Source organism: Microbispora triticiradicis (assembly GCF_005864065.1).
GTDB lineage: Bacteria > Actinomycetota > Actinomycetes > Streptosporangiales > Streptosporangiaceae > Microbispora > Microbispora triticiradicis.
The window spans coordinates 1-56,287 of sequence record NZ_VANP01000020.1 but is presented as its reverse complement, the minus strand read 5'-3'; the positions used below and the strand labels follow the sequence as shown (position 1 = coordinate 56,287).

At 71.7% G+C, this 56,287-nt stretch carries 53 protein-coding genes and 2 riboswitches; of the genes, 34 read left to right on the top strand and 19 right to left on the bottom strand.

The window, feature by feature from the left end:
- Positions 1 to 131: 131 nt before the first annotated feature.
- Positions 132 to 1,184 carry a serine hydrolase domain-containing protein gene (locus FED44_RS32710; RefSeq protein ID WP_208759298.1) on the top strand — a complete coding sequence of 351 codons (1,053 nt, stop codon included), beginning with the start codon at positions 132 to 134 and terminating at the stop codon, positions 1,182 to 1,184.
- Between the two features lie 15 nt (positions 1,185 to 1,199).
- Here the strand turns inward: FED44_RS32710 and FED44_RS32705 are convergent, their stop codons facing one another.
- Together FED44_RS32705 and FED44_RS32700 are read right to left on the bottom strand one after the other, a co-directional pair.
- Positions 1,200 to 1,658 (bottom strand): iron chaperone, encoded by a 459-nt coding sequence (locus FED44_RS32705; RefSeq protein WP_111697821.1) that lies wholly within the window; start codon positions 1,656 to 1,658, stop codon positions 1,200 to 1,202.
- A 56-nt stretch (positions 1,659 to 1,714) separates the two neighbouring features.
- On the bottom strand, positions 1,715 to 2,170 hold the full coding sequence (locus FED44_RS32700) for a carboxymuconolactone decarboxylase family protein (RefSeq protein WP_111697820.1): 456 nt from the start codon (positions 2,168 to 2,170) through the stop codon (positions 1,715 to 1,717).
- Between the two features lie 164 nt (positions 2,171 to 2,334).
- Here FED44_RS32700 and FED44_RS32695 point away from each other — a divergent pair, with 164 nt between their 5' ends.
- The 3 genes from FED44_RS32695 to FED44_RS32685 all read left to right on the top strand — a co-directional run bounded on the left by FED44_RS32695 (position 2,335) and on the right by FED44_RS32685 (position 6,834).
- Positions 2,335 to 4,581 carry an ATP-binding protein gene (locus FED44_RS32695; RefSeq protein ID WP_208759297.1) on the top strand — a complete coding sequence of 749 codons (2,247 nt, stop codon included), beginning with the start codon at positions 2,335 to 2,337 and terminating at the stop codon, positions 4,579 to 4,581.
- A gap of 247 nt (positions 4,582 to 4,828) precedes the next feature.
- A complete protein-coding gene (locus FED44_RS32690; RefSeq protein ID WP_208759296.1) occupies positions 4,829 to 6,379 on the top strand; it encodes a DUF7507 domain-containing protein in 1,551 nt (516 codons plus the stop codon).
- A gap of 71 nt (positions 6,380 to 6,450) precedes the next feature.
- A complete protein-coding gene (locus FED44_RS32685; protein ID WP_111697819.1) occupies positions 6,451 to 6,834 on the top strand; it encodes a nuclear transport factor 2 family protein in 384 nt (127 codons plus the stop codon).
- A gap of 99 nt (positions 6,835 to 6,933) precedes the next feature.
- On the opposite strand, the gene FED44_RS32680 is transcribed toward FED44_RS32685, so the two are convergent.
- Both FED44_RS32680 and FED44_RS32675 read right to left on the bottom strand, forming a co-directional pair.
- Positions 6,934 to 8,052: a hypothetical protein gene (locus FED44_RS32680; RefSeq protein ID WP_111697818.1), complete on the bottom strand. Its 1,119-nt coding sequence runs from the start codon at positions 8,050 to 8,052 to the stop codon at positions 6,934 to 6,936.
- Between the two features lie 248 nt (positions 8,053 to 8,300).
- Complete coding sequence (locus tag FED44_RS32675) at positions 8,301 to 8,954, bottom strand: class I SAM-dependent methyltransferase (protein WP_111697817.1); 654 nt, start codon at positions 8,952 to 8,954, stop codon at positions 8,301 to 8,303.
- Positions 8,955 to 9,454: 500 nt separating this feature from the next.
- On the opposite strand from FED44_RS32675, the gene FED44_RS32670 reads away from it, so the two are divergent.
- Positions 9,455 to 10,189, top strand: coding sequence for a GNAT family N-acetyltransferase (locus FED44_RS32670; protein ID WP_111697816.1), 735 nt, complete (start codon positions 9,455 to 9,457; stop codon positions 10,187 to 10,189).
- Here FED44_RS32670 and FED44_RS32665 read toward each other — a convergent pair.
- From FED44_RS32665 to FED44_RS32640, 6 genes are all read right to left on the bottom strand, one after another.
- Positions 10,176 to 11,291, bottom strand: coding sequence for an alpha/beta hydrolase family protein (locus tag FED44_RS32665; protein ID WP_138463084.1), 1,116 nt, complete (start codon positions 11,289 to 11,291; stop codon positions 10,176 to 10,178). The two genes, FED44_RS32670 and FED44_RS32665, sit on opposite strands and share 14 nt — an antisense overlap.
- A gap of 31 nt (positions 11,292 to 11,322) precedes the next feature.
- Complete coding sequence (locus tag FED44_RS32660) at positions 11,323 to 12,693, bottom strand: aldehyde dehydrogenase family protein (protein ID WP_138463083.1); 1,371 nt, start codon at positions 12,691 to 12,693, stop codon at positions 11,323 to 11,325.
- Positions 12,693 to 13,793 (bottom strand): phenylacetate--CoA ligase family protein, encoded by a 1,101-nt coding sequence (locus tag FED44_RS32655; RefSeq protein WP_138463082.1) that lies wholly within the window; start codon positions 13,791 to 13,793, stop codon positions 12,693 to 12,695. Before FED44_RS32655 ends, FED44_RS32660 begins: the two co-directional genes overlap by 1 nt.
- Positions 13,794 to 13,931: 138 nt before the next feature.
- Positions 13,932 to 14,222, bottom strand: coding sequence for a hypothetical protein (locus tag FED44_RS32650; protein WP_138463081.1), 291 nt, complete (start codon positions 14,220 to 14,222; stop codon positions 13,932 to 13,934).
- A 93-nt stretch (positions 14,223 to 14,315) separates the two neighbouring features.
- Positions 14,316 to 14,780 carry a hypothetical protein gene (locus FED44_RS32645; RefSeq protein ID WP_208759295.1) on the bottom strand — a complete coding sequence of 155 codons (465 nt, stop codon included), beginning with the start codon at positions 14,778 to 14,780 and terminating at the stop codon, positions 14,316 to 14,318.
- On the bottom strand, positions 14,777 to 15,367 hold the full coding sequence (locus tag FED44_RS32640; protein WP_138463080.1) for a MarR family transcriptional regulator: 591 nt from the start codon (positions 15,365 to 15,367) through the stop codon (positions 14,777 to 14,779). The genes FED44_RS32645 and FED44_RS32640 overlap by 4 nt, the downstream gene beginning before the upstream one ends.
- Positions 15,368 to 15,494: 127 nt before the next feature.
- Here FED44_RS32640 and FED44_RS32635 point away from each other — a divergent pair, with 127 nt between their 5' ends.
- From FED44_RS32635 to FED44_RS32625, 3 genes are all read left to right on the top strand, one after another.
- A complete protein-coding gene (locus FED44_RS32635; protein WP_111697810.1) occupies positions 15,495 to 17,105 on the top strand; it encodes an ABC-F family ATP-binding cassette domain-containing protein in 1,611 nt (536 codons plus the stop codon).
- 74 nt (positions 17,106 to 17,179) lie between these two features.
- Positions 17,180 to 17,971 (top strand): hypothetical protein, encoded by a 792-nt coding sequence (locus FED44_RS32630; protein ID WP_138463079.1) that lies wholly within the window; start codon positions 17,180 to 17,182, stop codon positions 17,969 to 17,971.
- Positions 17,972 to 18,018: 47 nt separating this feature from the next.
- Entirely contained in the window at positions 18,019 to 19,128 is a 1,110-nt protein-coding gene (locus tag FED44_RS32625; protein ID WP_111697808.1) for a saccharopine dehydrogenase family protein, read from the top strand.
- On the opposite strand, the gene FED44_RS32620 is transcribed toward FED44_RS32625, so the two are convergent.
- A complete protein-coding gene (locus FED44_RS32620; RefSeq protein WP_138463078.1) occupies positions 19,079 to 20,725 on the bottom strand; it encodes an NACHT domain-containing protein in 1,647 nt (548 codons plus the stop codon). The two genes, FED44_RS32625 and FED44_RS32620, sit on opposite strands and share 50 nt — an antisense overlap.
- Positions 20,726 to 20,875: 150 nt before the next feature.
- Between FED44_RS32620 and FED44_RS32615 the strand changes: the two genes are divergently transcribed.
- Together FED44_RS32615 and FED44_RS32610 are read left to right on the top strand one after the other, a co-directional pair.
- Entirely contained in the window at positions 20,876 to 22,546 is a 1,671-nt protein-coding gene (locus FED44_RS32615; protein ID WP_138463077.1) for an RNA polymerase sigma factor, read from the top strand.
- Positions 22,547 to 22,627: 81 nt separating this feature from the next.
- Positions 22,628 to 23,794, top strand: a complete 1,167-nt coding sequence (locus tag FED44_RS32610; protein WP_138463076.1) for a C40 family peptidase — start codon at positions 22,628 to 22,630, stop codon at positions 23,792 to 23,794.
- Positions 23,795 to 23,813: 19 nt separating this feature from the next.
- Here the strand turns inward: FED44_RS32610 and FED44_RS32605 are convergent, their stop codons facing one another.
- Positions 23,814 to 24,317, bottom strand: coding sequence for an inorganic diphosphatase (locus FED44_RS32605; RefSeq protein WP_111697804.1), 504 nt, complete (start codon positions 24,315 to 24,317; stop codon positions 23,814 to 23,816).
- An 86-nt stretch (positions 24,318 to 24,403) separates the two neighbouring features.
- Between FED44_RS32605 and dacB the strand changes: the two genes are divergently transcribed.
- From dacB to FED44_RS32550, 11 genes are all read left to right on the top strand, one after another.
- Complete coding sequence (dacB, locus tag FED44_RS32600; RefSeq protein ID WP_244302459.1) at positions 24,404 to 25,789, top strand: D-alanyl-D-alanine carboxypeptidase/D-alanyl-D-alanine endopeptidase; 1,386 nt, start codon at positions 24,404 to 24,406, stop codon at positions 25,787 to 25,789.
- A 61-nt stretch (positions 25,790 to 25,850) separates the two neighbouring features.
- Positions 25,851 to 26,903, top strand: coding sequence for a zinc-dependent metalloprotease (locus FED44_RS32595; RefSeq protein WP_208759294.1), 1,053 nt, complete (start codon positions 25,851 to 25,853; stop codon positions 26,901 to 26,903).
- A 93-nt stretch (positions 26,904 to 26,996) separates the two neighbouring features.
- Entirely contained in the window at positions 26,997 to 28,007 is a 1,011-nt protein-coding gene (gene tilS, locus FED44_RS32590) for a tRNA lysidine(34) synthetase TilS (RefSeq protein WP_138463075.1), read from the top strand.
- Between the two features lie 12 nt (positions 28,008 to 28,019).
- Complete coding sequence (gene hpt / locus FED44_RS32585) at positions 28,020 to 28,577, top strand: hypoxanthine phosphoribosyltransferase (RefSeq protein WP_244302458.1); 558 nt, start codon at positions 28,020 to 28,022, stop codon at positions 28,575 to 28,577.
- Between the two features lie 266 nt (positions 28,578 to 28,843).
- Positions 28,844 to 30,850, top strand: a complete 2,007-nt coding sequence (gene ftsH / locus FED44_RS32580; protein ID WP_111701856.1) for an ATP-dependent zinc metalloprotease FtsH — start codon at positions 28,844 to 28,846, stop codon at positions 30,848 to 30,850.
- A gap of 2 nt (positions 30,851 to 30,852) precedes the next feature.
- A complete protein-coding gene (gene folE, locus FED44_RS32575; RefSeq protein ID WP_244302456.1) occupies positions 30,853 to 31,452 on the top strand; it encodes a GTP cyclohydrolase I FolE in 600 nt (199 codons plus the stop codon).
- A 59-nt stretch (positions 31,453 to 31,511) separates the two neighbouring features.
- Positions 31,512 to 32,435: a dihydropteroate synthase gene (folP, locus tag FED44_RS32570; RefSeq protein WP_111701855.1), complete on the top strand. Its 924-nt coding sequence runs from the start codon at positions 31,512 to 31,514 to the stop codon at positions 32,433 to 32,435.
- 22 nt (positions 32,436 to 32,457) lie between these two features.
- Positions 32,458 to 32,889, top strand: a complete 432-nt coding sequence (locus FED44_RS32565; protein ID WP_111701853.1) for a nuclear transport factor 2 family protein — start codon at positions 32,458 to 32,460, stop codon at positions 32,887 to 32,889.
- The gene (gene folB / locus FED44_RS32560; RefSeq protein ID WP_111701851.1) at positions 32,886 to 33,251 is read left to right on the top strand and encodes a dihydroneopterin aldolase; all 366 of its coding nucleotides are present in this window, start codon (positions 32,886 to 32,888) and stop codon (positions 33,249 to 33,251) included. Before FED44_RS32565 ends, folB begins: the two co-directional genes overlap by 4 nt.
- Positions 33,248 to 33,748, top strand: coding sequence for a 2-amino-4-hydroxy-6-hydroxymethyldihydropteridine diphosphokinase (folK, locus tag FED44_RS32555; protein ID WP_111701849.1), 501 nt, complete (start codon positions 33,248 to 33,250; stop codon positions 33,746 to 33,748). The genes folB and folK overlap by 4 nt, the downstream gene beginning before the upstream one ends.
- 16 nt (positions 33,749 to 33,764) lie before the next feature.
- Complete coding sequence (locus FED44_RS32550) at positions 33,765 to 34,214, top strand: DUF3180 domain-containing protein (protein ID WP_111701847.1); 450 nt, start codon at positions 33,765 to 33,767, stop codon at positions 34,212 to 34,214.
- A gap of 15 nt (positions 34,215 to 34,229) precedes the next feature.
- Here the strand turns inward: FED44_RS32550 and FED44_RS32545 are convergent, their stop codons facing one another.
- Positions 34,230 to 35,411: an NADH-quinone oxidoreductase subunit D gene (locus tag FED44_RS32545; RefSeq protein WP_138463074.1), complete on the bottom strand. Its 1,182-nt coding sequence runs from the start codon at positions 35,409 to 35,411 to the stop codon at positions 34,230 to 34,232.
- A 54-nt stretch (positions 35,412 to 35,465) separates the two neighbouring features.
- Positions 35,466 to 36,740 carry an aminotransferase class V-fold PLP-dependent enzyme gene (locus FED44_RS32540; protein WP_244302455.1) on the bottom strand — a complete coding sequence of 425 codons (1,275 nt, stop codon included), beginning with the start codon at positions 36,738 to 36,740 and terminating at the stop codon, positions 35,466 to 35,468.
- A 49-nt stretch (positions 36,741 to 36,789) separates the two neighbouring features.
- Positions 36,790 to 36,905, bottom strand: a riboswitch (SAM riboswitch).
- Positions 36,906 to 36,983: 78 nt separating this feature from the next.
- Between FED44_RS32540 and FED44_RS32535 the strand changes: the two genes are divergently transcribed.
- Positions 36,984 to 38,183: a cytochrome P450 gene (locus FED44_RS32535; protein WP_222867928.1), complete on the top strand. Its 1,200-nt coding sequence runs from the start codon at positions 36,984 to 36,986 to the stop codon at positions 38,181 to 38,183.
- On the opposite strand, the gene FED44_RS32530 is transcribed toward FED44_RS32535, so the two are convergent.
- Together FED44_RS32530 and FED44_RS32525 are read right to left on the bottom strand one after the other, a co-directional pair.
- Entirely contained in the window at positions 38,163 to 38,480 is a 318-nt protein-coding gene (locus FED44_RS32530) for an antibiotic biosynthesis monooxygenase family protein (protein ID WP_138463071.1), read from the bottom strand. The genes FED44_RS32535 and FED44_RS32530 overlap by 21 nt on opposite strands.
- A 9-nt stretch (positions 38,481 to 38,489) precedes the next feature.
- Positions 38,490 to 39,458 (bottom strand): SAM-dependent methyltransferase, encoded by a 969-nt coding sequence (locus FED44_RS32525; RefSeq protein WP_138463070.1) that lies wholly within the window; start codon positions 39,456 to 39,458, stop codon positions 38,490 to 38,492.
- A gap of 206 nt (positions 39,459 to 39,664) precedes the next feature.
- On the opposite strand from FED44_RS32525, the gene FED44_RS32520 reads away from it, so the two are divergent.
- Together FED44_RS32520 and panC are read left to right on the top strand one after the other, a co-directional pair.
- Complete coding sequence (locus tag FED44_RS32520) at positions 39,665 to 40,555, top strand: Rossmann-like and DUF2520 domain-containing protein (RefSeq protein ID WP_111701837.1); 891 nt, start codon at positions 39,665 to 39,667, stop codon at positions 40,553 to 40,555.
- A complete protein-coding gene (gene panC / locus FED44_RS32515; RefSeq protein WP_111701835.1) occupies positions 40,546 to 41,397 on the top strand; it encodes a pantoate--beta-alanine ligase in 852 nt (283 codons plus the stop codon). Before FED44_RS32520 ends, panC begins: the two co-directional genes overlap by 10 nt.
- Here panC and FED44_RS32510 read toward each other — a convergent pair.
- Positions 41,387 to 42,040: a class I SAM-dependent methyltransferase gene (locus tag FED44_RS32510; protein WP_138463069.1), complete on the bottom strand. Its 654-nt coding sequence runs from the start codon at positions 42,038 to 42,040 to the stop codon at positions 41,387 to 41,389. The genes panC and FED44_RS32510 overlap by 11 nt on opposite strands.
- A gap of 64 nt (positions 42,041 to 42,104) precedes the next feature.
- On the opposite strand from FED44_RS32510, the gene FED44_RS32505 reads away from it, so the two are divergent.
- From FED44_RS32505 to lysS, 4 genes are all read left to right on the top strand, one after another.
- Positions 42,105 to 42,755 (top strand): TetR/AcrR family transcriptional regulator, encoded by a 651-nt coding sequence (locus FED44_RS32505; RefSeq protein WP_138463068.1) that lies wholly within the window; start codon positions 42,105 to 42,107, stop codon positions 42,753 to 42,755.
- Positions 42,756 to 42,821: 66 nt separating this feature from the next.
- The gene (locus FED44_RS32500) at positions 42,822 to 45,326 is read left to right on the top strand and encodes an L-aspartate oxidase (RefSeq protein ID WP_138463067.1); all 2,505 of its coding nucleotides are present in this window, start codon (positions 42,822 to 42,824) and stop codon (positions 45,324 to 45,326) included.
- A 7-nt stretch (positions 45,327 to 45,333) separates the two neighbouring features.
- Positions 45,334 to 46,116 carry a type III pantothenate kinase gene (locus FED44_RS32495; RefSeq protein ID WP_111701827.1) on the top strand — a complete coding sequence of 261 codons (783 nt, stop codon included), beginning with the start codon at positions 45,334 to 45,336 and terminating at the stop codon, positions 46,114 to 46,116.
- 59 nt (positions 46,117 to 46,175) lie between these two features.
- Positions 46,176 to 47,870, top strand: a complete 1,695-nt coding sequence (gene lysS, locus FED44_RS32490; protein ID WP_138463066.1) for a lysine--tRNA ligase — start codon at positions 46,176 to 46,178, stop codon at positions 47,868 to 47,870.
- A 203-nt stretch (positions 47,871 to 48,073) separates the two neighbouring features.
- Here the strand turns inward: lysS and FED44_RS32485 are convergent, their stop codons facing one another.
- Positions 48,074 to 48,997, bottom strand: coding sequence for an NADP-dependent oxidoreductase (locus FED44_RS32485; protein ID WP_138463065.1), 924 nt, complete (start codon positions 48,995 to 48,997; stop codon positions 48,074 to 48,076).
- 95 nt (positions 48,998 to 49,092) lie between these two features.
- On the opposite strand from FED44_RS32485, the gene FED44_RS32480 reads away from it, so the two are divergent.
- Both FED44_RS32480 and FED44_RS32475 read left to right on the top strand, forming a co-directional pair.
- Positions 49,093 to 49,503, top strand: coding sequence for a winged helix-turn-helix transcriptional regulator (locus FED44_RS32480; RefSeq protein ID WP_111701821.1), 411 nt, complete (start codon positions 49,093 to 49,095; stop codon positions 49,501 to 49,503).
- A 72-nt stretch (positions 49,504 to 49,575) separates the two neighbouring features.
- Entirely contained in the window at positions 49,576 to 49,824 is a 249-nt protein-coding gene (locus tag FED44_RS32475; protein WP_111701819.1) for a helix-turn-helix domain-containing protein, read from the top strand.
- 78 nt (positions 49,825 to 49,902) lie between these two features.
- On the opposite strand, the gene FED44_RS32470 is transcribed toward FED44_RS32475, so the two are convergent.
- Positions 49,903 to 50,943 (bottom strand): C40 family peptidase, encoded by a 1,041-nt coding sequence (locus FED44_RS32470; RefSeq protein WP_138463064.1) that lies wholly within the window; start codon positions 50,941 to 50,943, stop codon positions 49,903 to 49,905.
- Between the two features lie 67 nt (positions 50,944 to 51,010).
- Positions 51,011 to 51,164, bottom strand: a riboswitch (cyclic di-AMP (ydaO/yuaA leader).
- A 425-nt stretch (positions 51,165 to 51,589) separates the two neighbouring features.
- On the opposite strand from FED44_RS32470, the gene FED44_RS32465 reads away from it, so the two are divergent.
- From FED44_RS32465 to FED44_RS32450, 4 genes are all read left to right on the top strand, one after another.
- Entirely contained in the window at positions 51,590 to 52,141 is a 552-nt protein-coding gene (locus tag FED44_RS32465; RefSeq protein WP_111701815.1) for an amino-acid N-acetyltransferase, read from the top strand.
- A gap of 146 nt (positions 52,142 to 52,287) precedes the next feature.
- A complete protein-coding gene (locus FED44_RS32460; RefSeq protein ID WP_138463063.1) occupies positions 52,288 to 53,766 on the top strand; it encodes an RDD family protein in 1,479 nt (492 codons plus the stop codon).
- A 1,363-nt stretch (positions 53,767 to 55,129) separates the two neighbouring features.
- Positions 55,130 to 55,474: a histone-like nucleoid-structuring protein Lsr2 gene (locus tag FED44_RS32455; protein ID WP_111701811.1), complete on the top strand. Its 345-nt coding sequence runs from the start codon at positions 55,130 to 55,132 to the stop codon at positions 55,472 to 55,474.
- A gap of 488 nt (positions 55,475 to 55,962) precedes the next feature.
- Positions 55,963 to 56,287: Clp protease N-terminal domain-containing protein (locus FED44_RS32450; protein ID WP_279633920.1), on the top strand; the 325-nt coding region annotated here is incomplete at its 3' end.

Below are 56,287 nucleotides of genomic sequence, written 5' to 3'. Positions count from 1 at the left end.
CAGAGGCCCTCCCGGATGACCGGCGAGGGCCTTTGCGCGTCCATCTGCGTGTGTGCCGCTCCCCGCAGGCGGTTTGTGGTGACCGAATCCCGATTGCCTCCGGCCGACCTCCGTTCCTAGGGTGAGTGGCCGTGGTCAACGGAACGGTGGAACCGGGTTTCGAACAGGTACGGGACGTTTTCGCCGATGTGCTGAAGCGGCAGGCTGGAGGAGCGGGGGCAGCGGTCGCCGCCCAGCTGGACGGCCGATGGATCGTCGACCTGTGGGGAGGACCCGGCTGGTCACGCGACAGCATCGTCATGCCGTACTCCGTGACCAAACCGTTCGCGGCGGTCTGTGCGTTGCTCCTCGTCGATCGGGGCGTGCTGGAGTTGGACGCCCCGATGCAGCGCTACTGGCCCGAGTTCACCGCGCCGGCGACCGTACGGCATGTCCTGTCGCACCAGGCCGGCGTGGTGGCACTGGACCAACCGGTGCCCACCGAGACCTTGTACGACTGGGACCGGCTGTGCGCGCTTCTCGCCGCGCAGGAGCCGTCGTGGGAGCCGGGCACCGCGCACGGCGAGTCGGCATTGTTCTACGGGCACCTGGTCGGTGAACTGGTCCGGCGCACCGACGGGCGGACGCTCGGCCGTTTTCTCGCCGAGGAGGTCTGCGGTCCACACGAGCTGGACTTTCACATCGGCCTCGGCCCCGCCGAACAGGCACGGGCGATCGAGCTGACCGGCTTGACCCCGGCCTTCCGCGCCGCCGCGCTGGACGGCAAACCCGGCCTCTACCACCGGGCGATCGGCAATCCGCTCGGTGCCCAGGACCCGGCTGTGGTCAACTCCGCCACTTGGCGGGCCGCCGAGATTCCCGCTGTCAACGGCCACGGCACCGCCCGCGCGGCCGCCGGGTTCTACTCCGCGTTGCCGCGGCTGCTGTCAGCCGACCTGCTTGCCGAGGCCACCACCGCCCAGCGCTCGGGGATGGACGCGGTTTTCGGGGCACAGGCGAGCTGGGGGCTGGGTTTCGGCGTCGAGGGTGACGACTACGGGATGGGCGGCCTGGGCGGCAACTACGCCGGAGCCTCCGGCTACACCTTCGCCTTCCTCACCGGCCATGCCGGCGGTTTCGATCGCGCCACCGACCTGGAGAACGCTCTGCGCGCCGTTCTCGGGCTGGGCCCAATTCCCGACTAGACCGGCGCCTGGGCCTCAGCTCACCGCCTGCCTCAGGAGCGCCCCGATCCTCGCCTCGACGTCGGCGGTGATCTCGGTGAGGGCGTACGAGGCCGGCCACATGGTGCCTTCGTCGAGGTTCGCCTCGTCGCTGAAGCCGAGTGTGGCGTAACGGGCCTTGAACTTCGCCGCGGGCTGGAAGAAGCAGATCATTTTGCCGTCGCGGGCGTACGCGGGCATCCCGTACCAGAGCTTCGCCGTGAGGTCGGGCACGTGGGCTTTGATCAGGGCGTGCAACCGCTCGGCGATCGCCCGGTCGGGCTCCGCCATCTCGGCGATCTTCGCGAGCACCTCGCTCTCCGTGTCGGCCTTGGCGCCCCGCCGAGCGATCGTCTTCAGCTCCTTGGCGCGCTGCTTCATCGCGTCGCGCTCTTCTTCGGTGAAACCGTCGTGCTTCTGGCCCTCGGCGGCGGTGGTCTTCGTGGTGTTCGACATGACGACTTCCTCTTTCTGCGACGTACGGCTTGGGGCGGTGCTGATCGGGAACGGTGTCACCACGTGCCCGCCTGCCGGCGGGTCGGCACGTTGAGCCGGTTGAAGGCGTTGGTGATCGCGATGTTGAGCAGCAGTGCGGCCAGCTCCTTCTGGTCGAAGTGCTTGGCGGCCATGTCCCACACCTGGTCCGGCACCGGGTCCGCCTGGTCGGCGAGCCGGGTCACGGCCTCGGTCAGGGCCAGCGCGGCGCGCTCCTCGTCGCTGAACCACGGCGTCTCCCGCCACGCGGCGACGGCGTGCACCTGGTCTGCGGTCACCCCGTGCCGCTGGGCCTGGTGGACGCCCCCGGCCACACACGGAGCGCAGCCGTTGATCTGGCTGGCCCGCAGGTGGCTCAGCGCGAGCAGCTTGCCGTCCGCTCCGGCACCCGCGATGGCCTTGTTGAGCGCCATCAGGGCCTCCATCGCTTCGGGGATCAAAGCCGCCGGGTTCGGCATGCGCTCGGTCGACATCGCTTCTCCTTCGTCGTGGGTGTTTCCGACAGGTGCTATCCGACCATCGGCGTGCCGGGGCCCGCCTGGTCCGTGGGACACCGTGGGACAGGCAGAACCCGGTTGAGCTGCGCGAACGCATCACCGATCCGTCCGCGTGGGCCGGGACGGGTACGGTGTTGCACGTGGTCAGCCCCCAGGAGCGACTGGTGGCTCAGCTCTCCAGGATCAAGGAGCTGAGTGGGCTCAGCCTGCGCGCCCTCGCCCGCCAGACGGGTCTGAGCAGCTCGTCGTTGTCGCGGTACCTGACCGGCCGGCTCGTGCCGCCGTGGGAGGCCGTCGTGGCGCTGTGCCGCGCCGTGGGACGCGATCCCCGGCCGCTGCGCGCGCTGTGGGCCGAGGCGGCCGAAGCAGGCGCGGCGCCCGCCCGGCGCCGCAACGACCTGCCGGCCGACCTGTTCGACTTCACCGGCAGAGAAGCGGAGTCCGCGCTGGCCGAAGAGCTGCTGCGCACCACTGGCGCGGCCGCGATCGACGGCATGGCGGGCGTGGGCAAAACCAGCCTGGCCGTACATGTGGCCCACCGGCTCGTCCCCGCGTATCCGGACGGCGGGCTCTATCTCGACCTGCAGGGCTTCACCCCGGGTCAGGAACCGCTGGAGCCGCATGCCGCGCTGGGCCGGCTGCTGGGCGCGTTGGACGTCACGCATCCCCCGGCCGGCACCGCCGATCGCGCGGCGCTCTGGCGGTCGGAGCTGTCCCGCAGGCGGATGCTCGTCGTGCTCGACAACGCGGTCGACGCGGAGCAGGTGCGTCCGCTGCTCCCCGGCGCGGGGAGGTCCGCGGTCCTGGTCACCAGCCGACACCGGCTGGTCAGCCTGGACGGAGTGCCGCCGGTTTCCCTGGAGCCGCTGACCGACGACGACGCGGTGCACCTGTTCGGCCGGGCGGCCGGGCTCTCGCTCACCGAAGAGGAAGCGGTCGACCAGGTGCTGCGGCAGTGCGGCGGGCTCCCGCTGGCGCTACGGATGGCGGGCGCGCGGCTTCGCCACCGCCCGGGCTGGACGGTGGCCGTGCTGGCCGAGCGGCTGCGCGCCACTCCCGGCCGCTTCGACTCCGCGTTCGGAATGTCGCTGCAGCAGCTCGATGCGGTCCAGCGCCGCATGTTCCGGCTGCTGGGCGTGCTGCCGGGCGCCGACTTCGACGCGGCGGTGGCGGGCGCGCTCACCGACATGCCGCCCGACCGGGCCGGCGCCGCGCTGGAGGAGCTGGTCGACGCCCACCTGGTCCAGGAGCCCTCGCCCGGGCGCTACCGGATGCACGATCTGATCCGGCAGTACGCGGCGGACATCGCCGCCGACGAGGAGCCACGGGCCGAAGCCGCCCTGCGCCGGGTCCTGGCGCACTATCTGGGGCAGGCCGTCGCCCACGATCAGACCCTGCCATCGCCGCACCGCAAGGAACCCTCGCCGGGAGATCCCGCGAGGGCCATGGCCTGGTTCGACCTCGAGTACGTCAACCTGGTGGCCTGCTTCGACGCCGCCGTGCGGCTCGGCATGGACGAGGTGGTGGCCGAGCTGCCGCAGGCCATGCGGGTCTGGTTCTTCCGGCACCGCGGAACCGATGACCAGGCACGCCTGCTCGAAGCCGCCGCGGACGCCGCGGGGCGTCTCGGCCGCGACCAGGAGCGGGCTTCGCTGCTCGCGGACCTCGGCTACGCCCGTGCCGCCGCCGGACGCCTCTCCGAGGCGCTCTCCGCCTACGAACTGGCCGAGCGGTCGGGGCCAGACGACGACATCGCGGCCGCCCTGGCGCTGCGTATCGGCATGGTGCGCCGGGATCTCGGCGACCTCGACGCGGCACAGGCGCACTTCCGGCGGGCACGCGAGCTGTTCGAGAAGCTGGGGCTCCAGATGGGACAGTCCCAGGCACTGGCCTTCGACGGATGGGTGACACTTCACCTTGGGCGGCGCGGCGAAGCCGTCGAACTCGCCCGGGCGTCCGTCGCCCTGGCGGACGGGCCCGCACGGATCACCGGGCTGGTCACCCTCGGTCTCGCACTGGCGCCGGACGAGCCGGCGGAGTCACTGCGAACGCTGCATGACGCGTTGCAGCTGTCCGAGCAGCACGATCTCCAGCACAACCGGGCGTGGTGCCACAACTGTCTCGGTGTCGCGCTGCGGATCACGGGTTCACCCGAGAAGGCGCTCGAACACCACCGGCGGGCCTTCGAGCTGCTGGAACCGCTGGCCGAGGTACAGCTGGAGATCGATGTCCTGCACGCCTACGCCGAGACGTGCCGCGCGGCGGGCCGCTGTGACGAGGCGCTGGCGCTGCTCGACCGGACGATCGAGCTCGCGCGTGAGCTGGGCCGGCCGTACGACGAGAAGCTCGCCCGCGCGGCGCGGGAGACCGTGCGCGCCGCCCGCTGAGCCACCTCCGCCGTCTGAACGCTTCGCCTGATCATTACTCGAAGACCGGAGAGATCCGCGCGACGGAGCTGTACACGGGCGTTCAGATCTCCCCTGCGCGGGGTCGGGAGAGAACAGGATCCGGCCAACTGTTGACACGGCCGCACGTGTCGTGCCGCATCTCCCGTCCCCGTCGGCGAATCTTCCCTGCGGTGCCAGCGCCGCCCGTACGGCCTGGTGAGTTACCGCCGACGAGAGGATCCCCATGATGAGGCACATCCACAGGATGTGTTACCCCGTCGCCGCCCTGGTGGCGGCGGTGGCCCCCCTGACGGTGTCCGGAGCGGTCCCGGCCGGGGCAGCGTCCGCCCGTGCCGAGGCCTCGGCCACGGCGGCGCAGCGGGCCGCGGCGCCGAACCCCGCGTCCTGTCCTGAGCAGGTGGCGCTGGTCAACGGCGGGTTCGAGAAGCCCGTCGTCCCCGGGACGTGGGCTCCGTTCCCCGACGCCTCGCAGAACAGCCCGAACGCGGTGCCGGGCTGGCGGACGACCGCCACCGATCACATGATCGAGGTCTGGAGCCCCCGGATGAACGTTCCGGCGGTCGAGGGCGCGCAGTTCGCGGAGCTGAACGCCAACCAGGTCTCGACCCTCTACCAGGACCGTCCGACCACTCCGGGCCAGAAGCTCTACTGGCGGCTGTCCCACCGCGGGCGTCTCGGCACCGACCAGATGGCGCTGGACATCGGCGCCCCCTCGGGCCCCGCCCAGCAGGGGACCATGTCCGACGGCACCGCGAAGTGGGGCACCTACCACGGCAGCTACACCGTGCCCCCCGGGCAGACGACCACCAGGTTCGCCTTCCGTTCCATTTCCGCTGCCGGAGGCAACGCGTCGGTCGGCAACTTCCTCGACGACGTCTTCTTCGGCACCCCGCCGTGCGTCGTCGTCACCAAGTCCGCGAGCCCGCAGGGGCCGGTGAACGTCGGCGCCGAGGTCACCTACCGGCTGACCGCCGTCAACAAGGGCGGCGACGTCGCGCAGAACGTCCGGCTCACCGACAAGGTCCCGGCCGGGACCACCTACGTGCCCGGCTCGCTCCGCGTCGTGAGCGGCCCGGGCAGCGGCGCCCTGACCGACCAGGCCGGCGACGACCAGGCCGAGTTCGACGCCGCCACCGGTGCTGTCTCGTTCAGGCTGGGAGACGGCGCCACGGGCACGACGGGGGGCCGGCTGGCCAACGACACCACCCTGCCGGACGGCACCACCGTGGAGTTCCGGGTCAAGGTCGGCAGGTCGGTCGCGGGCAGGCAGGTCGTCAACAGCGGCGCGGTCGCCTACGAGAACCGGCTCGGCCCCGAGCCCGAGACGCTGACCTCCACCAGCGGTGACGCCGTCACCGAGGTCAACCCGGCCGTCGACCTGAGCGTGGTCAAGTCCGCGGACAAGACCGAGGTCACCGTGGGGGAGACCGTCACCTACCGCGTCACGGTCGCCAACGCCGGGCCCAACGACGCCACCGGCGTCGCCGTCAAGGACGTCCTGCCGGCCAACCTCGCCTTCCTGTCGTCCACGCGGTCGACCGGCACGTACGCCGGTGGAACGTGGACCGTGGGAACGCTGGCCAGCGGCGCGACGGCCACGCTGGTCGTCCGCGCGAAGGCCACCGCGGTCGGGGAGACGATCAACACCGCCACTGTCGGCGGCAAGGAGCTCGACCTCGACCCGGCCAACGACAGCGACGCGGTAAAGGTCTGCGTGCAGCGCGAGCCGTTCTGCCCCTACTGCACGCCCGGGAGCAAGCCGGACACCGGGAAGTGATCCGCTGAAACCGGAAGCCTCCGGGACTACCGTTGTGCCGTCGAAGACGCGCCACGACGGAGAGGACCGACATGGCAGGCACTCTTCTGGACGAGCTGTACGAGGCCGAGCGGCGGTTACAGAACGCCCAGCTCAACGGTGACGTTGAGGAACTCGACCGGCTGCTCGACGAGCGGCTCGTCTTCACCGGGCCTCCCGACGGGCGGCTGTACCCGGAGGCCAAGGAGCTCGACCTGCACAACCACCGCTCGCGCACCCAGGTCATGAAGAAGGTCGTCCAGGAGGATCTCACCGTCCTCGTCTCGGGGACGACCGGGGTGACCTGCTTCCTCGGCACGCTGGAGGGCGAGTTCGCGGGCGTGCCGTTCGGCGGCCGGCTGCGCTACACGCGCACGTGGGTGCACACCGACGAGTACGGCTGGCGCATCCTGGCGGCCCACGCCAGCGAGGCCTGAGCCCGTACGGACGTGTGGAAGGGCACGGGCGGCATGGCCCGTGCCCTTCGTTGACCCGGCCGGTGACGCGCCGGGTTCAAACTCTCACCTCACTACTCGCTACTCGCACTCCTCGCTGGACGAGCTGGACGAGCTGGAGCCGAGCGACGGCTGGTAGGCGATCTGCCGGCTCTCGGTGACGTAGTGCGTCTCCGCGATCGGGCGCTGGAAGGTCTCCATGCGCGTGTAGCTGACCGGACGGCTCTCGCTGACCATGTGCGTGCTGGTCACCGGGTGCGTCTCCGGCACCATCCGGGTGTAGCTGACCGGACGGCTCTCGGTGACGAACCGTGTCTCGGTGATCGGCCGCTGGAAGCTGACCTGCCTGGTCACCGGGCGGCTCTCGGTGACGTACCGCGTCTCCTTGATCGGCCGTTGGTAGGTCTGCTGCTCGGTCACCGCCTTCTGCTCGGTGACGTAGTGGACCACCGGCCGCTGGTAGCTGACGTACCGGGTGACCGGGCGGCTCTCGGTGACGTACCGCGTCTGCTGGATCGGCCGCTGGTAGGACACGTACTGCGTGACCGGGCGGCTCTCCGTGACGTACCGCGTCTGCTGGATCGGCCGCTGGAAGCTGACCTGGCGCGTTTCGGTGACCGGGCGCATCCGGGTGACCATGTGCGTTTCGGACACCGGCCGCTGGAAGGTGACCTGACGCGTGTAGGTGACCGGGCGGCTCTCGGTCACCATGCGCATCTGGGTGACCGGCCGCTGATAGGTGATCGTCCGGCTGTAGCTGAGCGGACGGCTGTAGGAGACCTCGCGCAGCGAGGAACTCCTGAGCGACGGACTCCTGAGGGACGACTCACTCAGTGAGGACTCCCCCAGCGAGGACCGGGAGCGGAGGGCGAGGTTGCTCGCCGACTCCTCGGACTCCTCGGACTGCCCGGACTCCTCGGCCTCTTCCGACTCCTCGCTCGAACCGCTCGAACCGCTTTCCAGGGCGCTTTCGCTCTCCCGCCCGTACCCGCTCTCTTCGTACGCGCGTACGCTCTGCTGCGCCGCCTCCTCTGATTCCTCGCCGAGGTAGCTCGGCTCCTCGGCCCGCGGCGCGCTCAGCGCGGCGGCCGCCAGGGCGCCGGACGGGTGGACGGTGGAGGCCGAGGCGATGGCCGGCCAGAGCGATACAGCGGTAAGGACTGCCGGACCCAGCAGTAATGAGAATCGAGTGCCGTGCATAGAGATACTCCTCTCCGATCAGCGATCGGGTGCATCTCAATCCTTGGCACCCCCGCCGGAGCCCGTCCAGGCGAATTGACTCCTCCCGGGCCGTTCACGGCGTGATTCCGTATGACCTGATGGGCATCCGTGCCATTGAACGGCGGGATGACCGGTCCGCGTTTTGCTGCGTCCTGCCTGCTGGAATGCGATCGGCCGTTTCCGGCACTATTACGTTTCCGGTGTTGCGAGTTTTCCCCGCTTTCCTGTCAGCGGCGGGCGATGACGGCGTAGCGCTCGTCGTGGATCGTTTTGCCCCACAGCACGGGATCGGTTAGCGGCTCCACCCGCACACTCGCGGCGTACGGCCGAAGCACGTCCAGGAGCGGTCCGGCGCTCACTCCGCCGAGCCACGGCAGCGCGTGGGCTCCGGCGACGTACGGCGGGCCGTCGTCGGAGGACCGCCAGTTGCCCTCGATCAGGACCAGTCGCCCGTGCGGGCGCAGCAGGCTCATCCAGGTGCGGAGCGCGCGTTCCGGCGCGGGCAGGGTCCACATCAGGTGCCGGGCCAGGACCACGTCGAAGGAGGCGCCGGCGGCGGGAGGGTCGCTCGCGTCCCCGACGAGGACGGTCACCGCGAAGCCCGCCGAGGCGAGCTTGCGGCGGGCCGTCTCGGCCATCCTCGGTGAGAGGTCCAGCCCCACGGGCCGGTGTCCCTGCTCGGCCAGCAGCAGTGTCAGCGAGCCGGTGCCGCAGCCCAGATCGAGGACGTCGGACGGGGGCCGTGGCATCCAGGAGCGCAGCCGCCCCGCCCAGGCGGCGCGGACCCCGAGGTCGCGAAGCCCGTGGTCGGCTTCGTCATCGAACGTGTCCGCCGCCGCGTCCCAGTAGGAGGAGATCGACTCGCGATCCGGTACGGGCATGAGCGCATCGTGGCACCCGCCACCGACAATTCCGCACGGTCGGCAAGGGGGAAGGGAGCCCACGACCCGTGCTTCCGGAACACGCCGGTGCTCCCGGAACACGCCTGTGCTCCCGGAACACGCCTGTGCTCGCGGAACACGCCTGTGCTCGCGGAACACACCCGGGTGCTCCCGGAACACACCGGTGCGCCCCGAACACGCCAGGACCCCGGCAGAAGGATCTCCTGCCGGGGTCCCGCACGTGTGGTGCCGGTGCCGGGTCGCCTCTCGGCGAAAGGCACAACGCGGCTCCAGCCGAACGGTAGTCCGCGAAGGCAAATTAGGTGAGGCCCGGGGACACCTGCACACCGGCCACGCTTCATCAAACCACGTGCCCGGGCCCGTTGTTCCCGGCCGCGCCATCTTTTTCCCGGACGTTCTCCGGGAGGACCCGGAGCAAGAGGGCCTGCTCCGGGAAAAAAGGGTTGCCTGCCAGGGGATGCCGCGCGAACCTCTGCTTCGTGCGACGAGTGACTCTGGCCGGGCCCGACGGTTCCCCGGCGATCAGCTACACCGAGGGCGAGAGGTACGGCCTGCCGTGCGCCGACCAGGTGGAGGTGCTGGGCCCGGACCCGGTGAGCGCGATCCTGGAGAAGCTGCCCGGGTGGGCCGTGGCGGGACCGCCCGATCTCGGCCGGGAACTGCTCGCGCACGGCGCCCGCCTGATGCGGCACGCCCACCAGATGACCTGCGACCTGCGTACGGCGCCGCCCGCCGACCCGGCCGCCCCCGAGGGCTACCGGTTCGTCTCCTGCGACCGCGATCCGGAGGACGTGCTCCCGGCCTGGCGGGCGGCTTATCCGCCCGGCCATGTGGACCACCAGGGCAGGGACGAGGCCACGGCCTTCCGCGAGGAGCTCGTCCCGCTCATGTCAGGAGAGCTGCTCGGCGAGCTCCTGCCCTGCGGCGTCCTGGCTGTGGACGAGAGCGACACGGTGGTCGGAGGGGTCCTGGTCAACCGCTTCGGCGACCTGGCCTGGGTGACCGAGGTCTTCCGGTACCCCGGCCGTACGCCGTCCGGCCTCGGCGCCCGGATGCTGGCCGCGGTCCGCGAGAGGGCGTGCGCCACGGGATGGGACCGGCTGGGCCTGGCCGTGACCGAGGGCAACCCGGCAAGGCGCGTCTACGAGCGGCTGGGCTTCACCCTGGTCAAAACCTCGATGACCGTCGTGATCCCCGCCGTCACAGGGACGTGACGAACTCCTTGAGTTCCCGCTCGTAACGGGCGGGGTCGGCGTTCCACGATCCGGTGTGCCCGCCCCCTGCGGTCCGTACGAGCCTGACGATGTCGGGCCGGGCCCCGGCGAAGCGCAGCGCGGGACCGGGCGGCACGGTCGCGTCGTCGTCGTCCACGAAGACCAGGGCCGGGACCCTGAACTCGCGGGCGTGGCGCAGGTGGTCCAGGTCGTCGAACGACAGGCCGGTACGCCGTTCGACCACCCACTCGCCCACCGGCACGAGGAAGCCCGGGACGCCCATCTGCTCGGCCCCGAGGGCGATGGGCGCCCGCCAGTCGACGACCGGGCTGTCGAGGATCATCGCCTTGATCGGCTCGCCGGGCAGCTTCCGCACGGTCATGGGCACGATGCCGCCGCCCATCGACCAGCCGTACAGCACGATGCCGGTCGCGCCCTGCCGCCGGGCGTAGGTGATCGCCGCGGCCACGTCACGCCACTCGGTGGCGCCGAGGTGGAGCTTGCCGTCCGGGCTCGCCGGGGCGCCCTCATCGTTGCGGTAGGTGATGCCCAGCACCGGCATCCCCAGGCTGTGGAAAACCGGCAGCACACGCAGCGCCTCCCCGGGGCCGCCGTTCCGTCCGTGCACCGCGATCACCCAGGTCCGCGAGACGCCCTCGGTGCGCCAGCCGGGGAAACCGCCGAGCGGCGAGGGGATCGTCACGTCCGTGTACGGCACGCCCGCGGCGGCCGGGGTCGCGTGCCCCCACAGCCATCGGTCGAGGTAGGCGCGCACCCCTGGGCGCAGTTCGCCGCGGACGACCCGGGTGACCTTCCTGGTCACCGTGCCGGCCCCGGCCGCGGTCGCCGGTCCCAGCAGCGCGTTGCCGTCCGCCCAGGTCAGGCCGTACGTGCCGGGGGACGCCGTGTCCGTGCCGCCCTTGATCGTGACCTCGTCCCCGCGGACGGCCGTGATCTCCAGCGGATAGCCGGCCTCGTGCACCGGGTCGATCACGAAGCCCGAGTAGTACCAGCCGGCGCCGCCGACGGCGGCCAGGCCGAGCGTCACGACGACGGCGAGCGTCCACAGGAGGCGGTGCAGCCAGCGGGATCTGCCGTGCATGCCCAGAATCTACTGGGCGGTTTCCACATTTTTAAGCGCGGATGACGCCCTTTGTGCGCATGAGGAACTCGCCGAGATAGGCGTCGTGCGGGACCCACTGCGGCATCCAGAACGTGGGGGCGTCGCCCAGATAGACGTTCCTGATCGACGGGTCGTCCACCAGGCGGTCGACCAGGTCGTCGTCCCGCGTCATGGCGGTCAGCACCAGCGTGTTCCTGAGCGGCCCGACGCCGTCGGCCGGGCTCCAGGGCGCGAACCACACGCACGGGAACGACAGCTCGATGCCCGTCTGCGGCGCGTCGGGCCGGTCCACCAGGAAGACCGCCGGCCGCAGCACCCCGCTGCCGTCGCCGAGGTCGTGCACGATCCCGTCCCCGCCGAGCAGCGGCGTCGCGCCGTCCACGTGGTCGAGCAGGTACTTCTCGACCGCCCGCGCGTCCGTGACCGGCTGGACGGGCAGCACCGCGGCGTCGTCCTCCGGCGGCAGGCTCGGGATCGCGGCCAGCCGCTCCGCGACGGCCGCGGCGACGGGCGCGGGATCGCCCCGGACGAAGACGGCGGTGGTGTTCACGCAGGCCGTCCCGCCGAACGCGCTGACCGACTCGACGATCGTGCCGAGATGGCGCTCCCAGTCGTCCTCGGTGAGCAGGATCTTCGACCGCCCCGGGCCCTGCGGCAGCACCCGCACGTCGTCGCCGTACTTGCTCACGACCTCCTCGCCGCCGTACACCATCGCGAGGTCCGCGTCCCTGATGACGTCGTCGGCCACGCTGTAGTCGGTCGGCAGGAGCGCCACCTGGTCCTCGCCGAATCCCGACTCGCGCAGCGCGGTGATCAGGCGGTGCGGGGTGAACGGCTCGCGCCGGGAGGGGCGCACCGCGACCCGGTAGCCCATCGCCAGGGCCTCCAGCCACAGCGTGTGCACACCCGGATGGTTGCCCGCCGCGTGGACGGCGAAGACGTCCCCGCGCCGGGTCCAGACCGCCTGCCCACTGCGGGTGAGCGGGTCACGCCAGTCGTCCACCGCGCCCTCGGGCCGGGCGTACCGGGTCGTGCGGTACGCCTCGCCCGCCCGGTGCGCGATGCCGGACGCCGCCGAGCGGACCACGGTGATCGGCATCCCCGAGACGCGGCTGACGATGTGCCGGTACTCCTCGGCGCCGAGGCCGCCGACGACGCCCGTCTCGAACAGCCGTCCCGCGCGGGTGAGGGCCGACGCCCGCTCGTCGGCCGGCATGGTGCGCGCCCGGTGCAGGGCCGCCATCGTCCGCTGCACGTAGAGCCGCGGAACCAGGCTCAGCTCGGCGACCGGCCGCCCGCCCAGCTCGCGGATGGGCAGCCGGCTGCGGCTGCGGTACGGCCCTCCCGCGCCGAGGGCGTCGAGCTGGATGGGCTCGTCCATCAGTACACCCCCTCGATGACCGGCTCGTCCTCGAACGTGGGGAGCGGCCCGACGTCGGCCACGGAGTCGCCCGTCTGTCCCGGCGGCGCGGCCACGCGGGTGGCCAGATCGCGCTCCAGGTTGTTGGGCAACAGGAAGCTCTTGCTCACGTGGTGCATCACGACCTGGCCGCGGTCGCCGATCCGCACGCTCTCCCCGGTGCGCGGGTCGACCACCTGGAAGGCGACGTACGGCGAGAAGGCGTCGAAGACGACCACGTCCTGCTCCGGCGGCACGACCCGCTCGGGCAGCCCGCCCAGGATCATCGTGCTGCCGTACATGCCGTACAGCCGCACGCCCGGGAAGACCTCCGTACGGAGCAGGTAGTGGGTGTCGGGGTCCATGTGCGCGCCGCTCCAGCCGATCACGGAGACTTTCTCGTTGACCAGGCCGACGAGCGCGTCCCTGCGGGCCAGCCGGGTCAGCAGCGGAGGGGTGGTCACCATGACCCGCACGTCCTGGGTCCGGAGGAGGTGGGCGCTCTGGTCGATCAGATGCTCGGCGTAGCGTTCCGCCTCCTCGGCGCGGCCTTCGGCGATGCTCCTCTTCACCCATCGGGGGTCCATGTCGACGGTGAGGCGGATGCCGCCGCGCCGTTCGGCCTGCCGGCGGAGCAGCTCTCCGTAGATGTGCGGCCCGGTGGGGCCGAGCGACAGCCAGTTGCCGTTCTCGGGGTAGCCCTTCGCCTCCAGGTCCTGTTCGAGCCGGTGCATCAGCCGGTCCAGCCAGTCGCGGAGGACGACGACCCGCTTGGGCGGACCGGTGGTTCCGCCGCTCTCGAACACGCCGGCCACCGCCGCGTCCGGGCCGTATCCCCTCGGGATGAGGTCCTCCACCCGGACCTCGCGCAGTTCGTTGGTCACGTTGGGGAAGCGCCGCAGGTCCTCGAATGACCGCACGTCCGCGCGCGGGTCGAAGCCGAGCGTCCTCGCCCGTTCCAGCCAGAACGGCGAGCCGGTCTCGGGGCTGAAATGCCAGCGCATGGCGGCCTCGACGAACTCCCGGCTGTCCGGGACCTGGTCGATCGGGCAGTCGAGGATGGGATCGGTGCACGGTGACATATCCGCCCCTTCGACGTGGCAATCCCGTGAAATGTCAGGCTATTTCCGAGTGATGTGCCGTCGAGTCAAGACGTTTCGCGGTCGAGGAAAAGAATGCGCCCCGTCCGGAGCGAGGCCGCCGCGCGTCACGGCGACGGGTCACGGCCTGGGGGAGGTCCGCTGCCAGAGGCGTCCCCTGCCCTTCCCGGTCGCGGCCCGGCAGCGGGGACAGACCCGCCGCACCTCGTCGGCCGCCCCGCCGGACTCGGGGAAGGAGTCGGGCCACGGCACGTGGTGGAACCGGTACAGCCCCGAGCGGCTCAGCGCGAGGCCGCACACGGTCTGGTTGGTCCCCGGCCACCAGGCGTGGGTCTCGCCCGCCGGCTTGCGCACCCCGTCCTCGTCCCGCCACTCGCCGGTGGCCGCGACGGAAGGCTCCCCCCGCGCCATCGCCCGCCTCCCTCCGTCCCGCCTCCGCCCCATGCTTCCCGTACGGCCCGAGCCGAACCCACCAGCATGGGCCCGCCGAAGCCCAGGCCGGGATCAGTACGGGCTCATCTGGTCCAGAACCTTGCGGGCGAGGGCCAGGAACTCCTCGGCTCGTCTCAAGTCCTCGATCACCTCCTCGGCCGTTATGTCGGGAGTCTCCGGCCTGGGGTACTCGGCTCCGTTCCGTCGGCGACGCATGCGGTCGAAGGAACGCAGCACGCGGCCGAGGGGCGGATCCAGTTGCGCGGTCACAGCGTCGAGGACGGCGAGGTGTCCTCCCCTGCTGGTGGCGCGTAGGCCCTGGTTCTCAAGGATCGACGCCAGAGCCTTCCTGCTCGCGTCGTAGAGGAGTCGATACGCCCCGACGGGATCGGCGTGCATGCCGATTCTGGCGAGATCGATGTGTCGCTCCGCCTGTCTCAGCATCGCGTCCGAGTGTTTCCTGCTGGGAGGCACCCGCTCCAGCTGACCCGCCGACAGCATCGTGTCGATGCGGTCGCGACCCTGAGCCCATCTCACGGTGTGCTCCGCTCAGCCGACAGTTGAAAGAGGGGGTTGTCCTTGAGCGCGGCGACGAACGGATCGTTGTGATCCGCCCAGGCGTCCGTGGAGATCCTGCTGATGTTCACCTCGCGTCCAAGGACGTGTTCGGCCGTACGCGCCGCCTCGTACAGGTCGTCCAGGTCTGCGGTACCGATCACGAGTACGTCCACGTCGCGCGGGGGAGGACCGGCTCGTCCGGCGTACCGGGCCGCCCAGGAGCCGTAGATGTAGGCCTCATCTATACCGGTGACGTCCTCGAGCAGCGGAGGCAGTACGGCGGCCGGCCCGAAGGTGACCGCCAGTAGATCGATCAGCGGTCGCGCGACGATGGTTTCGGTGTTCGCCCGGATCAAGCGGAGATTGCCGTGACGTCGTTCAGAGGTCAGCCCTGCGGCGGCGAAGCGGTCCATCTCGCGGCTCACCGTGGACTGGGAGACTCCCGTCCGCTGAGCGAGGTCGGTGGTCGAGTACTCGTTCTCCGGATGGAGGAACAACCACGCGAGCAGCTCTCCCACGGCCGCACTGCGCAGCAGAGGGAGGAGCGGAGGCGGTGGTTCCCGCATAGGTGAATAGTACTATGCAGGAATCGCATACCGCTGGGTTGACAGGCGGAAAACGGGATGCCGCGGGTGTAAAAGGATAGGTAGCCTGCGCGGGAAGCGCACGAGCACATCCGGCAGGAGACCCACGGTGGGACATGTTGAGATCGGGCATCTGACCCATGTCCTCCCGGACGGCAGGATGCTCCTGAACGACGTCTCGTTCCGGGTAGGGGAGGGCGTCAAGGCCGCCCTGGTGGGTCCGAACGGCGCGGGCAAGACCACCCTGCTCCGGATGATCGCGGGGGACCTCCAGCCGGTCGAGGGCACGGTCGCCCATTCGGGCGGCCTCGGGGTGATGCGGCAGTTCGTCGGCAACATCCGGGACGGCAGCACGGTCCAGGACCTGCTGCTGAGCGTCGCGCCGGAACGCGTCAGGACGGCGGCGGAGCGGCTGCACGCCGCCGAGCTCGTCATGATGGAGCGGGACGACGAGAAGACCCAGTTGCGGTACGCCCAGGCGATCACCGACTACGGCGACGCCGGGGGTTACGACATCGAGGTCCTGTGGGACGCCTGCGCGATGGCCGCGCTCGGCGCGCCGTACGACCGGGTGAAGTACCGCGAGGTGGGCACGCTGTCCGGCGGCGAGCAGAAGAGGCTGGTCCTGGAGGCGCTGCTGCGCGGCCCCGACCAGGTGCTGCTGCTCGACGAGCCCGACAACTACCTCGACGTGCCGGGCAAGGTGTGGCTGGAGACGGCGCTGCGCGAGACGCCCAAGACCGTGCTGCTGGTCTCCCACGACCGCCAGCTTCTCGCCAACGCCGCCGACCGGATCGTCACGGTCGAGTCGGGCAACGTCTGGATCCACGGCGGCGGCTTCGGGACGTACGCGCAGGCCCGCAGGGAGCGGAGCGAGCGGCTCGACGAGCTGCGCCGGCGCTGGGACGAGGAGCACGCCAAGCTCAGGCGCCTGGTGGTCATGCTCAAGCAGAAGGCCACCTACAACGACGGCATGGCCTCCGCCTACCACGCGGCGCAGACCCGGCTGCGCCGGTTCGAGGAGGCCGGGCCGCCGGAGCTCGCGCCCAAGGATCAGCTCATCAGCATGCGCCTGCGCGGCGGCCGTACGGGCAAACGGGCGGTGATCTCCGAGGGCCTGGAGCTGACCGGCCTGATGAAGCCGTTCGACCTGGAGGTCTGGTACGGCGAGCGGGTGGCCGTGCTCGGCTCGAACGGCTCGGGCAAGTCACACTTCCTGCGGCTGCTGGCGGGCGAGGAGGTCCGCCACGCCGGGGTGGTCAGACTCGGCGCGCGGGTCGTGCCCGGCCACTTCGCGCAGACCCACGCCCGTCCCGAACTGCTCGGCCGCACGCCCTGCGAGATCGTCATGACCGAGCACGCCCGGCTGAAGAACGAGGCGATGAAGGCGCTGGCCCGCTACGAGCTGGCCGGGCGGATCGCCGAGCAGAGGTTCGAGACGCTCTCGGGCGGCCAGCAGGCGCGGCTGCAGATCCTGCTGCTCGAACTGTCGGGCGCCACGCTGCTGCTGCTCGACGAGCCCACCGACAACCTCGACCTGGCCAGCGCCGAGGCCCTGCAGCAGGGCCTGGACGCCTTCGACGGCACCGTGCTCGCGGTCACCCACGACCGCTGGTTCGCCGCCGACTTCGACCGCTACCTGGTCTTCGGCTCCGACGGGCGGGTGTACGAGTCTCCCGAGCCGGTGTGGGACGAGACGCGGGTGGTCCGCCCGCGTTGAGCGGCCGGTAAAGATACCGGCGGGGGCGCGCGTGTCCGGGAGGGGACGTCCCTTGCAGCGGTTATGACGGCTGAGTGACGCGACGTTGCCGCATAACCGCCGCCCTCGCCCTCGCCGTACTGGCGACGGCGTCGTGCGCGAGCAAGCACAAGCAGGAGGGCCCGCTGCCGCTGGCCCTCAAGGAGCAGGTGTCCTCCGTCGTACGCTCCGGAGCCGGGTACGCGGTGACCTGGGCGGGGGTGCTGAGCAACCCCAACCGCGGGCACTTCGGGGAGAACGCCGTCGCGGTGGTCACGGCCGTCGACGCCGCGGGCAAGGAGGTCGTCCACCTGGAGCAGCCGCTGGACGCGGCGCCTCCGGGCCGCCCGCTGGCGTTCGGCGGCCAGGTGACGGCCGGCGGGCAGCCGGTCCGCGTGAAGATCGACTACCGGCCCGCCTCGTGGCGGGCGGCGTCGCGGCCTCCGTCGGCGTTCCTCAGGTTCCCGATCTCCGACGTGCTCACCGAGAAGCAGCTGGACGGCTCCTACCTCGTCACCGGCTACGTGCTCGACCCGTTCCGCAGGACCGCGGGCGCCCTCGCCGTGACGGCCCTGCTGCGCGACGACGCGGGCCGGCTGGTCGCCGGTGCCACCTCGTACGTGGACGACGTGCGGCCGGGCACGAAGCGGAGGTTCGTCATCACGGTCGACGGCGTCCGCGGGGCCGTCGGCGCGACCGACGTGTACGCCACGACCTGGGGCTCCACCGCCCGGGCGTACGAGGATCTGGCGCGGGCCGGAGCCGTTCCGCTGCACACGATCCCGCCGACCACCTCGCCGTTCGCCAAGGACCGCGGCTATCCGCCGTACAACGATCGGCGCCAGTGAGCGGCCCACCGCCGATAGCGGCAGGAGGGGCGGGTTACCGTAGCGGAATGGCCAGGATCGTGCTCTTCGGAGCCACCGGTTTCACCGGCGGGCTCACCGCCGAGGCGCTCGCCCGGCGCGGGGCCCGGCCGCTGCTGGCGGGCCGGGACCAGGCGCGGCTGACCGCCCTCGCCGACTCGCTCGCCGGCTCACTGGGCGGTGACGTGCCGATCGCGGTGGCCGACGTCGGCCGCCCGGAGTCCGTACGGGCCCTTGTCACGCCGGGCGACGTGCTGATCTCGACCGTCGGGCCGTTCGCCCGCTGGGGTGAGGCCGCGGTGACCGCCGCGACCGAGGCGGGCGCCGTCTACCTCGACAGCACGGGCGAGCCCACGTTCATCAAGCGGATCTTCCAGCGGTACGGCCCCGCCGCGGCGGCCCGGGGCGCGGCCCTGATCACCGCCTTCGGCTACGACTACGTCCCCGGCAACCTCGCCGCGGCCCTGGCCCTCCGTAAGGCGGGCGCGGACGCCGTACGCGTCGACGTCGGCTACTTCGTGGGCGGCGACATGGCCCGCCGCGCGAGCGCCGGGACCCGCGCCTCGATGCTGGGGATGCTCCTGGAGCCGATGTACGGCTTCCGCGAGGGCCGCATCGTCCCCGAGCACGGCCGCACGCGGCGTTTCCTGGTGGACGGCCGGCCGCGGCACGGCCTGTCCATCGGCGCCACCGAGCACTTCACGCTGCCGCCCGCGCATCCCGGCCTGCGGGAGGTCAACGTCTATCTCGGCTGGCTGGGCGGGCTGACCAAGGCCGCGGGCGTGCTGGCCAGGGCGACCCCGGTGATCGCCGCCCTGCCCGGCGCCAGGCGGGTCACCGAGGCGCTGGCCGACCGGGTGCTCCGTACGGGCACCGGGACGCCGGCCCCGGCGGCGGGTGTGTCGTCCAGGATCGTCGCGGAGGCCTACGACGCGCGGGGGCGCCGCCTGTCGGCCGTCCATCTGTCGGGCGGGGACCCGTACGAGTTCACGGCCGGCATGCTCGCCTGGGCCGCGACCACGGCGCTCGCGGAGGGTGTGCGCGGCACCGGCGCCCTCGGCCCCGTCGACGCGTTCGGCCTCGACGCGCTCACCCGGGGATGCGCCGCCGCCGGCATGACCGTACGCGAACCGGCCTGACCCCTCCTATCGCCCGGATTCGGGCGCTTCGGTGTGCAGGGCGGCGAGATGGTCGTGCAGGTCGGCGTGGCGGAACTGGTAGACAGGCCCGACCGTGCGCAGCAGCCCCAGGCGGTGGGCGTCGTCGAGGAACGCCATCAGGTTGCGGGGGACATGTCCCGCCCGGGCCAGACGTTGGACGGTGATTCCGCCGCCCAACCATGCGTAATGTTCTCCGCTCACGAGCCCGAACACGAGCCCGCCTCCGAGCGCGGCCACGGGCCCGAACACGACCCAGCCCATGAGCCCGAACAAGAGCGCGGCAGGGAGGTTTTTCCCGATGCGTTTGATGAGGCTGGTCGTTCTTCCCTGGAGTCGCAGATTGGCATAGCCAGGTATCCCATGGTCCAGGCGTGGCGGGGCCGGAAGTGCTCGGCGGGGCGCGGGTGGGGGGCCGGGCCTGGATGGCGGCGGGGATCAGGTGGTCGAGCAGGTGGGCGCGCAGCCTCCCGCGGTCGTCGGCGAGGGGGCCGACCAGTGGGGCGGGGTCGGTAGAGGGGGTGATGTACACAGTGCGGATCAGCCACAGCCCGAGCGCGGTGGAGGCCACCTCGGCCAGGCCCGGCCGGTCGGCGTTCTCCAACGCCTCGATGACGGGAGTCCAGTCGTGGCGGGGGCGTGGCGGCAGGCAGGTACGCACGTAGCCGGCGGCGGCCTGCGGGGTGAGGGGGCGGGGAGCGATGACCGCGGCGGCGGTCAGCACGTCCCCGGCCTGGTCCAGGGCGGCGGCCAGTTCGCCGGTCCGGCTGGTGAGGATGAACTGGTCACGCTCGGCGAGGGAGCCGTTGAGCGCGGCGATCGCCGAGGCGCGGGCGTCGCCGGGCAGCTCGTCCAGGCCGTCCAGGATGGGCAGGATGTGACCGCGTCCGACCAGCGTCCTGGCCGCGTCGGGCCCGTACGCGGGGTTGGTCAGGGCCGGGTAGTCCTGGGCCAGCCGGGCGGCCAGCCAGTCGTGCAGTCGCGGCTGCGCGGTGGTGTCCCAGCCGGCGATGGTGAACAGGACCGGGACCGGTTCCTCGGGACGGTGATCGTCGGCCAGATGCAGCAGCAGCTGCACCGCCAGTGTGGTCTTGCCGCTGCCCGGGCCGCCGGTGATGACCAGCCGGCGGCGGCGTAACGCCCGGAAGTTCTCGGCGAGCCGCGGGATCCGGTCGCCGGTGGCGGTGAAGGTCAGCGGCTGGTGGCCGATCAGGCGGGGGTGGTCCATCAGGCCCGGGTCGTCGGTCAGGTGCCAGGAGACGGGGATCGGTTCGGGATCGCCCAGCGATCGGATCGTCGCCTCGGTGCGCCACTGCTCGGCGACCAGGTTCGTCAAGGTCGTCTTCGCGGCGGTGATGGTCTCCTCACTCGCGGGTGGTGCGGGAGTGGCCCTGCGTCTGGCCCACAGGACCACGGGCGCCGCGAAAGCCAGCGCGGCCACGACGAGGGCCACGAGATCGGCCCGGTTGACCTTGTCGTCGGGGTCGAGGACCTGCCCCACCACGCTCACCGCGACGGCGAGTGCGGCGACCACCGCCACGGCAAACAGGATCGGCCACCACGATCTGCGCCCGTTCACCCACGCATCGTCTCCCGCCGGCGCCGCTGCGCGGGCCGATGAGCACAAATGGTGATGAGAAGGATGTTCGTCCGTCAGACGGACGGACGGAGGAAACGACTTCGGCTGAATGGGTGGAGCGGGTAGTTACCAAGCATTTACTCTCCGTATATGAATGATGGCGTCCTGGTGGAGGCGTTGCGTGCCCGGGATCCGGGGGCGCTGTCCGCTCTCTACGACACCTACGCCGAAGGGCTCTACCGATACTGCAGGGCGCTGCTGGCCGGGCCCGACGCCGCCCAGGTCGCCCTGCGCGACACGCTGATCGCCGCGGAGGCCCTCGTCGGGTCGCTCGCCGATCCGGGCATGCTGCGCCCCTGGTTGTACGCCCTGGCCAGGGGTGAGTGCGTGCGCCGCCGCACCCCCGGGGAGGAGGGCGGCCCGGAGCCGGGGGCCACCCCTGTGCCGACCGCGCCCTTCCCCCGCGCCGGGGACGGCGAGGGCGACACCGACCTGCGCCTGGCCGCCGGCGGCGCCGTGGCCGCGCTGTCCGCGGAGGACCGCGAGGTGCTCGAACTGGTCGCCCGGCACGACATGGACACCGGAGACCTGGCCGCCGTGCTCGGGACCGGCGACCGGTACGCCCGGGCCCTCCTCGACGCCGCCACCGAACGCCTGCGTGAGACGGTGACGGCCGAGATCCTCGCCCGGCGCGCCTCGCACGACTGTGCGCGGGCGGCGGCGATCCTCCAGGGCCTCTCCGGTGAGCTCACCCCGCAGGCGCGCGGACAGCTCACCCGTCACATCGCCCGTTGCGAGACCTGCGCGCGGCACCGCGTCCGGCAGGTCTCCCCGGCCAAGGTGTTCTCCCTGCTGCCCCGGGTCGCCCTGCCCGAGACGCTGCGCGTGCGGGTGCTCAGCAGCTTCATCGACCCCGAGCTCGTGCCCTACCGGCGGTACGTCGCCAAACGCGTCGGCGGGCTGAGCGCGGCGGGCTTCCCCAGGACGGGGGCGCGGCGCGAGGGGCGGCTCGCCCAGGCCGTGGCCGGCGCGGTGGCGGCGGTCGCGGCGGTGGCGACGATCGCGCTCGTGTTCGCCCAGTTCGCCGGTGACCTGCGTGAGCGGGCCGCCGACTCGTTCGTCGGCCACCGGCCCCCGGCGGTCGAGGCCCCGGCCGCGACCGGTTCCGGCCCGGCCGGGGACGCTGGGGACACGGCCTCTCCTGGATCTTCGGACGACGGGGACGACCGCTCACCCGAGCCCTCGGGCTCGGGGGACACGGCCGAGCCCGGTGGCTCCGTACGGCGGGCCGATCCGGTCGTCCTGCCCCGGCCGGCGCCCCTGCCCGCTCCCGTGCCTCCGGCCACCGTCCGGCCCCCGCGTCACCACGAGCCGACGCGCAGCCCGGCGGCGCCGCCCACGACCCCGCCCAGGACCCCACCCACGACCAGGCCCTCCGGCTCCGCGCCGTCGCCGCCCGGCGAGACGGCCACGCCGCCGGACCCCGGGTCCGGCGACGACCCCGGCTCAGGCGGTCCGGGTTCCGGCGGTCCGGGTTCCGGCGGTCCGGGTTCCGGCGGCCCGGGCGGCTCGGACGACCCCGGCGGCTCCGGCGACGACCCCACGGATCCGCCCACCGGCGGCCCACCGAGGGGCGGGCCTCCGCCGGCGCACTGGCCGGGACGCCGCCCGCCTCACCGTGAACACCAGCATCATCACGAAGGACGTTTCCACTATCCGCGCACGCCGGGCCACCGGCGTGGAGGAGGGGACTGCCCGCCGGCTTCCGAGCCCGCACCCGGCCCCCTCTTCCTCCGGCAAAAAGGACGACCTATCACATAGGCCAATTACTGGGCGTACCTTAGATGTGTACGGAGAGTAGTCACTGGGAACTGAGGGGAGTGGAGCAGGGAAGGGGAAGGAATGCCACTCCTCAGGGCATCGGGGCTGGTCGCCGGGCTCGGGTCAAGTCTGGTCCTCACGTTGGGGGCCCCGGCGGGAGCCGATCCGAAGCCGTCGTCGAAGGACGTCGCCAGGGCGCGGCAGCAGGTGCAGGAGCGGGCGCGGGAGCTGGGCAGAGCGTCGGCCGATCTCGCCACCGCCCAGGCCCGCCGGGACGCGCTGGACGCCGACGCCGAGCGGCTGGTCGAGGCGTACAACGGAGAGCTCGTACGCCTGGAGCAGGCGCGCGCCGCCTACGAGCAGTCGGAGCGGCGGGTCGGCCAGGCGGCCGGCGAGTTCGACCGGTTGCGGAGCGTGGTGATCACCCGGGTGGCCCAGGGGTACGGCCGGCTGCGGCTGGCGCCGTCCGCCGCGGCCGTGCTCGGCGGCTGGGACGACGCGGACGGGTTCCTGCGAAGAGCCAGCGTGCTGACGCAACTCGGCGACGAACAGAACGCGACGCTCGCGGAGATGGACGACGCGCGGAAGATCTACGAGATCCTCCGAGAACAGGCGGCCCGCGCGTACGCCGAGCAGTCCCGCACCGCCGACGAGGTCCGGCGGGCGAGGGACGCGGCGCAGCGGGCCGTCGCGGACCAGCTCGGCCAGACCCGGCTGATCGAGCGGGAGAAAGAGGAGATCTCCGAACGCCTGGACGCCGCCCGCGCCCGCGTCGACGAGCTGAGACAGGCGAGGAGCGCGGCCAGACAGAGATCCCGGCGCCAGGCTCCCCCCGCGCGGAGCGGCATGGCGATCCCGGGCTGGGCGGCCCGGCTGCCGTCCGGGCGGGGCGGGGAGGCCGCCCAATGGGCGCTCAAACAGATCGGCAAACCGTACGTGTGGGCCGCGGCCGGCCCGTCGGGGTTCGACTGCTCGGGACTGACCATGCGGGCCTGGCAGCGGGCGGGGGTCTCACTCGACCACTGGACCGGCACCCAGTGGACCTCGGGACGGCACGTCCCGCTCAGGGAACTGCGCAGCGGCGACCTGCTGTTCTACGGCAGGCTGAGCCGCAGCCCCGGCACCATCCATCACGTGGGCCTCTACATCGGGCGCGGCCTGATGGTCCACGCCCCCCAGACGGGGGACGTGGTCCGCATCTCACCCATCTGGCGCCATGATCTCGTCGGCGCCACCCGGCCCGCCTAGTGCCCCCCGCGGCACCGGCTCAGTGGTCCTCGCCCTGGTGGTCGATCTCCTCGTACCGCTTGATGCTGGCGACGATCTCGGCCTCGGCCTCGGTGCGTCCCACCCAGTTGGCGCCCTCGACCGACTTGCCGGGTTCGAGGTCCTTGTAGACCTCGAAGAAGTGCTGGATCTCCAGCCGGTCGAACTCGGCGACGTGGTGGATGTCGCGGATGTGCTCCATCCGCGGATCGGTGGCCGGGACGCACAGCACCTTGTCGTCGCCGCCCTTCTCGTCGGTCATCCGGAACATCCCGACCGCCCGGCACTTGATGAGGCAGCCGGGGAAGGTCGGCTCCTGGAGCAGCACCAGCGCGTCGAGCGGGTCTCCGTCCTCGCCCAGCGTGTCCTCGATGAACCCGTAGTCAGCGGGGTACTGGGTCGACGTGAAGAGCATGCGGTCCAGGCGAATGCGGCCGGTCTTGTGGTCCACCTCGTACTTGTTCCGTTGTCCCTTGGGAATCTCAACGACAACGTCGAACTCCACTCGTTCCTCCGCATGAGTCCCCGGTCTCCCGGGCTGGCGTTAATGTCTCGTAAGCGTGTTCAAGGTCGGCGCGAAGTGAGGGTGACGTGGTGCGACGTGAGCGCTGGGTGGTGGTGTCCACCCTCGCCCTGCTGCAGATCTTCGTCGTCCTCGCGGGCAGCTATCTGATCGCCCATGACGCCGACAGGACCCCGGCTCCGGTCGCGTCCCCGAAGCCGAACCCGATCCCCCTGGTGACCGCGGGTCCGGTTCTGGCCGCGGTGGGGGATGGGGCTCTCCCCGCCAAGGGTACTTTGACCACCCGGCTCGCCGCTGCGATGGGTGACCCCGCCCTGGGCGGCAGCGTGGCCGGCATCGTCCTCGACGTGACGACCGGCGCCACCGTGTTCGACGGCCGCTCGGGCACTCCCATCACCCCCGCCTCCACCACGAAGGTCGTCACCGCGGTGACCGTGCTGGCCTCGGTGGGCCCCGACGCCCGCCTGGCGACCCGGGTGGTCAAGGGGACCGCCCCGGGCTCGATCGTCCTGGTCGGCGGGGGCGACCCCACCCTGGCCGGGCCGGGGACGAGCGCCGCGGAGCGGAAGGACGCCTACCCGAGGCCGGCGTCGCTCGACCAGCTCGCCTCCCGTACGGCCAAGGCGTTGAAGGCGGCCGGCGTGACCTCGGCCGACCTGTCGTACGACGCGTCCCTGTTCGGCGGGCCGCGTACGGCGCCGGGCTGGAAGCCGACGTACATCCCCGAGGGCAGTGTCGCACCGGTGTCCGCGCTCATGATCGACGAGGGCCGGGCGGCGAACGGCGCGCGGGTGCCCGACCCGGCGCAGACCGCCGCCGGCGCGTTCGCCGCGCTGCTCAGGAAGAACGGCGTCAAGGTGGGCAGGGACGTCGGCCCGGGCCGGGCCCCGGCCGCCGCCCAGGAACTGGCCCGGGTGGAGTCGGGGCCGGTCTACGCGCTGGTGGAGCGGATGCTCACGCACAGCGACAACGACCTCGCCGAGGCGCTCGCCCGCCAGGCCGCCGTGAAGGAGGGCCAGCCGCACACGTTCGAGGGCGTGGCCGCGACGGTCCGCCGCGTGCTCACCCGTCTCGGCGTGGCCGAGGGCGTGGAGGTCCACGACGGCAGCGGCCTTTCCACCAGGAACCGGATCACGCCCGGCGGCCTCGCCCGGATCCTGGCCCTGGCGGCGTCCCCGGCGCACCCCGGCCTGCACTCGCTGATCAGCGGACTGCCGGTCGCCGGCTTCACCGGGACCCTGCACAACCGGTACGGCAGGTCCGGCTCGGCGGCCGGCGCCGGATTGGTCCGCGCGAAGACGGGCACTTTGAACGGCGTGAACACCCTGGCGGGGATCGCGTACACATCCGAGGGCCGGCTGCTGACCTTCGCGTTCATGGCCGATCAGGTGGCCGATCCGACGCAGGCCATAGCGGCGCTCGACAAGATGGCCACGATCGTCTCCCAGAGCTGAGGTGTCGGATCCCGCTCGGCTGCCCGCGCGGCGGGCAGGCGGAGAACGTACGGTGGTGAGTATGCAGGTGATCGACTGGGATCTGGCCGTCACGACCGGAGTGCGCCTCGTGCGACCGGGCCCGCAGGTGAGCCGCGAGGAGGCCAGGCAGGCCGTCCTCGAACTCCGGCGGCTGTCGCGGGACGCCGAGGGGCACGTGCGGGAGTTCACCCGCATCGACTCGGCCCCGCCGGAGGCGGCGACGGTGGTGGACCGCCCCGGCTGGATCCGCGCCAACGTCGACGGTTTCCGGGTCGTGCTGGAGCCGCTGACGCAGAAGATGTCCAACGTGCCGGCGATCGTCGGCGCCGTCGGCTCGCGCATCACGGGTCTCGAGGTGGGCGCGGTGCTGGCCTTCCTCGCCTCCCGGGTGCTCGGGCAGTACGAGCTGTTCCTCCCGCCGGACCCGTCCGGCGTCGCGCCGACCGGCCGGCTGACGCTGGTCGCGCCGAACATCGTGCACGCCGAGCGCGAGCTCGGCGTCGACCCGCGCGACTTCCGCCTCTGGGTGTGCCTGCACGAGGAGACCCACCGGGTGCAGTTCACCGGCGTGCCCTGGCTGCGGGAGTACGTGCGCGGCCAGATGACCGAGTTCCTCCTCGCCTCCGAGATGGACCTCGCGACGCTGCTGGAGCGCCTGCGCGCCGCCTCCGACGCGGTGGCGGACGCCTTCAAGGGCGGCGAGGGCAATCTCATCGAGGCCATCCAGACGCCCGAGCAGAAGGCCGTGCTCGATCGGGTCACGGCCGTGATGACGCTGGTCGAGGGGCACGGCGACTACGTGATGGACGCGGTCGGGCCCAGCGTGGTGCCGTCGGTCGCCGAGATCCGCGCCAAGTTCCAGCGCCGCCGCGAGGGCGGCTCCCGCGTCGACCAGCTGGTCCGCCGGCTGCTCGGCATCGAGCTGAAGATGAAGCAGTACGCCGAGGGCTCCCGCTTCGTCCGCACGGTGGTGGACGAGGCCGGGATGGACGGGTTCAACAAGGTCTGGACCTCGCCGGAGACGCTGCCCGACCGCGACGAGATCGCCGACCCCCACGCCTGGATGTCCCGGGTCCTCGCCACCTCCCCCTGAGCCGCGCTCCTCCTGAGCCGCGCTCCTCCTGAGCCGGGCTCCTCCTCACCCGTGCTGACCCGCGCTCGCGCGGGACACCGCGAGAATGGGCGCATGGGCCCGCATCCCGCCGTCGCCGACGTCCGCCGTGCCGTACGGCTGTCGCTCGCGGACCTCGCCGCGCGCGCGAAACCGGACGCGGGACCGGGGCCACTGGTCCTGGTGGCCTGCAGCGGCGGCGCCGACTCGCTGGCGCTGGCCGCGGCCACCGGGTTCGCGGCCCCGCGCCTCGGCCTGCGCGCCGGGCTGCTGACCGTCGACCACCGCCTGCAGGAGGGCTCGGCCGGGCGGGCCCGCGACGTCGTACGGCTCGCGCCCGCGCTCGGCCTCGGCCCGGCCGAGGCGCTGACCGTCACGGTGGGGACGGCCGGCGGCCCCGAGGCGGCGGCGCGGGACGCGCGCTACGCCGCGCTGTCGGCCGCGGCCGACCGGCTGGGCGCCGCCGCGGTCCTGCTCGGCCACACCCTCGACGACCAGGCGGAGACCGTGCTGCTGCGGCTGGCCCGGGGCAGCGGCTCCCGGTCCCTGTCCGGTATGGCGGAGGTCTCCGGGATCTACCGGCGGCCGCTGCTGTGGCTCGGCCGGGAGCGCACCCGGCAGGCCTGTGCCGCCCTCGGCCTGCGGCCGTGGGACGACCCGCACAACGACGACCGCGTCTACCGCAGGGTCCGCGTGCGGCACGACGTCCTGCCGGTGCTGGAGGACGCGCTGGGACCGGGGATCGCCGAGGCGCTCGCCCGTACGGCACGGCTGTGCCGGGACGACGCGGACGCCCTGGACGGGTGGGCCGCGGAGGTCCACGCGCGGTCGCGGGGACCGGCGGGGGAGCTGAGGGTGCCCGATCTCGCGGACATGCCGGCGGCGGTGCGGCGGCGGGTGATCAGGCGCGCCGCCGTCGAGGCGGGGGCGCACGCCTCCGCGCTCGCGGCGGTGCACATCGAGGCGGTCGACCGGCTGGTGACCGGCTGGCACGGGCAGAAGGGGGTGGACCTACCCGGGGGGGTGGTTGTGGTCAGGCGCTGTGGCACCCTTGTCTTCGCTGTGGACAACGTCTCGCTCGCGTAAGGAAAACCCCAGGTGGATGCAGCAGACATGGGCAAGGACCTCTCCCGCGTCCTCATCTCGGAGCAGGAGCTGCAGGCGAAGATAAAGGAGCTGGCCGGCCGCATCGACGCCGACTACGCCGGCACGGAACTGCTGATCGTCGGTGTGCTGAAGGGCGCGGTGATGGTCATGGCCGACCTCGCCCGCGCGCTGCACGTGCCCGTTCAGATGGACTGGATGGCCGTGTCGTCGTACGGCGCGGGGACCAAGTCGTCGGGCGTCGTGCGGGTGCTGAAGGACCTCGACACCGACATCGCCGGCCGGCACGTGCTCGTGGTCGAGGACATCATCGACTCGGGCCTCACCCTTTCGTGGCTGTTGAACAACCTGAGGTCGCGCAGTCCGGCGTCCGTGGAGATCTGCACGCTGCTCCGGAAGCCGGACGCGGTGAAGGTCGAGATGGACGTCCGATACGTCGGTTTCGACATCCCCAACGAGTTCGTCATCGGGTTCGGTCTCGATTACGCCGAGCGCTATCGCAACCTGCCGTTCATCGGGACTCTTGCGCCGCATGTGTACGGAGGGGAGTAAGCCCTTAGCGAAGTGCCCCGCCGATCGTGCGTTATTGGGCGCCAGGTCGGGGAACACGGGGTTGGCTGACGTACGTTGGAAAGGCAAAGCCGGAGCCGCTCGGGCAGTTACCCGACGCGGCGGCCGGGTGTACCTTCGGATATCCGTGGGGAGCCGTTCGGCGTCCCTCGGTAGCCAGAAGGAGCGGTAACGGATGCCGCGACCCCGGGTCCGCCCGGGGCAGGCCTTGGTCAGGAAGGGACGGGCCCGCCGGGGTTCCGCAACGGATGGATCTCAAGCGATTTACACGTGGCCCACTCCTGTGGATCCTGGGCATCGTATTGCTTCTCCTGCTCGTCACCACGATGTTCGGCGGGGACGGCAACTACACCACCGCCGACACCTCGACGGTCGTCCAGCAGATCCAGCAGGGCAATGTCAAGAGCGCGACGGTGGTCGACAAGGACCAGCGGGTCGAGTTGACGCTCAAGCAGCCGATCACGGTGCAGAACAAGAGCGTCACCCGCATCCAGGCGCCCTGGGTCGAAGGGCAGGGTGTCCAGCTCACCCAGGCGCTCGACACGTCCAAGCCGTCCGAGGGCTGGACCGTCGAGGTGCCGAAGGAGAACTTCCTCCTCAGCCTCCTCGCCAGCTTCCTGCCGATCATCGTCATCGTCCTGATCTTCCTGTTCATCATGAACCAGATGCAGGGCGGCGGCTCCCGGGTCATGAACTTCGGCAAGTCGCGGGCGAAGCTGATCACCAAGGACACCCCCAAGACCACCTTCGCCGACGTGGCCGGCGCCGACGAGGCCATCGAGGAGCTCCAGGAGATCAAGGAGTTCCTGCAGGCCCCGGCCAAGTTCCAGGCCATCGGCGCCAAGATCCCCAAGGGCGTCCTGCTGTACGGCCCGCCCGGCACCGGCAAGACCCTGCTCGCCCGGGCCGTGGCCGGCGAGGCGGGCGTGCCCTTCTACTCGATCTCCGGTTCCGACTTCGTCGAGATGTTCGTCGGCGTCGGCGCCTCCCGCGTCCGTGACCTGTTCGAGCAGGCCAAGGCGAACGCCCCCGCGATCATCTTCATCGACGAGATCGACGCCGTCGGCCGGCACCGCGGCGCGGGCCTCGGCGGCGGCCACGACGAGCGTGAGCAGACGCTCAACCAGCTTCTCGTCGAGATGGACGGCTTCGACGTCAAGGGCGGCGTGATCCTCATCGCCGCGACCAACCGGCCGGACATCCTCGACCCCGCCCTGCTGCGTCCCGGCCGCTTCGACCGTCAGGTCGTCATCGACCGGCCCGACCTGGAGGGCCGCAAGGGCATCCTGCGCGTCCACGGCCGCGGCAAGCCGTTCGCGCAGGACGTCGACCTCGACGTGATCGCCCGCCGGACCCCCGGCTTCACCGGCGCCGACCTCGCCAACGTGATCAACGAGGCGGCTCTGCTGACCGCCCGGCAGGACCAGAAGCTCATCACGATGTCGACCCTCGAGGAGTCGATCGACCGCGTGATGGCCGGTCCGGAGCGCAAGTCGCGGGTCATGTCGGACCAGGAGAAGAAGATCATCGCCTACCACGAGGGCGGGCACGCCCTGGTGGCCCACGCGCTGCCCAACTCCGACCCGGTCCACAAGATCACGATCCTGTCGCGCGGCCGCGCCCTCGGTTACACGATGACGCTGCCGATGGAGGACAAGTTCCTCGCGACCCGGTCCGAGATGATGGACCAGCTCGCCATGCTGCTCGGCGGCCGCACCGCGGAGGAGCTCGTCTTCCACGAGCCCACCACCGGCGCGTCCAACGACATCGAGAAGGCGACTTCGATCGCCCGCCGCATGGTCACCGAGTACGGCATGAGCGAGCGGCTCGGCGCCCGCAAGTTCGGCAGCGGCAACGGCGAGGTCTTCCTCGGCCGCGAGATGGGTCACGAGCGCGACTACTCCGAGCAGATCGCCTCGGCGATCGACGAGGAGGTCCGCCGCCTCATCGAGAGCGGGCACGACCAGGCGTGGGAGATCCTCGTCCAGTACCGCGACGTGCTCGACAACCTGGTGCTGGAGCTCATGGAGAAGGAGACGCTCTCCCGGGAGCAGGTCCTCGAGATCTTCTCGCCCGTGGTGACCAAGGAGAAGCGGCCCTCCTACGCCGGGTACGGCAAGCGCCTCCCGTCGGACCGTCCTCCGGTCATCACGCCGAAGGAGCGGGCCAACGGCAACGGCTCGGCGCTCCCGGCCGGCGGCTCCGGCTCGGCCCCGTGGGTGAACGACCAGCCGGCGCAGCGGGACGAGGCCTGACCGTGGCCGAGCCGCACGCGGCGGAACCGCCTTCCGGATTCGACCACGGCCGGATCGAGAAGGCCGTACGCGAGATCCTGATCGCGATCGGGGAGAACCCCGATCGCGACGGGCTCCGCGACACCCCCGCCCGGGTGGCGCGGGCGTACGCCGAGCAGTTCGCGGGTCTGGGGCAGCGTCCCGAGGACGCGCTGACCACGATGTTCGACGCGGACCACGACGAGATGGTGCTCGTCAAGGACATCGAGGTGATGTCCACCTGCGAGCACCATCTGCTGCCGTTCCACGGCGTGGCGCACATCGGGTACACGCCGAACGAGAAGGGGCGCATCACCGGCCTGTCGAAGCTCGCCAGGCTGGTGGACGTCTACGCCCGCAGGCCGCAGGTGCAGGAGCGGATGACCTCGCAGATCGCCGACGGCCTGATGCAGGTGCTGGAGCCGCGCGGGGTGATCGTGGTGATCGAGGCGGAGCACATGTGCATGACCATGCGCGGTGTGCGCAAGCCCGGCGCCAAGACGATCACCTCGGCCGTCCGGGGCGACTTCCGCACCAGCGAGGCGACGCGGGCCGAGGCCATGTCGCTGATCCTGCGTGGTTGAGTGGGCGGGTGCGCTCCTGCCGGACGAGCCCTGCCGAACCGGGCACTAGGCTGGACCCCATGACCACGTCGAGCGTGCCCGGCATGCCGGAGGCTGAGCGCTGTCTGGTCATGGGTGTGGTCAACGTGACCCCCGACTCCTTCTCCGACGGCGGGCAGTGGTTCGATCCCGACGTCGCGATCCGGCACGGCCTCGACCTGGTGGCCGAGGGTGCGGACATCGTGGACGTGGGCGGCGAGTCCACCCGTCCGGGAGCGGCCCGGGTCTCGCTGGAGGAGGAACTGCGCCGCGTCGAGCCGGTGATCCGCGCCCTCACCCAGGAGGGCGTCACGGTCAGCGTCGACACCATGCGGGCGGAGGTCGCCGAGGCGGCCGTCGCCGCCGGAGCCGTTCTGGTTAACGACGTGAGCGGCGGCCTGGCCGACCCGGCGATGCCGCGCGTGGTGGCCGCGACCGGCGTGCCGTACGTCGTGATGCACTGGCGCGGGCACAGCCGCGACATGGACACCCGGGCCGTCTACGGCGACGTGCTGACCGAGGTGGCGGAGGAACTGCGCAAGCGGGTCGACTCCGTGCTGGCCGAGGGCGTGCGGGAGGAGCAGATCGTGCTCGACCCCGGCCTCGGTTTCTCCAAGAACGCCGAGCACAACTGGGCCCTGCTGGCCGGCATCGCCGAGCTGAACGAGCTCGGCCATCCCCTGCTGATCGGGGCGTCGCGCAAGCGGTTCCTCGGCCGGCTGCTGGCCGGGCCGGACGGCGAGCCACGCCCCTTCGACGGCAGCGACGACGCCACCATCGCCGTCACCGCGCTCGCGGCGCAGGCCGGGGCGTGGTGCGTCAGGGTCCACCGGGTGCGGCCGAACGCCGACGCGGTGCGCGTCGCCGCCACCTGGAGGGCAGCAGGCGTACGACACGCGGCAGGCGGACGGGACGCAGTAGCCGCACGACACTCAGCCGCGCGACATGCCGACGAGAGCCGGTGAGGATATGCCGACAGGGACGCCCATGAAGGACATCGAGGAGCTCAACCAGGCGTTCTACAACGCCATCGAGGCGGGCGACCTCGACAGGATGTCGGAGATATGGATCGAGGACGTCCCGGGACGTCCGGCGCTGTGCGTCCATCCCGGCTGGCCCATGCTGAGCGGGCGGTCGGAGGTGCTGCGCTCGTGGGCGCTCATCATGGCCAACACGACGTACATCCAGTTCGTGCTGACCGACGTGCAGACCACCGTGCTCGGTGACGTCGCGGTGGTCACCTGCGCGGAGAACATCCTCACCGCCGCCGACAGCGACGAACCGGGTTTCGCCGCCGGCCGGGTCGTCGCCTCCAGCACCTATGTGCGGACCTCCGGGGGCTGGCGGTTGTGGCTCTACCACGGATCTCCGGTCCTGCAGAGCGACGACGAGGACGAGGAGGAGGACCAGGAGCAGTGAGCCGCGACGCGGTGCGGTTGACGGGGTTGCGGGCGCGCGGCAGGCACGGGTGCCTGCCGGCCGAGCGCGAGCTCGGCCAGGAGTTCGTGATCGACGTCTGCCTGCGTCTCGACACCGCCCCGGCGGCGGCGGCCGACGACCTCACCCTGACGGTCGACTACGGCGCGCTGGCACTGGAGCTCGTCCGGATCGCGGAGGGCGAGCCGGTCAATCTCATCGAGACCCTCGCCGAGCGGCTGGCGGCGGCCTGCCTGGCCCACGACATGGTCGAGGAGGCGGAGGTCAGCGTGCACAAACCGGCGGCGCCCATCCCGCTGCCGTTCGACGACGTGGTGGTGACGATCAGAAGGGGGCGCGCATGAGGGTCGTGATCGCACTCGGCAGCAACCTCGGCCGGCGCATCGAGAACCTCCAGGGCGCCGTCGACGCGTTGTTCGACGCCCCCGGGCTCACGTTCGTGGCGGCGTCGCCGGTCTACGAGACCGAACCGGTCGGCGGACCCACCCAGGGCGCGTACCTGAACGCGGTGGTCGTCGCCGAGAGCATGCTCGACCCCCGCGCCCTGCTCGACCGGGCGCACAGCGTCGAGAACGCCTTCGGCCGTGAGCGCGCGGAGCGGTGGGGCCCCCGGACCCTCGACGTGGACCTGATCGCGGTCGGCACGCTGATGTCGGACGACCCCGAGCTCACCCTCCCGCATCCCCGCGCGCACGAGCGGGCGTTCGTCCTGGTGCCGTGGGCCCAGGCGGACCCCTCGGCGGTGCTGCCCGGGCGCGGGTCGGTCGCGGCCCTGCTGGCCGACCTGGACCAGAGCGGGGTGCGGCTGCGCACCGACCTCGTGCTCGAACCCCCGGCCTGACGAGGAGAGACCCCGCGTGAAGCCCAGCAATCCCGGCGTGCTCGTCGGTCTCGTGGTCGTGTTCGCCGTGATCACCTGGGGCCTGCTGCGGCAGTCCTACTCCGTGGTGCCCACACTGCCGTGGACCGCGGTGCCCACCGTGCTGCTGCTCGCGCTCGGTGAGGCGTACACGGGCTGGCTGACCCGGGCGAGGATCCTGCGCCGCCCGGACACCAAGCCCGTCGAGCCGCTCGCCGTCGCTCGACTGGCGGCGCTGGCCCAGGCCACCGCGTACGCGGGCGCGGCGTTCGCCGGGGTCTTCGCCGGTTTCGTCCTGCGTGTGCTGGACCTGCTCGACCTGGACAAGCCCCGCCAGGACGCGATCGTCGGCGGCGGGTCGTTCGTGGCGTGCGTGATCCTGATCTGCGCCGCGCTCTTCCTCGAACACTGCTGCCGGGTGCCCGGCAAGCCCAACGGGGAGAGCTGACCCCTGCCTACCGGCCTACTTGTCGATGTCGCCGACCACGAAGAACATCGATCCGAGGACCGCGATCAGGTCGGCGACCGAGTGGCCGGGCAGCATCTCGCGGAGCACCTGGACGTTGTTGTAGGAGGCGCTGCGCAGCTTGAGCCGCCAGGGGGTCTTCTCGCCGCGTGACACCAGGTAGTAGCCGTTGAGGCCGAGCGGGTTCTCCGTCCAGGCGTACGTGTGGCCCTCCGGCACCTTGAGCACCTTCGGCAGGCGCTGGTTGATCGGGCCGGGCGGCAGGTGGCGCAGCCGCTCCACGCAGGCGTCGGCCAGGTCGAGCGACACCTTGACCTGGTCGAGCAGCACCTGGAACCTCGCCTGGCAGTCTCCCGCCGAGCGGGTCACGACCTTCACGGGCAGCTCGCCGTACGCGAGGTAGGGCTCGTCGCGCCGCAGGTCGAAGTCCACCCCCGAGGCCCGCGCGGCCGGGCCGCTCACGCCGTACTGCATGATCGTCTCACGGTCGAGCACGCCGACGCCGCGGGTGCGCGCCACGAAGATCTCGTTGCCCGCGACCAGCTCCTCGATGTCGGGCAGCCGCCGCCGCACGGCCGCCACGGCGGTGGTCACGCGGCCGAGCCAGCCCTCGGGCAGCTCCTCCTTCAGCCCGCCCACCCGGTTGAACATGTAGTGCATGCGGCCGCCGGAGATCTCCTCCATGACGTACTGCAGCGTCTCCCGCTCCCGGAAGGCGGGGAAGACCGGGCCGGCCGCGCCCAGCTCCAGCGGATGGCCGCCGAGGAACATCAGGTGGTTGAGCACGCGGTTGAGCTCGGCCAGCAGGGTCCTGGCCCACACCGCCCGCGGCGGGGGCTGCATGCCGATCATGCGCTCGACCGCGAGCACGACGCCCAGCTCGTTGGCGAACGCCGACAGCCAGTCGTGCCGGTTGGCCAGCACGATGATCTGCCGGTAGTCGCGCACCTCGAACAGCTTCTCCGCACCGCGGTGCATGTAGCCGACGATCGGCTCGGCGGCCACGATCCGTTCACCGTCAAGGACGAGCCGCAGCCGCAGCACCCCGTGCGTGGACGGATGCTGCGGCCCGATGTCGAGGATCAGGTCCTCCGTCGCGAGCCCTCCCGGCCGCACCGCGTCCGCCCCGGCCCCGATGCCCACCACTCGCTCGACACGCGGGCCGTCCTGCTCGGTCATACCGTCCATGCTTTCACGCCCGTCACCCACCGGCGAAAGCCACGGCGGTCGGGGTCAGGCGGGGGCGATGTCGCGGAGGGCGGTGATGAGGCGGTCGACGTGCTCCTCGGTCGTGCCGATGCCGATCGAGGCGCGTACGGCGCTCACCGTGCCGTCCGCGCAGCCCTCGTCCTCGGTGCCGCCGAGGAGGTGGCGGACGAACGGGTGGGCGCAGAACTTGCCGTCCCTGACGCCGATGCCGTGCTCGGCCGAGAGGATCTCGGCGACCTCCCGGGCCGGGCGGCCCTCCACGACGAACGACACGATCCCGACCCGCGGGTGGTCCGGGCCCCACAGCGACAGTTCGCGTACGCCGGGGATCGCGGCGAGCCCGGCGCGCAGGCGGGCGAGCAGCCGCTCCTCCTCCCGCACCAACGGAGTCCAGCCGGTCGCGGCCAGGGCGTCGCAGGCGGCGGCGAGCGCGACCGCGCCGAGCACGTTGGGCGTCCCCGCCTCGTGCCGCGCCTCGGGGTCGTCGCTCCACTCGGTGGTCTCGCCCACGGCTCGCACGGCTCCGCCGCCGCGCAGGTACGGGTCGGCGGCGGCGAGCCAGTCGGGCCGGCCGACGAGCACGCCCGCGCCGAACGGCGCATAGAGCTTGTGCCCGGAGAAGGCGACGTAGTCGAGGTCGAGCGCGGCGAGGTTGAGCCCGCGGTGGGGGACGAGCTGGGCGGCGTCCACGGCGATCCGCGCGCCGTGCCGGTGCGCGATGTGCGCGAGCCCGGCGATCGGCCACAGCTCTCCGGTGACGTTGGACGCGGCGGTCACGACGAGCAGGGCCGGGCCCTCGATCGCGGCGAGGGCCTCGTCGGCGGCCCGGACGGCCTCGCCGGGGAAGGCGGGCGGCGCGAGTCGTACGGCGTCGGTCCAGGGCAGCAGCGAGGCGTGGTGCTCGGTGCCGAACACGACGACCGTGGTGCCCTCGGGGAGGCTGCGGGCCAGCAGGTTCATCGCGTCGGTGGTGTTGCGCACGAAGACGAGGGCGTCGCCGGGGCGGGCGCCCACGAAGGCCCGCACGGTGTGCCTGGCCTGCTCGTACCGCTGGGTCGTGAGCTGCGAGGCGTAGCCCGCGCCCCGGTGCACGCTGGAGTAGGCCGGCAGCGCCGCCGCGACGGCGGCGTTCACCGGCTCAAGACAGGGCGCGCTCGCCGCGTAGTCGAGGTTCGCGTACGGCACGAGCCGGCCGCCCCGGACCGGGACCTCCAGGTCGGCGCCCACGACCACCGGTACGCGCACCGGCTCGGACACGGGGTTGGCGGGCTGCTGCGGGACGAAGGTGAGAGCGGACAACGCCAGGCCTCCTCGGGTCGGGGACCCCTGCCATGGCGTCGTACGGCGGAGCCCGCGCTTGCCCGGCGCACCGCGCGCCAGGCCCGGTCCTCACCCGGGGCACCCCGCCGCGAGCGCGAGGGTTGCCGGCCAGCAAGCCGGGGCTTGACGCTGGCACTCATGACCTGAGCGCACTATAACCCGGAGAACGGGCGATCCGGCAAGTCCCCTGGTGAGAGGCGCTTTACCGTTATGGTGTCCAATGTGAGGTTTGATCCCTGGAATCCGGAGTTCGTGGCTCACCCGTACGACGCCTACCGCGACCTGCGGGACAACGATCCGGTCAGCTTCTTCGAGCCGACCGGGCAATGGCTGGTCGCCCGGCACGCCGACGTCAACGCGCTGCTGCGCGACCGCCGCCTGGGCCGGTCCTACCTGCACACCGCCACGCACGAGGAGTTCGGCCGGGAGCCCGAGCCGGACTTCCAGGAGCCCTTCTGGCGGGTGATCCGGGCCGGGATGCTCGATGTGGAGCCGCCGGTCCACACCCGGCTGCGCCGCCTGGTGTCCAAGGCGTTCACGCCCCGGATGGTCGAGTCGCTGCGCCCGCGCGTACGGAGGATCGCGGCGGAACTGACCGAGGGGCTGGTCGAGCGCGGCGGCGGCGACCTGCTGGCCGAGGTGGCCGAGCCGCTGCCCGTCACCGTGATCGCCGAGATGCTGGGCGTGCCGGAGGCCGACCGCCACCTGCTGCGCCCCTGGTCGGCCGACATCTGCGGGATGTACGAGCTGAACCCGTCGCCGGAGGTCCAGCACACGGCCGTACGCGCGGCGACGGAGTTCGCCGGGTACCTGCGCGGGCTGGCCAGGGCGCGCAGGGAGCGGCCGGGCGACGACATGATCTCCGCGCTCGCGCAGGTGGTGGACGACGGGGACCGGCTCACCGAGGACGAGCTGATCGGCACCTGCGTGCTGCTGCTCAACGCCGGGCACGAGGCCACGGTCAACGCCACCGGCAGCGGGTGGTGGGCGCTGTTCCGCAACCCCGGCGAGCTGGAGCGGCTGCGCGCCGACCCCGGCCTGATGCCGGCGGCGGTCGAGGAGCTGCTGCGTTACGACACCCCGGCGCAGATGTTCGAGCGGTGGGTGCTGGAGGACGTCGAGGCCGGCGGGGTGACGATCCCTCGTGGTGCGGAGATCGCGCTGTTGTTCGGCTCGGCGAACCGGGACCCCGAGGTCTTCGACGACCCCGACCGTCTCGACGTCGGCCGGGCGGACAACCCGCACATCTCGTTCGGTGCGGGCATCCACTTCTGCCTCGGCGCCCCGCTCGCGCGGGTCGAGATGGCGGAGTCGTTCGGCGCGCTGCTGCGGCTGGCGCCCCGCCTGGAGCTCGCCGAGGAGCCGACCTGGAAGCCCAGCTACATCATGCGCGGCCTGGAGTCACTGAAGGTCGCCGTCTGACACGCTGACCGCGTGGTGGGTGACCGTGGTGTCGTAGCCGAGCAGGACGGCCTGGGCCGCGGGCTCGACGACGGCCGTCGCGGGGTCCTCCCCGGCGAAGCGGCGGATCGCGTCCATCGAGTCCCACAGGGTCATGACCTCGATCTCCACCCGGCCGCCGGCGTCGCGCCGCAGCAGGTAGGCGCCGCGGTGCCCGGCCACGCCGCGCAGGGAGGGCAGGACCGCCTCGGTGAAGTGCCGCTCGTAGCCGTTCGCGCCCTCCGGGGTCGCGCTCGCGCGCCAGATTCTCGCGATCATGATGTCTCCTCATCCACACCGGGACTGGCCGAGCCAGCCGAAGCCGCCGAGACCGGCGGGGTCGATGAGCTCGGCCTCCTGCGAGGCCCGGCCGAGCGCGCGTACGTAACCGGCGGGGTCGGCGGACGCGAGCGCGAGCGGCGGCCGGGCGCCGGTGACCCCCAGGTCGCGCAGGGCCTCCCGCTGCGTCGTGAGCGTGGTCGCCTCCGCGCCCGCCCGCTCGCCGGCCGCCGCGCAGGCGTCCAGCGCGACGTGGGCCGTGACGTCGCACGACCCGTCCGGTACGGCGGGCACCGGCGAGCCGTCGCGGTAGCCGGCCAGCGTGCCGAGGGCGGGGCGCCGCCCGGCGAGATGGGCGTAGTCCACGGCGACCGCCGTGCCGCGGGTCAGCCGCGCGATCACCCCGGCCCACGCCTCGTCGCGGGGGCGGCCGATCTCGGCGCGGTCCCCGACCGGGCCCAGCGGCCACCAGCGGTCCAGCCAGGCCAGGTCCTCCGGATCGGGGACGGGACCGGGCCGCTCCGCTCCGGTCGCCGGGTCGACGAGCACCAGCCGGGGGCCCGCGGGGGTCGCCTCGGCGACGTCGAGGGGCACGTTGTCCAGCCATTCGTTGGCGACCACGAGCCCGGTGACCCCGTACGGGACCTCCGGCTCCCAGACGACCCGGGGATCGAGGCCGCGGGGCCGGGGGGACAGGTCCACCGCGACGGCCCGCAGGCGCGCCGCGAGGTCCGGCGGCGCGGCGGCCACGACGCGGGCGGCCAGCAGGCCGTCGCCGCTGCCCACGTCCACGAAGTCGACCACGCCGGGGCGCCCGAGGGTCGCGTCGACCCGTTCCAGCAGGCGCAGCACCGCCTCGGCGAAGACCGGTGAGGCATGGACCGAGGTGCGGAAATGGCGGTCCGGGCGCTCCCGCAGGTAGAAGCCCTCCGCGCCGTAGAGCGCGCGCTCGACGGCCTCCCGCCAGGTCACCTCCACACCGCATCACGCTACCGACACGCGCGGGCCGTGGCGAAAATCAGTCACATTCGTACCTGTAGCTCAACATAGGCCCGTTAGAAACGGGACAAAATCCGACCGTCGGGCCCGTCGTGGTCATGCTCGGCATGGCCTGATCCGTGAGGCACGACCTGGCACCGGGCCGGCGGGAGCGCCGCCGCTACGCTGAACCGAGGGGAGGCGTCATGGACACAAGTGACCGCCCGGCGCGGCTCGCCGTGGGAGTGCTCGGCGCGGGACGGGTCGGCTCCGTGCTCGGGGCCGCGCTCATGCTCGCGGGTCATCGTGTGGTGGCGGCCAGCGGCGTGTCCGACGCGTCGCGCCGCCGCGCCGCCGACCGTCTCGGCCAGGCGCTCAGCAGGCCGGAGGAGGTCATCGCCAGGTCCGAGCTCGTGCTGCTGACCGTGCCGGACGACGTGCTGCCCGGCCTGGTCTCCGGCCTCGCGGCCACCGGCGCCGACCTGCGCGGCAAGCTGCTCGTGCACGCCAGCGGCGCGTACGGCCTCGGCGTGCTCGACCCCGCCGCCGAGGCGGGGGCGCTGCCGCTCGCGCTGCATCCGGTGATGACCTTCACGGGCCGGAGCGACGACCTGACCAAGCTCAACGGCTGCTCGTTCGGCGTCACCGCGCCGGACATGCTGCGGCCGGTGGCCGAGGCGCTGGTCATCGAGATGGGCGGCGAGCCGGTGTGGATCGCCGACCAGGACCGGCCGCTCTACCACGCCGCGATCGCCGGCGCGGCCAACCACATGGTGACGCTCATCGCCGAGTCGCAGGAGCTGCTCGCGAAGATCGGTGTCGAGCATCCCGGCCGCATGCTCGGGCCGCTGCTCGGCGCGGCCCTCGACAACGTGCTGCGTCTCGGCATCGGCGGGCTCACCGGGCCGGTCGTCCGCGGCGACGCGGGCACGGTGCGCAAACACGTGGACGCGCTCATCCTGGCCGCCCCCGAGGCCGCGGACGCGTACGTCGCCCTGGCGCGGCTCACCGCCGACCGGGCGCTGGCGGCGGGGCTGCTCAAGCCGGAGGCGGCCGAACGCCTGCTGGATGCCCTGGGAGGGAACATATGGACGTGACCGTGGCCGCCGACCGGGCCGCCCTCGTCAAGGCGAGGGACTCTCTCGGCCCGGGAAGGATCGCCCTGGTCCCCACGATGGGGGCGCTCCACGAGGGCCACCGGTCGCTGGTCCGGCTGGCGCGTGAGCACGCCGACCACGTGGTGGTGAGCGTGTTCGTCAACCCTCTGCAGTTCGGTCCGCACGAGGACTTCTCCCGCTATCCCCGCACGTTCGACGCCGATCTCCGGGTGTGCGAGGAGGAGGGCGCGGGCGTGGTCTTCGCGCCCTCGGCCGAGGACATGTACCTGCCCGACCGGCAGGTGGAGGTCTCGGCGGGCGGCATGGGCGGGACGGCCGAGGGCGCCTTCCGCCCGGGCCACTTCGACGGCGTGCTGACCGTGGTGCTCAAGCTGTTCAACCTCGTGCGGCCGGACGTCGCGGTATTCGGGCAGAAGGACGCCCAGCAGCTCGCGCTGATCCGGCGGATGACGGCCGACCTCGACGTCCCGGTGTCGATCGTGGCCGCCCCGACCGTACGGGAGCCCGACGGGCTGGCGCTGTCGAGCCGCAACCGGTACCTCTCCGAGGACGACCGCCGTACGGCCCTCGCGCTGTCGCGGGCGCTGAGTGCCGGTGCGGCGCGGGCCAGGACCGGGCCGGCCGGGGTCCTCGACGCGGCCAGGGCCGTGCTGGAGGAGGCGGCCCGGTTCGACCCGCCGCTGCTGCTCGACTACCTGATCCTGGCCGACCCCGCGACGTTCGCGCCGGTGGGCGGCGACCACCGCGGCGAGGCGGTCCTGGCCGTCGCCGCCAAGGTGGGCACCACCCGCCTGATCGACAACATGGTGCTCACCCTGTAGGCGCGCGGAGCGTGAACCAGAAGGTGGGCACCGGGTTCGTGCCGGGTGTGGTGTCGACCAGCTCCCAGCCGGCGAACCGGGCGCGGAGCTCGTCGGCGGTGACACCGGAGATCGGGTCGTCGAACGCCTCGGGGCCGTACCCGAACATCAGCAGCCGTGCGCCGGGAGCGGCGCGGCGGGTGAGTCCGGCGACGTAGGCGTCGCGGCGGTGCGGCGGGATGCCGCAGTAGCAGCTCAGGTCGAAGAACAGCTCGAAGGGCCCGGGCGCGTCCAGCTCGTCGAGCCTGGTGGCGTCTCCGTGCAGCAGCCGTACGTCCACTCCCGCCGCCTCCGTCCTCTCCCGGGCCAGCTCGATCGCGCGGCCGACCAGGTCGACGGCCACGACCTCCCAGCCGTGCCGGGCCAGGTAGATCGCGTTGGTTCCGGTGCCGCAGCCGAGCTCCAGGGCGCGGCCGGGCGGCAGCGCATCGTGTCCCTCCCCGTGCCCCTCGACAAGGGCGACCAGCTCGGGCGGTGTCACGCCGGTGTCCCACGGCGGTTTTCCGGCGCGGTAGTACTCCTCCAGCGCTCGGCGCACCGCCTCCTCCTGATCCCGTCCGGCCTCGGCCCCGCCCGCGTCCCGGAGGGTGTTCGGCTTGTCCATCGGCTCTCGCTCCCCGTTTTTAGAGTTAAACTCTAGTGACGAACTCTAGAGATATACTCGCGCAATGGACACCGTCAAGCGGCCGGACAAACGGGCCGAGCGCTCACGCCGTACGCGGGAGAAGGTCATCCAGGCGGCGCGGGAACTGTTCGTCGCGCAGGGCTACGGGGCGACGAGCCTGCAGGAGGTCGCCGACCGGGCGGGCGTGGCCGTCCAGACGGTCTACTTCGTCTTCGGCAACAAGCGCACGCTGTTCAAGGACGTCGTCGACACGTCCATCGCCGGGGACACCGAGCCGGTGGCCACCATGGACCGTGAATGGTTCCGCGCCGCGTGTGCCGCGCCCACCGCGGCGGACCTGCTGGGCGCGCTTGTTCGCGGCACCGGCGAGATCCTCGGCCGGGTCGCCCCGATCATGCCGTTGATCGCGTCCGCCGCGGCCACCGATCCACAGATCGCCGCGCAGTGGCCCGACGGGCCCGATCCGCGCTACACCGTGCACCACGCGGCGGCCCAAGCGCTGGTCGGCAAACCCGGGGCCCGCCGCGACGTCTCCGTCGCGATGGCCGCGGACCTGCTGTTCTGCCTGCTCAGCCCGCAGCTGTACCTGCTCTTCGTGCAGGACCGCGGCTGGTCGCGGGACAGGTGGGAGGAATGGGCGTACGCCACTCTGGCCGCCCAGCTCTGCACCGGCCCCGCGGTACCCCCCTTCTAGGAGGGGGCGGGGCGGCAGCACTTGGCGGGGGGCGTTATCGTCATTATGACGAAAGGGGATCCCCTCATGGTGGCGCTCGCACGCAGACTCACCGCCCCCGCACCCGGCTGGACCGTCGAGGCCGACGCGGTCGTGATCGGTTCCGGTATCGCCGGCCTCACCGTGGCGCTGCGCCACGTCGAGCTCGACCCGCGGGCGCGGGTGCTGGTGGTCACCAAGGACGTCCTGTCGGCCGGGTCCACCCGCTGGGCCCAGGGCGGGATCGCCGCCGTCCTCGACCCCGAGGACACGCCCGACGAGCATCTCAGGGACACGCTCCTCGCGGGGGTCGGCCTCTGCGACGAGGAGGCCGTACGCGTCCTGGTCACCGAGGGCCCCGACGCGCTCAAGCGGCTGATGAGCCACGGCGCCGAGTTCGACCGGGACGTCGACGGCGGGCTCCAGCTCACCCGCGAAGGCGGCCACCGGCGCAACCGCATCGTCCACGCGGGCGGCGACGCGACCGGCGCCGAGGTGCAGCGGGCGCTGGCCGAGGCGGTGCTCGCCGAGCCCCGCATCGAGGTCATCGAGCACGCCCTCGCCCTCGACCTGCTCCTCGACGCCGAGGGTCACGCCTGCGGGGTCACGCTCCACGTGATGGGGGAGGGCGCCCACGACGGCGTCGGCGCCGTACGGGCCGGGGCCGTGGTGCTCGCCAGCGGCGGCATGGGACAGGTCTACGCGGCCACCACCAACCCCGTCGTGTCCACCGGGGACGGCGTCGCGCTGGCCCTGCGGGCCGGCGCGGTGGTCAGGGACATCGAGTTCGTGCAGTTCCACCCCACGGTCCTGTGGCTCGGGGAGGGCTCGACCGGTCAGCAGCCCCTCGTCTCCGAGGCCGTGCGCGGCGAGGGCGCGGTGCTGGCCGACGCGGCGGGCGAGCGCTTCATGCGGGGCGTCCACGAACTGGCCGACCTCGCGCCCCGCGACGTCGTCGCCAAGGCGATCATGCGGAGGATGCACGAGACCGGCGCCGACCACGTCTACCTGGACGCCACCGGCTTCGGCGAGGACAAGTGGCGGACCCGCTTCCCGACCATCCTCGCCGTCTGCCGGGAGCACGGCATCGACCCCGTCACCGAGCCCATCCCCGTCGCCCCCGCCGCCCACTACGCGAGCGGCGGCGTGCGCACCGACCTGCACGGCAGGACCAGCGTGCCCGGCCTGTACGCCTGCGGCGAGGTGGCCTGCACGGGCGTCCACGGCGCCAACCGGCTGGCTTCCAACTCCCTGCTCGAAGGGCTCGTCTACGGCGAGCGCATCGCCGCCGACCTGGCCGCGCGCGACCTGACGCCGCGTGAGCCCGCCGGACGGGACGACCGGCCGGAAGGGCTGGTGGACCCGCGTACCCGCGCCCGGATCCAGAGCCACATGAGCCGCGGCGCCGGGGTGCTGCGCGGCGACCGCAGCCTCGCGGAGGTCGCCCGCGCGCTCTCGGACGCCCGCTGGACCCCGGTCGCGGTCGAGCCCTGCACTGAGTCGTGGGAGGCGACCAACCTCCTCACGGTCGCGTCCGCGCTGGTTGCCGCGGCGACCGTGCGCGAGGAGACGCGCGGCTCGCACTGGCGGGAGGACCACCCCGACCGCGACGACGCCCGCTGGCGGGCGCACATCGACATCGCCCTGACGGCGGAAGGACTGACCTTGACGTACACGCCCCACGAGGCCCTGCGGACCGAACTGGACGAGAACGGCCTCGACCCGGACGCCGTGCTCGGCCTCGTCCGCGCCGCCCTGGACGAGGACCTGGCCGGGGGACAGGACGTCACCTCGGTCGCCACGATCCCGGCGGACCAGCGCGCGGTCGCCGACGTGGTGGCGCGGAAGGAGGGCGTGGTCGCCGGCCTGGCCGTGGCCGAGGCCGTCTTCCGCCAGGCCGCCGGGGGAGCCGAGGTCGAGCGGCACGCCGCGGACGGCGACCGCGTGCGCCCCGGCGACGTGGTGATGACCGTGCGCGGCGCCACCCGCGACCTGCTCACGCTGGAGCGCACCGCGCTCAACTTCCTCACCCACCTGTCCGGCGTCGCCACCCAGACCCGGCGCTGGGTGGACGCCGTCGAGGGCACCGGCGCCCGCGTGCGCGACAGCCGCAAGACCCTCCCGGGCCTGCGCGTCCTGGAGAAGTACGCCGTGCGGGCGGGCGGCGGCGTGAACCACCGGATGGGCCTGCACGACGCCGCGCTCATCAAGGACAACCACGTCGTGGCCGCCGGAGGCGTCGCGGAGGCCTTCCGCGCCGTACGGCAGGCCTTCCCCGGCCTGCCCATCGAGGTCGAGGTGGACCGGATCGACCAGATCGAGCCGGTCCTCGCCGAGGGCGCCGACGAGATCCTGCTCGACAACTTCACGGTGGACCAGCTCGCCGAGGCCGTACGCCTCGTGGCCGGCCGGGCGCGGCTGGAGTCGAGCGGCGGGCTGACCCTGGACGCGGCCCGCGCGGTCGCGGAGACCGGGGTCGACTACCTGGCGGTCGGCGCGCTCACCCACTCGGCCCCGGCACTCGACCTGGGTCTAGATCTTCGTGAGGCATAATCGGGGGATGCTGCTCACCATCGACGTCAGCAACACCCATACGGTGCTGGGCCTGTTCGAGGGTGAAGAGGTCATCGAGCACTGGCGGATCGCGACCGACCCCCGCCGCACGGCGGACGAGATCGCGGTGGTGCTGCAGGGCCTGCTCGGGCAGTCGCCGTTGCTCAAGGACGCCGACATCAGCGGCATCGCGATCTGCTCCACGGTCCCGTCGGTGCTCAACGAGATGCGGGAGATGTCCCGGCGCTACTACGGCGACGTCACGGCGGTGGTCGTCGAGCCGGGCGTCCGCACCGGCGTGCCGGTCCGGATGGACAACCCCAAGGAGGTCGGCAGCGACCGCATCGTGAACGCGCTCGCCGCCACCACCCTGTACGGCGGGCCCTGCGTGATCGTCGACTTCGGCACGGCGACCTCCTTCGACGCGGTCTCGGCCCGGGGCGAGTACGTCGGCGCGGTGACCGCCCCCGGCCTGGAGATCTCGGTGGACGCGCTGGCCACGGCCGGGGCGCAGCTCCACAAGGTCGAGCTGGTCCGGCCGAGGTCGGTGATCGCCAAGAACACCGTGGAGGCGCTCCAGTCGGGCATCCTCTACGGCTTCGCCGGGCTGGTCGACGGGATCGTGGACCGCATGACCGCCGAGCTGGCCGCAGACCCCGACGACGTCACCGTGGTCGCCACGGGCACCGGCGCGCCGCTCGTCATCGGCGAGGCCCGCACGATCGACGTGCACGAGCCCTGGCTCACGCTCATCGGCCTGCGGCTGGTCTACGTCCGCAACACGTCCTGACGACTCCCTCGGGTACGGGACCATAGAAGGCAGGATCCCGTTTCGAGAGGACTGACGTGATGGACGCCGACTGGGTGGCGCGTTTCGCCGATGAGGTCATCGCCGAGGCCGAACGGCGCGCACCGGGCAAACCCGTCGTCTGCGCGTCCGGCCTCAGCCCGTCCGGCCCGATCCACCTGGGCAACCTGCGCGAGGTAATGACCCCGCACCTGGTGGCCGACGAGATCAGGCGGCGCGGGCACGAGTGCGTGCACATCATCTCGTGGGACGACTTCGACCGCTTCCGCAAGGTCCCCGCGGGCGTCGACCCCGCCTGGAACGAGCACATCGGCAAGCCGCTGACCACCGTCCCGGCTCCGCCCGGCAGCGAGTACCCGAACTGGGCCGAGCACTTCAAGGCGCCGATGATCGCCGCGCTGGCGGAGATGGGCGTGGAGTTCCACGGCATCAGCCAGACCGAGATGTACACCTCGGGGGCGTACCGGGAGCAGGTGCTGCTCGCCATGCGGGAGCGGCGGCGGATCGACGCGATCCTCGACCAGTACCGCACCAAGAAGGCCAAGGTCAAGGAGGTCCTCGACGCCGACGAGGCCGCCGCCCTGGAGGGCTCGGGGGCCGCGAGCGAGGACGACGGCTCCGGCGCGGGGGGTTACTACCCCTACAAGCCGTACTGCTCGTTCTGCGACCGCGACCTGACCACGGTCACGTCGTACGACGACGAGACCACCGCGTTGTCGTACACCTGCGTCTGCGGGCACGGCGAGACCGTCCTGCTGTCCGAGCACACCCGCGGCAAGCTGGTGTGGAAGGTCGACTGGCCGATGCGCTGGGCGTACGAGGGCGTGGTCTTCGAGCCGTCGGGCGTCGACCACAGCTCGCCGGGCTCGTCGTTCGTCGTCGGCGGCCAGATCATCCGCGAGGTGTTCGGCGGGCAGCAGCCGATCGGGCCGATGTACGCCTTCGTCGGCATCAGCGGCATGGCCAAGATGAGCAGCTCCAAGGGCGGCGTGCCGACCCCGGCCGACGCTCTGTCGATCATGGAGCCCGCGCTGCTGCGCTGGCTGTACGCCCGCCGCCGCCCCAACCAGTCGTTCAAGATCTCCTTCGACCAGGAGATCCAGCGGATGTACGACGAGTGGGACACGCTCACCAGGAAGGTCACGGAGGGGACGGCGCTGCCGGCCGACCAGTCGGCCTACCGCCGGGCGTCGAGCACCGCGTCCGCGACGCTGCCCGACACGCCGCGCCGGCTGCCGTACCGGACGCTCGCCTCGGTGGTCGACATCGCGACCGGCCACGAGGAGCAGACGCTGCGCATCCTGCGCGCCTTCGACCCGGAGATCGGCGGGCTGGACGAGCTGCGGCCGCGGCTCGACCGCGCCCGGCACTGGGTGAACACCTACCTGCCCGCGGAGGAGCGCACGCAGGTGCGCGAGACGCCCGACAAGGAGCTTCTCGACACGCTCGGCGAGGCGGAGCGGGAGTCGCTGCGCCTGCTGCTCGACGGTCTCGACGACCACTGGTCGCTCGACGGCCTGACCACGCTCGTCTACGGCGTGCCGAAGGTGCTGGCCGGGCTGGAGATGGACGCCAAAGCGGCCACGCCGGAGCTGAAGGCCGCCCAGCGAGCGTTCTTCGCCCTGCTCTACCGGCTGCTCGTCGGCCGCGACACCGGCCCGCGCCTGCCCACGCTGCTGCTGGCGGTGGGCCGCGACCGGATTCGCGAGCTGCTCGACGCGGGCCGCGCCGCCTGACCCTGACCGCCTGATCCGCTGACCGTCCCGCTTCGCCGCGGTCCGTTCGCCGCCCTGACCGTGTTCCGGCCCTGTGCTTGCCCTGTGCCGGCCGTGTCCGGGGGGCGAGCGGCCGGGCCGGACGGCATCCCCGTCCGGCCCGGCCCGGCCGTGTGCCGGTCTCGCGTGCCGGTCTCCTGTGCCGGTCTCGTGCGCGGGGGGTGTCAGGGGGTCAGCACCAGGCGTCCGCGCACGCCGCCCCGGACGAGCCGCTCGTGGGCCTCGGCCGCGCGGTCCAGCGGGTGGACACCGGCGACCCGTGTCGTGAGCCGGCCCGCCTCGGCCAGCCTGACGACGTCCCTGAGCTGCGCCGCGTCGGCCCGGACGAACACCGTGGAGGCGCGGATTCCGCGCAGCGGGAGCGGGGCCTGCCCCGCGCCGACGGCGACGAACACGCCTCCGTTACGCACCGCGTCCAGCGCGGGCAGGCCGACGACGGCCGCGTCCACCACTCCGTCTACGCCGCCCGGAACGACGGCCCGTACGGCGCCGGCCAGATCGGCGCCCCTCGCGACGAACCACTCCGCGCCGAAGCCGCGGACCAGCGCCTCGTCTCCGGGCGCGGCGACGGCGGCGACCCTGATGCCCCGCAGGGCCGCCAGTTCCACCAGATATCCGCCGAGGCCCCCGGCCGCCCCCGTCACGAGCAGGCTCGCGCCTTCGGCGAGCCCGGCGAGGTCGAGCGCCTGAACGGCGGTCAGTGTGTTGAGCGGCAGCGTCGCCGCCTCGACGGCGGGCATCCCCGCGGGCGCGGGCGCGACGGCGTGCTCGTCCAGCACGACCAGTTCGGCCTGGGCCTTGATCGGGTCCGTCAGCCGGTCCGACAGGCCGATGACCCGATCGCCCGGGCCGGCCGCCGTCACCCCCGGTCCCACCCGGTCGATCACCCCCGCCACGTCCCAGCCCAGGGCGTACGTGTCGAGCCGGGGCGTGAGCCCGTAATCGGGAAGGGCGCCGGAGACCGTGAAGAGATCGATCGGGTTGACGGCCGCCGCCTCCACCCGGATCCGCACCTGGCCCGGCCCCGGCTCGGGCTCGGGCACCTCGGCCACCTGTACGACTCCGTCCCGCCCCACCAGTGCTCTCATGTGTCCTCCTCTCCGTACGACAGGAGGTTATGGAGAGTTACTCTCTTGCGGTAAGGAGGCACCCGCAAGTGCGTAACGGAGGCGGAGGGAAGATCATGCCCACCCGGACGGCGGCCCAGCGGCGGGAGGAGGCGCGGCGGCGGTACGACGCGTACGTGGCGACCTGCCCGTCCCGGCAGTTGCTCGACGCGCTCAGCGACAAGTGGGTGAGTCTCGTGCTGACCGCGCTCGCTCGCGGGTCCCTCCGCTACAGCGAACTGGCGAGGACGATCGCCGGGGTGAGTCAGAAGATGCTCACGCAGACGTTGCGGACGATGGAACGCGACGGACTGGTCTCGCGTACGGTCACCCCGTCGGTGCCGGTACGAGTCGACTATCGGCTCACGCCCCTGGGTGAGAACCTGATGCCGCTGATGGAAGCGATCAAGAATTGGGCGGAGATCCACATGGAGGACGTGGAGGCCGCAAGGGAGGCGTATGACCGGCGGCCCGCCGCCGCACCTTGACGGCCTTCAGCAAAGGCGTTTACCGTCCCTGGAGGGTGGGCCGACGAATCATCGTCGTGGGGAGGGCGGACGATGGGTTATCCGGAGGTCGTCTACCGGGGTGAGGATCTCGCCTCGGACCTTGAGCGTGCCGGTCTCACCGAGGAGGACCTACTGCTGCTCGCCGAGCTGGCGAAGGGCGTCACCGCCGACCGGGTGGGCCGCAGCCTCGACGTCAGCGGACGTACGGTGCGGCGGCGGCTGCGCTGCATCTGCGACCGGATCGGCGTGGCGACCGCCATCGAGGCCGTCGCCTGGGCCGCCCGCCGCCGTCTCATCTGAGCACGTCCCGAACTCGTCCGGCCGCGCACGCGGGCGCGGCCGGTGAACGGTGGTCGTGCACGCCGACCATCCGTGTGATCAGTCGGCGACGCGCACGCCGCCCGCGAACGGCCGTCCGGCGATCTTCGCGATGTGGATGACGTCACCGGTGCGCGGCGCGTGGACCATGTAGCCGCCGCCGATGTAGAGACCCACGTGGTGCAGGTCGGAGTAGAAGAACACGAGGTCGCCGGGGCGGAGCTGGTCGCGGGAGATGTGCGTGCCGGCCGTCCACTGGTCGCCCGTGTAGTGGGGCAGGCTGATGCCGACGGACTGGTAGGCGGCCATCACCAGGCCGGAGCAGTCGAACGAGCGCGGCCCTTCCGCGCCCCAGACGTACGGCTTGAGCTGCTGCGCGAGGGCCCAGCGCGCCGCCTGGGCGGCCTTGCCGCCCCCCACGATGGGGAACGACATCTTCCTGCGCGTCTCGGTGCCGACCTCTCGCGAGACCTGCCGGTAGAGGCTGCTCTCGGTCTTCTTGATCAGTTTCGTGATCTTGTCGCGCCGCGTGTCGAGGCCGTCCAGCAGCTTCCTGACCTCGCTCTGGCGGGCGGCGGCGCTGGACTTGGCCCGCGCGGCGGCGTCCATCGCCTTGCTGACCTCCGCGACCTCCTGGCTCTGCTGTAACTCCAGCGCGTACGTCGTGGAGGCCTGGTCGAGGTACTGCCGCGGGTCCGTGGACTTCACGAGCACCAGGGCGTTGCCGAGCCCGTTGGTCATGTAGGAGTGCTGGGCGAGGGCGCTCGCCCTCTGCCGGCGGGTCTCCAGTTCGGCCTCGCTCTTGGCGAGGTTCTTCTTGGCGAGATCGGCGGACCGCTCGGCCGCCTTCAGACGCACCCGCTCGCCGTTGTACTGCTCGGTGAGTGTCTCGATTTCGCTGTAGAGGTCCTCCACCTCCGCGGCGAGCTCCTTGAGGCTCGGCTTCGGGTCGGCGGTCGCGCGGACCACCGGAGCGCCGAATGTGACCGCGGCGAGCGCGACTCCGACGAAGGTGAACCGCCGGATGGCACCCGGACCGGCCGGGCCGGGTCCGGGCCGTCGGCGACGGGCGTGCCTGCCCGCCTGCCGTCCTCCACGCATGCGCAACCGAGCTCCTCTCCCATAGGTGCCCCCGCATCGGCCGGCGTCGTCGTGACGGGTCGTGCGGCTGGGCACTGCCGAGCGCCTGCCGGGTTAGCTGACGGGTTCGGGCCGGAGCAGCCCTACCTTGCGGATTCACCCCTGGACGATCTGAACCTGAACCGATCCTGATCCCATGGATTGGGTCCCCGGCTCCTCTCCGCACCCGGCCCCCGACAGGGTTCGGGCACCGGTGCTTCGAGGATTCGGCGCCCGATCGTCGAGATCGCTCACGACGATCGGCATCGTCGCTGGACGATAGTGCACCCTGAGTTGTTGCTCAACCAGAACTCGCAAACCCGTCTACGTTTCACAACCAAATGATCACGCTAGGGTCACGAGTTGATCAGTGATACCGGCTGGTCTACCTGGGTTTGTGGTGCTTTGGTGACGTATGAGGTGCTGGTCGGAAGCAGAGAAAATCGATGCGCGGCCAGGCGTGCGCCACGGGGCCCGATCCGGCGTCGATCCGTATTCCGGTGGCTACAGAACGTCAGGCGCGATGTCGGACGGGCCGTTTGGGGTTGACCGTAAATCGGAGCCGCCTTCGCCGATCCGCGCGCGACGGGCGAGGGGGACGGCGGGAGGGGCACTAGGCTGGCCGTTCATGGAGCAGGTCGCCGCACAGACACCGAGCGGATCCGGCGCCAGGGGCGTTATGGTGCGCCGGGCCAGGACCCCGGACGTCAGGGCGATCCGCCGCCTCGTCGACGCGTACTCGGGCGTCGGGCCGCGCCTGCTGAAGAAGAGCACGGTCACGCTGTACGAGGACGTCCAGGAGTTCTGGGTCGCGGAGATCGGCGGAGAGGTCGTCGGCTGCGGCGCGCTGCACGTGCTCTGGGAGGACCTGGCCGAGATCAGGACCGTCGCGGTGGATCCGGCGGTGCGCGGTGGAGGCGTCGGCTACCGGATCGTCGCCTCGCTCATCGACGCCGCGCGCGGCCTCGGCGTACGCAGGGTCTTCTGCCTCACGTTCGCCGTGGACTTCTTCGCGCGCCATGGTTTCACCGAGATCCAGGGCACCCCCGTGTCACCCGAGGTGTACGCGGAACTCCTCGCGTCGTACGACGAAGGCGTCGCCGAGTTCCTCGACCTGGAGCACGTCAAGCCGAACACACTGGGGAACACGCGAATGCTGCTGCATCTCGATCGCCATTGAGTCATAATGCCGACATTGGTGGCTGATCTTGACGGTCATGGTCAGTCGCTGCAAAGGTGACTGTTGATACGCGTGTCGCTACTTTTGGCGGTATCAGCGTGTGCTACTGAGATGCGGCGCATGCGTCTTCGAAACGAGGTGACACGGTGAGCACCGGACAGCCGCCGTACCCCCAGGACGAGTCGGACGGGACGCCACCGCCGCCTTCGAACCACGGGTACAACCCGGACAGACCTTCCCAGGACTACGACCCCGAGGCCACGGTCGTCGGCTATCGGGCACAGCAGACGGGCCCGCAGCAGACTCCCGGCCAGACCCCCGGCCAGGACTCCGGCCAGGGCGGATACGGACAGCAGCAGTACGGCCAGTCTTCACAGGGCGGATACGGCCAGCAGGGTTATGGCCAGGAGACGGGCCCGCAGGGCTATGGCCAGCAGTACGGTCAGCAGGCTCCGCAGCAGGGCTACGGTCAGCAGCAGTACGGCCAGCCTTCGCAGGGCGGATACGGCCAGCAGGGTTATGGCCAGGACACCGGCCCGCAGGGGTACGGCCAGCAGGCTTCACAGCAGGGCTACGGCCAGCAGCAGCACGGTCAGTCCTCCCAGGGCGGTTATGGCCAGCAGGGTTATGGCCAGGAGACGGGCCCGCAGGGCTATGGCCAGCAGCAGTACGGCCAGCAGGCCCCGCAGCAGGCGTCGCAGCAGGGCTATGGCCAGCAGTACGGTCAGCAGGCTCCGCAGCAGGGCTACGGTCAGCAGCAGTACGGTCAGTCCTCCCAGAGCGGGTACGGCCAGCAGCAGGGTTACGGCGAGCAGCAGGGTTACGGCGAGCAGCAGGGTCAGCCGACGGGCGGCTACGGCCAGCAGTCGCAGGGGGGCTACCAGCAGTACGGCCAGCAGACCGGCCCCCAGGCATCCGGCTCGCAGGCGTACGGCCAGCAGGGCTACGAGCAGCAGGGTTACGGCCAGCAGGCTCCGCAGCAGGGCTACGGCCAGCAGCAGTACGGCCAGCAGCAGTACGGCCAGCCCGGCTACGGCGGCGGGCAGGCCACGCCGGGGTACGGCCAGCCCGCCTACGGACAGTCGTACGCGCCGCAGGGGGCGATCCCGCCCGGCGCGCCGGCCCCGCTGGCGGAGTGGTGGCAGCGCCTCGTCGCCCGGCTGATCGACGGTGTCGTCGTCGGGATCCCCTACATGATCCTCAGCGCCGTCATCGGGGGCTTGGTGTTCACCGCCGCCAGCATCGACCCGACGACCGGCGTCACGACCCTGGAGAGCGGGGCCTTCCTGGCCGCGCTGCTCGTCGCCGTGCTGGGGGGCGTCGTGATGGCCGTCTACGAGTTCTTCATGCTGCGCTCACGCGGGCAGACCCTCGGCAAGATGGCGATGGGCATCAAGGTCGTCCCGGTCGGCGGAACGCTGACCGCGGCGGGGCTGCCCCAGGACGCGGCGATGAAGCGCGCCGGAGTGCTCTTCGCCTTCCAGTTCCTGTCGTGGATTCCCTTCATCAAGTACCTCGCGAACCTGGCCGCCCTTCTCAACGTGCTCTGGCTGCTGTGGGACAAGCCGCTGCAGCAGGCTTTGCACGACAAGGTCGCCAACACCGTGGTGGTCAAGGTCAAGTAATGACCGCGGACGGGGCCGATGGTGTGGACCATCGGCCCCGTTTTTCGTATGGCGTGACGGTTCCGGGCGTCGACGGCGCCTGCTCCGGAAAATTCGGTAACGGAACCACCCGGACATGCCATGCTTGGCGGACCGGCGGACCCGCCCGAGAGATGGCAATGACCGCGACACCGCCACGTCAATCCTTCCGGTCGACCGCCGTCACCCCGCTCCGGGCCATATCCGGCCGGAGCGGCTTATGGAACCCGCTCGACGCTCTTATGGGCCCGAAGGCGGCGCACCGGCCCTTATGGGCTCCTCCGCCCGCCCGGCCCCGGCGAGCCCCGGTGCCGACGCCCGAAACGGCGGGCCGTTTGGCCGCGCGAAACCTTAGGCGGGCCCGGCCGGCGGGGGCGGCCATGCGTTTGTGGCGCGGCCGGTTAAATCGATCTTCGGGCCGCCCGGGCAGTGGATCTTGTCGGGATGCGGTGCGGTCCTCTCTTTTTGCGAGCCTTCCCGGCACCGAGGATCTGTTTTAGACGCGCGTATATCCCGTCAAGGGTGCGCCGGTCGTACCAGAAGGGTCACGGTGGTCATGAAGATCCGAGTGCCGGGGGACGCGGCGTCCCCTCGTTTCAGTGACGCTCATCAACGGTACGGCGTGCCGGGACGGACCTATTGTGTGAGAGTTGTGTGAGAGTCGGATGGAGAGCCGGAAGGAGAGGCGGACAGAGTGGCTGACAGAGTGGCGGATTGCTGGTTCAGCCTTGTCGCCGCGCCTTCGTGGCGCTGGCTGACAACGCTCTGACCTGCGGCTTCGCCGCTACGAGCCAAGCGTCCGGCCGAGTGGGAGCCCTTGCCGTCCCGCCGTGAGTAGTGGCCGCGGGCGGCCGAAACATCGGGCCGGACGGCTTCCGGTGACCGTCCGGCCCGACATTTGGGTACGATTTCGTGGAGCATCCGGTAAGGCCGCTGGAGAGACGAGGATTAGGCTGCCACCCCCGGGGCACCCCGGAAGGCGCGCCTGACCCTCCCGGCGCTATGGTCGTATGAGGGCGACCGGCCCGGCAAGAGGGCCCGGGACCTCGGCGCGTCCTCGGAATTTCCTCGGGTGCACCTAATGACACCCCGGCACGAGCGAGGCAGAATGTCAGAGGTATTGTCCGCCTTGATACCTTCCGTGGTCGTCGCCGGCGCGGTCGTCTACGGCATCGTAAAGTTGGTACGTTCCGACGCGGCGGGTCTCCGCCCGGCTCGGGAGCCACGCGAGAAGTCACCGGACTCAGGAGTTCCTGAGAATCCGCAATCTTGAATTGTCAGCCGGGGGAAACCGGGTATATGTTTGGCTGACGAATCAAACTATGGGCTGCGAAAGGATTGCCGGATGGCCAAGCACACGCAGGTGATTCTCATCGACGATCTCGATGGCGGCGAGGCCAATGAGACGGTCACCTTCGCGATTGACGGCACGTCATATGAGATTGACCTGAGCGACGGCAACGCGAAGCGGCTTCGCGACGCGCTGTCGCCTTTCGTCGGCAGCGCGCGGCGCGCGGACAGCGGGCAGGCCCGCGGCCGCCGTCGCGGTGCGGGCGGCGGGGGTCAGCGAGCCATGACCCGCGAGAAGAGCGCGGAGATCCGCGCGTGGGCCAAGTCGCACGGACACCCCGTGAGCGAGCGCGGCCGAATCGCCGCCTCGATCGTCCAGGCGTACGAGGACGCGCACTAGGCGGGGTCGGGTGCGATCCGGGTCGCACCTGCCGGACCTTCACCCGTCGCGGCCGGCCGGGTGGCGCCTCGCCAGGCGCCGACGGCGAATGCCGCGGGTGAAGCGCGGAGTTCGCGCGGGACCGGAGTGGCCCTCTGCTCTGCTTTGGGCTCCTCCGTCGCATTGTGATGCATCCCGCCAGGCCGGTCCTCGGTGTGGCGTGATCCGCGGGATGGTCCGTAACCGCATCTTCGATCGCGCGGTTATCCGGTTCGTCGGAGGACCTGACGATCGCATAACCGCGCGATTGTGTTTGCGCTCCCTAAAACCTCGTTCGCTTGCGGCGTATCGGGAACATGTCACCCCCGGCAGGGGGTTGGATAGAGCGTGAACGCCCTGCGCTTGGGGAACCCTTCCGCCGAGGACCGGGTCGCTGGGTCGGGGCTACCGTGCGGGACGGCGTGCCGGATCTCCCGGATTCGCCTGACCGCTCTGTGAGGAGCGACGACATGTTCGAGAGGTTCACCGACCGTGCGCGGCGGGTTGTGGTCCTGGCCCAGGAAGAGGCCCGGATGCTCAACCACAACTACATTGGTACCGAGCACATTCTTCTTGGCTTGATCCATGAGGGCGAAGGTGTGGCGGCCAAGGCTCTGGAGAGCCTGGGGATCAGCCTCGAGGGGGTGCGCCAGCAGGTCGAGGAGATCATCGGCCAGGGGCAGTCGGCGCCGTCGGGGCACATTCCCTTCACTCCGCGTGCCAAGAAGGTGCTCGAGCTGTCGCTTCGTGAGGCGTTGCAGCTTGGGCACAACTACATCGGCACCGAGCACATCC

Excerpts from the sequence above, each read along its gene's own strand:
- FED44_RS32705 (WP_111697821.1), bottom strand. The coding sequence starts at position 1,658 with ATGTCGAACACCACGAAGACCACCGCCGCCGAGGGCCAGAAGCACGAC.
- FED44_RS32700 (WP_111697820.1), bottom strand. The coding sequence starts at position 2,170 with ATGTCGACCGAGCGCATGCCGAACCCGGCGGCTTTGATCCCCGAAGCG.
- FED44_RS32690 (WP_208759296.1), top strand. The coding sequence starts at position 4,829 with ATGAGGCACATCCACAGGATGTGTTACCCCGTCGCCGCCCTGGTGGCG.
- FED44_RS32685 (WP_111697819.1), top strand. The coding sequence starts at position 6,451 with ATGGCAGGCACTCTTCTGGACGAGCTGTACGAGGCCGAGCGGCGGTTA.
- FED44_RS32680 (WP_111697818.1), bottom strand. The coding sequence starts at position 8,052 with ATGCACGGCACTCGATTCTCATTACTGCTGGGTCCGGCAGTCCTTACC.
- FED44_RS32675 (WP_111697817.1), bottom strand. The coding sequence starts at position 8,954 with ATGCCCGTACCGGATCGCGAGTCGATCTCCTCCTACTGGGACGCGGCG.
- FED44_RS32665 (WP_138463084.1), bottom strand. The coding sequence starts at position 11,291 with ATGCACGGCAGATCCCGCTGGCTGCACCGCCTCCTGTGGACGCTCGCC.
- FED44_RS32660 (WP_138463083.1), bottom strand. The coding sequence starts at position 12,693 with ATGGACGAGCCCATCCAGCTCGACGCCCTCGGCGCGGGAGGGCCGTAC.
- FED44_RS32655 (WP_138463082.1), bottom strand. The coding sequence starts at position 13,793 with ATGTCACCGTGCACCGATCCCATCCTCGACTGCCCGATCGACCAGGTC.
- FED44_RS32650 (WP_138463081.1), bottom strand. The coding sequence starts at position 14,222 with ATGGCGCGGGGGGAGCCTTCCGTCGCGGCCACCGGCGAGTGGCGGGAC.
- FED44_RS32640 (WP_138463080.1), bottom strand. The coding sequence starts at position 15,367 with ATGCGGGAACCACCGCCTCCGCTCCTCCCTCTGCTGCGCAGTGCGGCC.
- FED44_RS32625 (WP_111697808.1), top strand. The coding sequence starts at position 18,019 with ATGGCCAGGATCGTGCTCTTCGGAGCCACCGGTTTCACCGGCGGGCTC.
- FED44_RS32615 (WP_138463077.1), top strand. The coding sequence starts at position 20,876 with ATGAATGATGGCGTCCTGGTGGAGGCGTTGCGTGCCCGGGATCCGGGG.
- FED44_RS32610 (WP_138463076.1), top strand. The coding sequence starts at position 22,628 with ATGCCACTCCTCAGGGCATCGGGGCTGGTCGCCGGGCTCGGGTCAAGT.
- FED44_RS32595 (WP_208759294.1), top strand. The coding sequence starts at position 25,851 with ATGCAGGTGATCGACTGGGATCTGGCCGTCACGACCGGAGTGCGCCTC.
- tilS (WP_138463075.1), top strand. The coding sequence starts at position 26,997 with ATGGGCCCGCATCCCGCCGTCGCCGACGTCCGCCGTGCCGTACGGCTG.
- ftsH (WP_111701856.1), top strand. The coding sequence starts at position 28,844 with ATGGATCTCAAGCGATTTACACGTGGCCCACTCCTGTGGATCCTGGGC.
- folP (WP_111701855.1), top strand. The coding sequence starts at position 31,512 with ATGACCACGTCGAGCGTGCCCGGCATGCCGGAGGCTGAGCGCTGTCTG.
- FED44_RS32565 (WP_111701853.1), top strand. The coding sequence starts at position 32,458 with ATGAAGGACATCGAGGAGCTCAACCAGGCGTTCTACAACGCCATCGAG.
- folK (WP_111701849.1), top strand. The coding sequence starts at position 33,248 with ATGAGGGTCGTGATCGCACTCGGCAGCAACCTCGGCCGGCGCATCGAG.
- FED44_RS32545 (WP_138463074.1), bottom strand. The coding sequence starts at position 35,411 with ATGACCGAGCAGGACGGCCCGCGTGTCGAGCGAGTGGTGGGCATCGGG.
- FED44_RS32530 (WP_138463071.1), bottom strand. The coding sequence starts at position 38,480 with ATGATCGCGAGAATCTGGCGCGCGAGCGCGACCCCGGAGGGCGCGAAC.
- FED44_RS32520 (WP_111701837.1), top strand. The coding sequence starts at position 39,665 with ATGGACACAAGTGACCGCCCGGCGCGGCTCGCCGTGGGAGTGCTCGGC.
- panC (WP_111701835.1), top strand. The coding sequence starts at position 40,546 with ATGGACGTGACCGTGGCCGCCGACCGGGCCGCCCTCGTCAAGGCGAGG.
- FED44_RS32510 (WP_138463069.1), bottom strand. The coding sequence starts at position 42,040 with ATGGACAAGCCGAACACCCTCCGGGACGCGGGCGGGGCCGAGGCCGGA.
- FED44_RS32505 (WP_138463068.1), top strand. The coding sequence starts at position 42,105 with ATGGACACCGTCAAGCGGCCGGACAAACGGGCCGAGCGCTCACGCCGT.
- FED44_RS32500 (WP_138463067.1), top strand. The coding sequence starts at position 42,822 with ATGGTGGCGCTCGCACGCAGACTCACCGCCCCCGCACCCGGCTGGACC.
- FED44_RS32495 (WP_111701827.1), top strand. The coding sequence starts at position 45,334 with ATGCTGCTCACCATCGACGTCAGCAACACCCATACGGTGCTGGGCCTG.
- lysS (WP_138463066.1), top strand. The coding sequence starts at position 46,176 with ATGGACGCCGACTGGGTGGCGCGTTTCGCCGATGAGGTCATCGCCGAG.
- FED44_RS32485 (WP_138463065.1), bottom strand. The coding sequence starts at position 48,997 with ATGAGAGCACTGGTGGGGCGGGACGGAGTCGTACAGGTGGCCGAGGTG.
- FED44_RS32480 (WP_111701821.1), top strand. The coding sequence starts at position 49,093 with ATGCCCACCCGGACGGCGGCCCAGCGGCGGGAGGAGGCGCGGCGGCGG.
- FED44_RS32475 (WP_111701819.1), top strand. The coding sequence starts at position 49,576 with ATGGGTTATCCGGAGGTCGTCTACCGGGGTGAGGATCTCGCCTCGGAC.
- FED44_RS32470 (WP_138463064.1), bottom strand. The coding sequence starts at position 50,943 with ATGCGTGGAGGACGGCAGGCGGGCAGGCACGCCCGTCGCCGACGGCCC.
- FED44_RS32465 (WP_111701815.1), top strand. The coding sequence starts at position 51,590 with ATGGAGCAGGTCGCCGCACAGACACCGAGCGGATCCGGCGCCAGGGGC.
- FED44_RS32455 (WP_111701811.1), top strand. The coding sequence starts at position 55,130 with ATGGCCAAGCACACGCAGGTGATTCTCATCGACGATCTCGATGGCGGC.